Genomic DNA, 56,802 nt, shown 5'->3' with positions numbered 1-56,802 from the left:
TACTGGTAAGTGGATGCAGGTACTCTATAGTCATCAGATTATCTGTAAAAACAAAGGAGAGCGTGAATGCCCACCTCACTCACCTGGCATGACGTGATTGGTCAGGAAAAAGAGCAGCCCTATTTTCAGGAAACCCTGGCGTTTGTGGCTGCTGAACGCGCCGCAGGCAAGACCGTGTACCCGCCGCAGAAAGAGGTGTTCAACGCTTTCCGCTTCACCGAATTAAATGATGTGCGGGTCGTGATTCTGGGGCAGGACCCCTACCATGGGCCCAATCAGGCACATGGCCTGGCCTTTTCGGTGCGGCCGGGCGTTGCCGTGCCGCCTTCTTTGGTGAACATCTATAAAGAGCTGGAAAGCGACATCCCGGGCTTCAGCCGGCCGGCGCATGGCTGTTTGCAGAGTTGGGCCGGACAAGGGGTGATGCTGCTCAATACGGTGCTGACGGTGGAACGTGGGCAGGCGCATTCTCATGCCCGTCTGGGCTGGGAACGGTTTACAGACAGCGTGATTGCCGCCATCAATGAACACCGGGAAGGCGTGGTATTTTTGCTGTGGGGGTCACATGCCCAGAAGAAAGGGAGTTTTATTGATACCCAACGCCATCATGTGCTGAAAGCGCCGCACCCCTCACCGCTCTCAGCTCACCGCGGTTTTCTGGGTTGCCGCCATTTTTCTCAGACCAATGCGTTGCTGGAAAAACAGGGCCTGCCGCCTATCGACTGGACGCCGATTCTGCCGGACAACCTCGACTGACCTGCCATTAACGGCAATAAAAAAGGCACCCGCAGGTGCCTTTTTGGTCTCAATTACGCTTTCGCTTTCGAGACAGCCACCATGGCAGGACGTAACAGGCGGCCATTCAGCGTATAGCCTTTCTGCATCACCATCATGACATGGTTCGGTTCATGCTCATCGGACTCCATCAGGGTCATCGCCTGGTGCACTTCCGGGTTAAACGGCACATTGGTGTCACCGACCACTTCGATACCGAACTTACGCACAGAATCCAGCAGGGATTTCAGCGTCAGTTCCACACCTTCGATCATGGAGGCCAGCTCACTGTTGGATTTATCCGCCAGATCCAGTGCACGTTCCAGGTTATCAATGACCGGCAGCAGTTCGCCGGAGAATTTTTCCAGCGCAAATTTATGCGCTTTTTCGACGTCCAGTTCAGAACGACGACGGATATTCTCCGCTTCTGCCTTGGCGCGCAACAGGCTTTCACGCTCGTGTTGCTGTACTTCTTTCAACTGCGCTTCAAGCTCAGCAATACGTGCGTCACGCGGATCGACGTCGTCTGCCGTCTCGGCTCCCGCTTCCGCGTGCAGTTCCTGATCTTTTTCCATCTCATCCGAGACTTGCTCGTTTGCTGTGTTCTGTTCTTTACTACTCATGAAATTCTCCGCGTTTTAGCATTACACTTGCTAGTTCGCTTATTATGGGGATCAAAACCCGGGTTTCAAGGGAACCGTTCACAATGTGTGGGCCAAAACCCCATACTGAGGACCAGTGAGACAATGAGTAATAAATTTGAGCGTATCGGCATCGTCGGCCACCCGCGCCACCCCTCTGCCCTGGCCACGCATGAAATGCTGTACCACTGGCTGCGCGGCAAAGGCTATGACGTGATTCTTGAGCGTCAGGTTGCGCGTGAGCTGAAACTGGAGCATGCCGCGACCGGCACCCTGGCGGAGATCGGGCAACAGGCCGATCTGGCGGTGGTGGTAGGCGGTGACGGCAATATGCTCGGTGCCGCGCGCGTGCTGGCACGTTACGACATCAAAGTAATTGGCGTGAACCGCGGCAACCTCGGTTTTCTGACCGACCTCGACCCGGACAACGCCCAGCAGCAACTCGCCGATGTGCTGGAAGGCCACTATCTTGATGAACAGCGTTTCCTGCTGGAGGCACAGGTGAGGCGCGGCAACGATCATTGCCGGATCGGTACTGCGATTAATGAAGTGGTGCTGCACCCCGGCAAAGTGGCGCACATGATCGAATTCGAGGTCTACATTGATGACCGTTTCGCCTTTTCCCAGCGTTCAGACGGCCTGATTATCTCTACGCCCACCGGCTCTACCGCTTATTCGCTTTCCGGCGGCGGCCCGATCCTGACCCCGACGCTGGACGCCATCGCCCTGGTGCCGATGTTCCCGCATACCCTCTCTGCGCGCCCGTTGGTGATCAACAGCAGCAGCACGATTCATCTGAAATTTTCGCAGATCGGCAGCGATCTGGAGATCAGCTGCGACAGCCAGATTGCCCTGCCGATTCAGGAGGGTGAAGAGGTGATGATCCGCCGCAGCGCATTCCACCTGAATTTGATTCACCCTAAAGATTACAGCTATTTCAACACATTGAGCACTAAGCTTGGCTGGTCGAAAAAATTGTTCTGAAAAGCGCATTCCCCACTTTACTGGATATAATTCCAGATTATACTGTACGCAATTACAGCTCTGTAGTTATGTACAGGAAGGTGGCTATGCTGGCTCAACTCACTATCAGTAATTTTGCAATTGTCCGTGAGCTGGACATTGATTTTCAGACAGGAATGACCGCCATTACCGGTGAAACCGGGGCGGGTAAGTCGATTGCAATTGACGCGCTGGGCCTCTGCCTGGGGAGCCGCGCGGATGGCAGCATGGTACGTAACGGTGCGGCCCGCGCCGATCTCTGCGCCCGCTTTACGCTGGCCGATACCCCTTCCGCCCGTGACTGGCTGGCTGAAAACCAGCTGGATGAGGGCAATGAGTGCCTGTTGCGCCGTACTATCGGCGCGGATGGCCGGTCACGCGGCTTTATCAACGGCACACCGGTGCCTCTCTCCCAGCTGCGTGAACTGGGCCAGCATCTGATCCAGATCCACGGCCAGCACGCGCATCAACTGCTGCTGCGCCCGGAGCACCAAAAATCCTTACTGGATGCCTACGCTGACGAGCCGCTGTTACTCGCTTCTATGCGCCATGCCTATCAGGAATGGCACCAGAGCTGCCGCGCCCTGGCGCAGCATCAACAGCTGATGAGCGAGCGTGAGTCCCGTCGCCAGCTGCTGCACTATCAGCTGAAAGAGCTGAACGAATTCTCACCGGTCATGGGCGAATATGAGCAAATTGACAGTGAGTACAAACGCCTGGCCAACAGTGGTCAACTGCTCTCCCTGAGCCAGCAGACGCTCTATTTGTTGGCAGATGGCGATGACCAGAACATTCTCAGCCAGCTCTACACCGCCAAAAATCAGCTGAGTGAGCTGGCTGAACTTGACGAAAAAATGGGCGAGCTGCTTTCTATGCTGGAAGAGGCCTCTATCCAGATCAGTGAAGCCAGTGATGAGTTGCGTCATTACAGTGAGCGCCTGGATCTTGACCCGAACCGCTTGTATGAACTGGAACAACGCCTGTCACGGCAGCTCTCGCTGGCGCGTAAGCACCGTGTCTCCCCGGAAGAATTACCGCTGCTCTATCAGCAATTGCTGGACGAGCAACAGGCGCTGGACGATCAGGAGAACGACCAGGCAGAGCTGAGTGAAGCGGTAACCCGCCATCACCGTAAAGCGGCCGAGATTGCCGGCCAGTTGAGCGAAAAACGCCGCGCCTATGCTGACGAACTCACCACACTGATTACCCAGAGTATGCAGGCGCTCTCCATGCCGCACGGGAAATTCCTGATTAATATTACCTTTAATCCGGAGCACCTGAGCGCTGAAGGTGCAGACCATATTGAATTCCAGGTAACCACCAACCCCGGCCAGCCGTTGCAGGCGTTGGCTAAAGTCGCGTCCGGTGGTGAGCTCTCGCGTATTGCGTTGGCCATTCAGGTGATTACCGCACGGAAGATGGATACCCCGGCCCTGATTTTCGATGAAGTGGATGTGGGCATCAGTGGCCCGACAGCCGCGATTGTCGGCAAGCTGCTGCGCCAGTTAGGCGAATCAGCTCAGGTGATGTGTGTAACCCACCTTCCGCAGGTGGCAGGGTGTGGGCACCAGCACTATTTCGTCAGTAAACAGACCGATGGTGAAGCGACAGAAACCACGATGGTCCGGCTGGATAAACGCGCCCGCCTGCAAGAGCTGGCCCGTCTGCTGGGCGGCAGTGAGGTTACGCGCAATACGCTGGCGAATGCCAAAGAGTTGCTGGCTGCATAGAAAAGTTAACTTTTTTGCTTTCCTGTGGTCATACAGGGGCCCCGTAAAGGTTCCCAACTGCCGAAAGGTTTATTATCATCGGCATCTTATGCCCTAAAGGAATGTGATTACTATGCGCTGTAAATTGCTGACTGCCGCCGCTGTGGTCCTTGTTATGCTTACCGCAGGCTGTTCCACACTGGAAAAGGTGGTTTACCGGCCTGACATCAATCAGGGGAACTATTTGTCTCCCGCTGACGTAGCTAAGGTTCATACCGGTATGACTAAGCAGCAAGTGGCTTATGTTTTGGGTACGCCAATGCTGCAGGACCCGTTTGGGAACAACACCTGGTTCTATGTTTTCCGTCAGCAACCAGGGCATGAAGATGTCTCACAACAGACGTTGACACTGACCTTTGACAGCAACGGTGTGCTGACCAATATGGATAACAAAGCCACGCTGACAGGCCAGAAAGACTGACCGCACTCAGCCGGGTTATCGTGGTTGTCACACGCTGGAGATGATAAAAAAGGTGCCTTTTGGCACCTTATTTTTTGGCCCGCTCTGCACGCTGGCGGCGAAGTTCTTTAGGGTCGGCGATCAAAGGCCGGTAGATCTCTACCCGATCCCCCTCACTGACTTGATCTCCCAGTTTGACCGGCCGGCTATAGATGCCGACTTTATTGATGGTCAAATCTATCTCCGTGCGCTGCTCCAGAATACCGGACGCCATAATGGCCTGCTCAACGCTGCTGCCCTCTTCCAGGGTCACGCTGCGAAGATACTGACGCTCCGGCAGGGCATACACCACCTCAACACGGATATCAGGCACTGTAGACCTCTTTCGCGCGTTGCGTAAACGCCTGAACCATGCTGCCTGCCAACTCTTTAAAGACCCGGCCAAACGCCAGTTCAATCAGTTTGTTAGTAAACTCAAAATCCAGGTTAAACTCAATTTTACAGGCTTCCGGGCTTAACGGGATAAAATGCCAGCCTCCCATGAGCTTGCGGAAAGGCCCGTCAACTAACTGCATTTTAATGCTTTGGTTGCTGGCGAGCAGATTGCGTGTGGTAAAAGTTTTGCTGATGCCCGCTTTTGCGACGTCTACGGCCGCCATCATCTCGGTCGGTCCCTGAGCCAAAACCCGGCTACCGGTGCAGCCTGGCAAAAATTCCGGATAGGAATTAACATCGTTTACCAACTGGTACATTTGCTCAGCGCTGAAGGGCACCAACGCAGAACGGCTGATCTGAGGCATATCATTTCCTGTGTGTCATAAAACGTACAGATAATAACATTTATCTGCCCTGTGACAAAAAACTGCTTACCCTGAAAGGCTCAGATGAGCATAAAAAGGCTAAGCGCTTCTGGCTCAAGGGATTTCATTCGCCACACCATGCGGTATAATAACGACCACTATGACTAAGAAAAAAGCACATAAACCCGGTTCCGCGACCATTGCGATGAACAAGCGCGCCCGCCACGAATACTTCATTGAAGAAGAGATCGAGGCCGGTCTTGCGTTGCAAGGATGGGAAGTTAAATCGCTGCGTGCTGGTAAAGCCAACCTCAGTGACAGCTACGTCGTTTTCCGCGATGGCGAAGCGTTTCTGTTTGGTGCCACCATCACGCCGCTCAACGTTGCCTCCTCACATGTGGTGTGTGAACCTATGCGCACCCGTAAGTTGCTGCTCAACCGTAAAGAACTGAGTTCCCTGTTCGGCGCGGTCAGCCGTGATGGCTATACCATTGTGGCGCTCTCTCTTTACTGGAAAAATGCCTGGACGAAAATCAAAATCGGCCTGGCTAAAGGTAAAAAAGAGCATGACAAGCGTGAAGACACGCGCGCACGTGAATGGCAGCTAGACAAAGCACGCATCATGAAAAATGCAAACCGTTAAGTGACTGGCGTTGCATGGTAAAGTTCTGGTATACTTACCGATAGTACTTGGGGCTGATTCTGGATTCGACGGGATTTGCGAAACCCAAGGTGCATGCCGAGGTGCGGTAGGCCTCGCTAAAAAACCGCAAAAAAATAGTCGCAAACGACGAAAACTACGCTTTAGCAGCTTAATAACCTGCTGAGAGCCCTCTCTCCCTAGCCTCCGCTCTTAGGACGGGGATCAAGAGAGGTCAAACCCAAAAGAGATCGCGTGGAGACCTAGCTTGGGGTTGAAGCGCTAAAACTAATCAAGCTAGTTTGTTAGTGGCGTGTCCATCCGCAGCTGACAGGCGAATGTAAAGATTGGACTAAGCATGTAGTACCGACGGTGTAGTAATTTCGGACGGGGGTTCAAATCCCCCCAGCTCCACCACATTATGTTCCGGCACTGTCCGGGAAAGTCCTGAAAGCCCGCATCCCACTTAGGTTTGCGGGCTTTTTTGTGTCTGCCCTCTTCCGAGGACATCCGACTAAATCCGGTGATTATTGGTATACGGTAAGATGTATGCCAATAACGTATACCAATTCACGCAGGATAGCCCCGCATGGCAAGGATTACGCGCCTCTCACCAACACAGAAGTTCTTCGTTCCAAAGCCATTGATAAAGATTTGACGCTGCATGATGGCGACGGGTTTTTTATGGTTGTCAAAACTACCGGAAAAAAGCTTTGGCGTTTTCGCTATCAGCGGCCAGCTACAAAGCAGCGCACCATGATGGGCCTAGGCGCCTTCCCTGCCCTTTCACTGGCAGATGTCAGACGCCTGCGCGCTGATTACCTCTCATTGCTGGCTAATGGCATCGATCCGCAAATTCAAGCTGAAGTTGCAGAAGAACAGCAGCAAATCGCTCTGGACAGTATTTTTTCAACGGTCGCCGCTAACTGGTTCCAGCTCAAAAGTAAAAGCGTTACCCCTGATTACGCAAAAGACATTTGGCGTTCACTGGAGAAAGATGTATTCCCTGCCATCGGTGAGATCCTCGTTCAGCAAATCAAAGCTCGTACATTGGTTGAAGCGCTTGAGCCAATCAAAGCTCGTGGGGCGCTTGAGACTGTACGTCGACTGGTGCAGCGCATTAACGAGGTAATGATTTATGCCGTAAACACTGGTCTGATTGATGCCAATCCAGCATCAGGTGTTGGGATGGCTTTTGATAAGCCCAAAAAACAAAACATGCCGACGCTGCGACCAGAAGAATTACCGAAGCTGATGCGTTCTTTAGTCATGTCAAATCTGTTTGTTCCGACTCGTTGTCTCATTGAATGGCAACTCTTGACGCTTTTGCGCCCTTCTGAAGCCTCCAGTGCTCGTTGGAGAGATCGATCTTGATGCAAAGCTCTGGACTATTCCAGCCGAATGGATGAAGGCCAAACGAGAGCACATTGTTCCTTTATCACATCAGGCTTTAGATATTTTGGAAGTGATAAAGCCCATCAGTGCTCATCGTGAGCATATTTTTCCTGGCAGAAATGACCCTAAACAGCCAATCAATAGCCAAACGGCTAACGCAGCTTTAAAACGTATTGGTTTTGGCGGAAAACTAATTGCTCATGGCCTCCGCTCTAGCGCAAGTACTGCAATGAATGAAGCTGGTTTCAATGCGGATGTTATTGAAGCAGCTTTAGCTCACAGTGATAAAAATGAGGTTCGGAGAGCGTACAATAGATCTACATATTTAGAGCAAAGAATTGCACTCATGGATTAGTGGGGGGATAAAGTAAAAAGAATGTAATTAAAGGCGCCCTTTTAACGCGCCATTGCTCTTAACGCAAACAACATTTTTTATATTTTTTACCACTTCCACAAAAACATGGATCATTTCTACCTGGTCGTTTCGCTTGAGTCATAACACCACCAATATTAACTAAAGTATTTTGAAGTCGACTAGGAGTGATAATGCTTTCAATCTCAGCAGAATACCCCCATTCAAAATCCAACATAACCCCATAATTTACATCATATGTTTTTGGACTAACATGTATGCCAATCCATTTTTTACATTTAGTTATATACTTTCTTTTTATGCAATGTTCATGTAATTGCTTCTCCGCAACATCTTTATTATAGTAATTACAATGAACGGTAAAACCTGTATCCCCAACTACAGTTGAAAGATCATGATGCTTCTTGTCAATCGAAGAAAAAAATATCGTTTTCTTGGCGATTTGGTTAATACCTTCAATAGTATCACCATCCAAAGAAAGTAAAAGCAAACCTAATTCAATCGCCAATTTATGATTTTCAGATTCCAATGACTTAATAATTTTTCTAATAAAGCCATCCTGATGAAATGTTAGAATGCCATCAGGAGTACGTTTCCCAGTGATACCTCTCCTACGTGCTAACATCGCAATGTCGAGATCAGCACATATATCGTCATGCAACATGAACATGTCACATTCATTATCCATCCATAAATTCTGTTTTAGATGTAAAGAAAAGATAGTTAATTCATGAGAAGAAAAGATTCTCATGTTATATGTCGAACGACGATCAATGTAAGATAAAAAATACAGTGGCGTATTCAAGAACTCAGTCAGAACATCTAAAAGAAAAACATCCATTATAAATGGTGGGTAAATCTCATTTGTAATTGTGGTATTCAAGTACTGACGTACCTGAAAACTTAAAGATGGATAATTCTCAGATATAATTGGAACAATGTAACATCTAGATACTGAGGAGCTGAGATTAAATCGGTTGAAATTTTGATCAGCCAAACTTGCACCAGATACGATGAGTTGAGCACAGGAAAAACCTTGATCATAGGCGTCTTGTATAGCACTTTGAAAATCTTTTTGTATAGCGTTCCCATTTCCCTTTCGGGCTTCAATAGTTAATTTCTTAGATTTTGCCTGATAAATTATTACCGAATCAGAAAAGGACACTAATACATCAATTTCGCCTAGCGTTTCATTATTACCATTAACTATATATACATTTTTGAATACATTCTCAGCACCAAAAATCGGAGCCATCTTTCTATATACATAATCTTCTACAAATTGTCCTCTATGCTGTGCAGATATCGGCCTGTATTTTTTGTCATCATTCATCCAAAAGAATGGGGTTTCATATATTGCCTGAGCCAAGGAATAGGCAGAGAAACAGTAATATTTTTTTCCAGCACGTATTATTGGCCTAGCATTAAAAACATTAAAATCACTCATACCTTGAAAATTTACATTTGAAAGTTCATTTGATGAAAATAAATCAACAATAGTTCTTACTTTAACGTCATTTATGCCTGTTTCTGTTGCTATTTGATCAATTGGTAGTTCGTAAGCATTTAATACTTGATCATTAAGGATTCCTTGACCACGCCTCAAAAAATCATTAATTTTCCTCCCCATTATGAACTCTATGCATCGACCGACAGATACCATATCGACACATGTAAAACCCATGTTTTCTAAGAACCAAGAGTCATCTAAAGAATACTTTTCCTCCGCCATATCTAAATATTGAAAATCATAAGCAGATTCAGCCGCATAAAATATGCTCTCTTTTATCATCGCATTGTCGTAATCTCCATCCTTCTCAGCCGAATACATGGCTCTATGCAAAAGAGCCAAAGATGCATTCACATCTTCGCATAATTGCGGCAATACATCTTCACCGGGGTGATCTATATTTATTTCATACTTTAACAACAATCCTGCAACAGTTGAAATCTCAGTTCTTATTAATCGTTCTTTTTCGTAAAGATGTTGCATATCTTCAGAACCGAGCTCCTCCTCATAGGTGGTAATATTATTTATACAACTCAATAATGCCAAAACATGAATAAAACCATGAGATGTACACAGTGACTCCAGCTCGGAAAAGACTTCTGCCTCAGTTTTTTGCATTTTGTATATATCCTCTTACCCTTAGTATTATAAATTTCTTACTTCACCACATCATATGCTACTTTAATTCTTAATAAATTGATTCAATGTGCGCGCAATGCTACCCCCGCTTCGCCTGCCCGTTTTATGCATCGTTTTTTATGCAGTTGCATGACCGGGAAAAGCCATGCTGGGCATGGGCTGACAGGGTGTCTGGTGCGCTGCATTCTGCATGAAAATTCATGCACCTTATGCATGCATCGCTCTTTACATGCCGGGCTGGCCAGAAAAAGGGCATTGAAAGGACGAAAACAGGAGATAAAAAAGCCGCTGGTTTCAGCGGCCGTTATGGTCAGTGGAGGGTGCGAAAGGCTGAGCCGTAGCGTCCGAGCGTCTGCCGTTCTTTCACCGGCTCAGGAGTGACTGCAGGAAGCGGTCCGGGCTGCGGCGGCGCGGTGATGACCTTCGTGATGCTGTCGCTGATTTTGAACGTGCAGGAGCAGTCGAGATTGGTGCACTGGTGATAGCGCTCCTTCACCTGTTCGGACATATAGCGGCTCGATTTGGCGTGCGCCGGGCTTTTGCAGTACGGGCAGTGCATCATTGCTTTTTACCCTCCCTTATCCACGGACGGTGTACGTGGATGGCATCCCACGCCCTGTTGCGCTTAATCGGATTTGCATACAGCACCATATTCACGCCGGTGAGTGCCGGACGCCACAGGCCGATATTCTCCAGCACCGGCGCTTCGGTCAGCACTTTCTCTGGCAAAGCGGCCGCCGCGCGGGTCAGTGCGTTACCAATCAGCTCCGCCACGACCTGCATATCGCTGCGCTCGTCGTCGCGTGGATTGACCTTCTCACGCTGGAGCCGCAGGCGGATGGCCCACAACAGCGAAGGGCTGACGTTGCGTAGCGCCGACTGCCAGGTCGCGTCGGCAAACTCGTTGAACGCCAGCTTGTGCGCATAGACGTATTCCTTTCCCGTTCCACAGGCGTTAAGCATGAAGACCTGCTTATCCAGCTCCAGCTCGGCAATCAGCCCAGTAAACTCTTCCGCCAGCTCCCGGCTGGCAATGCGCTGGCTGTGCTCCGCCTTCAGCTCGTCGGTCAGGTTGCCGCGCAGGTTGCGAAAGCGCGTACGCCAGTTGGTTTCAGCTTCTTTTCCTGCCTCGGATAGCCGCTTCACGCTCCTTCTCGCAGCGGGTAATGTCGGCGCAGGTATTATTGTACTGTTTCATCTTCTCAAGATGCGCGGTACGGGCTTCTTCAAAGCTTTTCAGGGTACTGCTCATTTCTGTGGTGCTCATAGCGTTGTCTCTTCATCTGTAAAGGTTGTCGCTATTCTCTGTAAAGGTTGTCGCTATTCTGCTATTCACCACCGGACAAATCATTTCATTGCTGTCTGCCTGTCGCTGAGCAAACACGGCCAAATCCTCACCGGAAATCCCCTCTAAGATTTTAATTTTATATAAAACTGTTCACTACTCTTCACCCTAAAAAAAGATAATAAATACAGCAAGTAAAGGGGTGAACACTTCAGAATTAACTGTTCACCGCGTGTTCACTACTGTTCACCCACTTTTAAATGAGCCTTTTTCTGGCGAGCATTTTTTCAGAGTTTTTAGCATGAAACATATCGTCACCGACACCGTGCGCGCCGCCGCCGGTCACTGGCCTCAACTGCTGCCCGCGCTGGGCATCAGCATTAAAGCCGCCGGACAGCATCCGCCGTGCCCGGTCTGCGGCGGTAAAGACCGCTTCCGCTTTGAAAATCAGGCCGGACGCGGGACGAGGGTCTGCAACCAGTGCGGCGCGGGCGACGGGCTGGCGCTGGTTGAAAAGGCGCTGGACGTCAACACAAAAGAGGCCGCCTGCCGGGTGTCCGACCTGATTGGCACGCTGCCGGTCAAGCTGGTTACCTCTCAGGAGAAAACTGATTCGGAAAAGGCGCAGGCGCGCCTTAAGGCGGCGAAGGAGGCCGCCCGACTTATTGCCGGTGCAAAAGCACAGGTCGGTAACACCTACCTGACCGGCAAAGGGCTGGCTGACGTCAACACCCTGACCCTGACCACGACCAAACGTATTAGCGACACCACGTATCAGCCGGGTGACCTGCTCGTGCCACTGACCGGCTTTACCGGCGACCCGGTTAACGTCCAGCTGATTAACGCTGACGGCACCAAACGTACCCTTTCGGGCGGCCAGGTGAAAGAGGCATTCCACCACTTGGGCGAACCGGGCGACACGCTCTGGCTGACCGAAGGCTACGCCACCGGCCTGACCGTGCACCGCCTTACCGGCCAGGCGGTTTTTGTAGCATTAAGCGCCAATAACCTACCCGCGCTGGCCGAACGCCTGCACGCGGAGTACCCGGAGGCGCTGATACTGATCGCCGCTGATAATGACGAGAACGGCACCGGCCAGCTGCGCGCCGAAGCGGCCGCGAAACGCTGCAACGGCAAACCGGCATTGCCGCCCGTCACCGGCGACTGGAATGATGTCTTTCAGGCAGAGGGCGAAATCACCACGAAGGCCATGCTGACCACGTTCACGCAGCCGAAGGTACTCAGCCCGTTTGAAGCGGTAAGCGAAGCTGACCTGAAAGCCATGAGTGCCAGTGAAAAGGCTGAATTGTTGGCACAGCACTACGGCAACACGCTGGCCGTACCGCCGGTAGGAGAAGAGCTCTGCCGCTATGAGCAAGGCGCATGGCAAGTATTACCACACCGTCAACTTAGTCGCGAGATTGCCGCCCTCTTCCAAAAGGTACGCGCCCCATTCTCGGCGTCAGGCATTAACAGTATTCTCGATACGCTTAAACTGATGGTGCCGCAGATGGGCGAGCCTGCCCGCCGCCTGATAGGTTTTCGTAATGGCGTCTTTGATACGGTGACCGGCAGCTTTAATCCGCACCGCAAAGAGCATTGGCTGCGTACCGTAAATAGCGTTGACTACTCCGCCCCAAAACCGGGTGAAAATCTTACCGACCATGCGCCGCACTTTTGGCAATGGTTAACGCGGGCCGCAGGGCGCAACCACGATAAACAAGAGCGTATCCTCGCGGCGTTATTTATGGTGCTGGCAAACCGCTATGACTGGCAGATGTTCCTGGAGGTAACCGGCCCCGGCGGCAGCGGTAAAAGTGTGATGGCGGCTATCGCTACCCTGCTGGCCGGTAAGGACAACACCACCTCGGCGACTATCGACACGCTGGAGTCGTCACGCGATCGCGCATCCGTGGTGGGCTTCTCGCTGATTATTCTGCCTGACCAGGAGAAGTGGAGCGGTGACGGTGCGGGTATCAAAGCCATTACCGGCGGGGATGCCGTGGCTATCGACCCCAAATACCGCGATGCGTATTCCGCCCATATTCCGGCAGTTATTCTGGCTGTAAACAATAACCCGATGCGCTTTAGCGACCGCAGCGGCGGTGTCTCTCGCCGCCGGGTTATCCTACCGTTTCCAGATGCCATCCCGGCTAATGAACGCGACCCGCAGTTGCTGAACAAAATTAGCCAGGAGCTGCCGGTGATTGTACGTCACCTGATGCAACGCTTTGCTGAACCGAACGAAGCTCGGACGCTGTTGCAGGCACAGCAAACCTCCGGCGAAGCACTCGACATTAAGCGCAGCGCTGACCCACTAGTCGATTTCTGTGGTTACCTGGTGCCATTGAGTACGCCAAACGGGCTGTATATCGGCAATGCCAACATCAGGCCGATAAACCCGCGCCGCTATCTCTATCACGCGTACTTGTCTTTTATGGAGTCACGTGGTCATCAGCATCCCATGAGCCTGACGGCATTCGGGCTGGCTGTGCCGCAGACGCTTAAGGAGTTTGAGAAAGAGCTACTCAAGCGCGAAACCAACAACGGCATTCAAACCAACCTGACGCTGCACGATGACAGCGAGTCTGACTGGCTGCCCAAATGCGAGGCATGATAACCACACAAACCAGGAACCGGCTTAGGCCGGTTTTTTATTGACTAAAGGTAATGAGTGATCACCATCATGTGATGAGTCGTGGATACATCAAAGAACAGTCATCATCGATTAACTTACTGAATATTAGACATAAATTTAAAAAGTGACTAGTGTGAAGAGTTCCTAAGGAAAACTTTGTAGTTAACGGCGTTGCAGAACATGTCTTGCAGGCTTTATATTCGGAAAAAGAATAATTACTTTGATTCAGGCTATTGTTGAATGTCGCAACGCCTATTCTGCCTGGCGGCTATATGCCAAGAGCGGATGTTGCTCATGTTACATTTATCCTACGGGTATTGGTCATTAATGCGGGTTGATGTTGTATTGTCATGAGTGATCAACCTCAGGTTGAGTGCGGGACTCACTTATATTCGCGTGTCCACTATTGGTGGGTAAGATTATGTATCTATAAATCCTCCGCACATAGACAACTCCTGATTTGAGAATAGAGAGGGATAAGGATGCTAGGAAGATTTAATGCTGAGCATGTTGCAGGTGATCTTTTAGCTGCAGGAGTGGTAAATTACACCTATTTTCAGTGAACATTTTTTTGTCAGAGAGCATTAATTTCATGGAAAACGATAAGGTGAAGTTAGGAAGAAATGATAAGTGCTGGTGCAACTCAGGACTTAAGTATAAAAAGTGCCATCTCGATCGAGAGCGTGAAATACCGGTATCCAAAGCCGAAGCCCTGAAATTTTCAAAGTCTAATTCACAGAGAAAGGCGTGTTATGCGCCAGCATCCATGCACGAAGATTGTGATAAACGCATCGTTCAGGCGCACACGCTGTCTAAAAGCAGTAGCCTTAAGGCGATCGCCGACCCTGGTAATCATGTCATGGGGGTGGTAATGAACCTTCCGAGCCTGATGAGAAACAACGGAAGATGGGTTCCCGAGAAGATCGGTATCAATCAGGCATCCACTTTTACCGGATTTTGTGCAGTTCATGACAGAATCTTATTTTCATGTCTAGAGAACGAAAAATTTACAGGCACAGACGAGCAGTGTTTTGCCCTAATGTTTCGTTCGTTGTCTAAAGAAATTTACGCCAAGGAGGGGGGGTGGCGGTCTTCCGATTTTGCTAAAAAAGCCGATAAAGGAAAGTTACAGGCCGAACAGGTCTATATTCAGGAATTTGTCAGACTGCATCAAAGCGGTTTGAATGCAGCAATGACTGAACTAAATAATCTTAAAACTAACCTCGACCGCATTCTGCTTAGCAGACAGTTTTCAGAAATTGAAAGTGTTATCTTCACTTTTTCAGAACCATTGCCCATTGCGGTTTCATCAATTCTTTCACCGGAAAGGGATTTCGATGGGACTAAAATTCAGGATTTGAACAATCTTACCGTGTCGACGGAGCAGGTCTGCTTCAATGCTTTTTCCAGCGAAGGTAACGGATATGTAGTGTTCAGCTGGCTGGGAACTTCAGCAATTATCAGACGTTTTGTGCGGTCACTGATTAAGATTCCAACTGACAGGATTTTCAACACTCTCCTGTATTTTTTCTTCGCAAAAGCTGAAAATACATACTCATCTCCTGAGTGGTGGGACAGCCTCAGTAATAAACAGCGAGAGAATATCGGCAATATGATTATGTCGGGTGTTGAATTTTTTGGTAGCCCTACATCACGGGTCGATCATTCCGTTGATTATAACGCTGCTGCGCTTGTAGAGATAAGATTCAGCAATAGCGAGATTTCCAGTTGAATGTTTTCAAGCCATTAGAAAAATCGGGCTAATCAGTCGTTCCGAGATTATAACGATAAGATAGCACAGACTGCTTGCTGCCAGTTCGGCATCTTTGCCGACAAACTTATGTAAGCAGCTGATTTCCACTTAAGCGGAGGTTATCAGGTTAGGGATGCTATCTGCAGATGAGTTCTAGTAACTGGGTACTCCCCCAATTGTGTTTGACCTGCTCCCCGTTGATTAAGACACCTCAATGCTAATCATGTAGTTGTGGGAGTTGCGAACTTCCGCTCTTCGCTCAAAGCTGCCTATAGGAACTAGTTTGTGTTACTTCAGATTTTTGTTGGCAACACGCAAGTGTTTCGTAAATGGGTGATTAGTTGAAAACGAATACAGACTGACCAATTAACGTAGGCCCACGTTTAGGCCTATGATTAAATTCATAATAAATAAAGCACTTTAAATACAAGTAATTAAGTTGATTAGCCAGATTCCCCCAGCTCCACCAAATAAGCTTCCGGTTATCACCAGATAAGGCCGGAAACAGTGAGAAAGCCGCAGCCTGCAAGGGTTCGCGGCTTTTTTATTGCCTGTTATCTGCCGGTAACCAGGGTTTAACCCAGGTGTTTTAGGACTGCATTTGGCACTACAGCGTGAAGTGAGATAAGGTCGTTTGGGCAGTAAAATCGCGCAGGCAGGCAGTGACGTTGCTGAATATGATCATTATCACTCAGCCCGGTGGGTAGTTTGGGTGAGTTGCGATTGATCAGATCGCTCCCCCCGGACTGAGTGCCCTTCAATTCAATGTTCTATTCTTTGGCGACGTTATTTAGCCGAGAGTTCTCTTCGGACGATTTCAGCACCTGCACTTAACGCATTCAGCTTGCCTCGTGCTACCCGGCGAGATAAAGGGGCCATGCCACAGTTGGTAGAAGGATAGAGCTTGTCGGCATCGACAAACTGCAGGGCTTTTCGTAACGTATCGGCGACTTCTTCTGGTGTCTCAATGGTATTAGTTGCTACGTCAATCGCCCCTACCATGACTTTTTTACCGCGAATAAGCTCCATGAGATCCATGGGAACACGGGAGTTGTGGCATTCCAGTGAGATTATATCGAGATTAGATTTTTGCAGTTTGGGGAAAATTTCTTCATATTGCCGCCATTCTGATCCCAGCGTTTTTTTCCAATCTGTATTCGCCTTGATGCCATAACCATAGCAAATATGCACCGCAGTTTCACACTTAAGGCCTTCAATTGCTCTTTCTAACGCAGCAATCCCCCAATCATTCACCTCATCAAAGAAGACGTTAAATGCGGGCTCATCAAATTGAATAATATCGACACCAGCCGCCTCTAATTCTCTAGCTTCTTCATTAAGAATTTTGGCGAATTCCCAGGCCAGTTTTTCGCGACTTTTATAGTGGCTGTCATAGAGCGTATCGATCATCGTCATCGGACCAGGCAGTGCCCATTTAATCGGTTGCTTGGTTTGCTGACGTAAAAATTTGGCATCTTCAACAAAAACGGGCTTTTGGCGCGTCACCGCCCCAACGACTGTGGGTACACTCGCATCATAGCGATTACGGATTTTAACGATCTCACGTTTCTCAAAATCAACGCCGTCGAGGTGCTCAATAAACGTCGTGACAAAATGTTGGCGGGTTTGCTCGCCATCACTGACAATATCAATACCTGCCTGGTGCTGATCTTCCAGGCACAAACGCAGCGCATCTTGTTTGCCCTCAATCAATTCCTCATCCTGCAATTTCCAGGGTGACCAGAGTTTTTCAGGTTGTGCAAGCCAGGAAGGTTTAGGTAAGCTGCCCGCCGTCGACGTAGGTAATAATACTTTCATAATAGATGACCTTATATTTTTTGGTTAATCAAAGAACGTAATGAGCAGACCACTGCTCCAGGATAGCCCGGTAAGGTTTAATGAAGTGCTCCTCAGTAAATCGTCCCTGCTCAATAGCCAACTGGCTACGTTCTTCTCGATCATAAACAATTTGAGTTAATGCATAATCCTGGTTATTCAATTTTGGCTGGTACTCTTTTCCTGCTGCAGAATTAGCATTGTAAATCTCAGGCCGGTAAATTTTCTGGAAAGTCTCCATCGTACTGATGGTACTGACAAGCTCCAGATCCGTATAATCGCTGATTAAATCACCCGCAAAATAAAAAGCCAAAGGTGCAACGCTCTCCGGCGGCATAAAATAACGCGCCTGCAACCCCATTTTTTTGAAGTAGTGATCAGTCATGGAAAGTGCGTTTTGCTGGTATTCAACGCCCAATACAGGGTGCTGATAATCAGTGCGATGATAGGTATTTTTACTGGATACACTCAGGCAGATCACCGGCGGCTTTTTAAAATGCGCTTTATAGGCGTCTGAATTCACAAAGCATTTAAAAATCTTTCCATGCAACTCACCAAAATTATCCGGCGTGCTAAATTCAGCTTTATTCTTGTTGTGCTCTAACAATAATACGCTAAAGTCATAATCCCGCACGTAAGAGGAGAAGTTGTTCCCGACAATGCCTTCAATGCGCTCGTTGTTTTTTCGATCAACAATATTCGTTTTCAATATTTCAATCACCGGGAAGGTGCTGCCCTTGCCCTCAACATCCATTTCAACAGAAATAATGTCAAGTTCAACAGCATAACGATCCCCATTGGGGTTATCCCAATGCGCCAGAGTATTAAAACGCGTATCAATCATCCTTAAAGCATTGCGCAGATTTTCCTGGCGTTTGTTTCCTCTCGCCAAATTAGCAAAGTTGGTCGTGATACGCGTATTTTCGGATGGATTGTAATTTTCATCAAAAGCAATGCTTTTAATGGTAAAGGTAAATTCTTTATTCATTGCGATTTGGCACCCTAATTTCTGATATAAAACCTGAATTTATTTTCGCTTTTTGAGCGATTTCGATTTTCTTTTCTGGTTTTCTTATTCAGTAGCCTTCATATTGTCTTGCGCTAATAGCATTACGTACTTTATGCCAGAGTCACTGATTGAGTAAAAGTGATTTAATTTCAATGAACATGAACCATATTCATGATCTGCCCAGGGTCAGGACCATTTGAGCGGCCATAAAAAAGCACACCCGAAGGTGTGCTGTTGAAGCAGAGAGGTAATGCCTGAGCTATCACGCGTTCTGTGATTGCTCTGGGGTTTCCAGGATCATTTTCTGCGGCATTGACAGGGAAACCTCAGCGGCGCGCAGACGTTTGAGAATGTCATACAACAGTGCGCTTTTGGTGCCGCCGACGATGCGCGGGCTGTTAACGTAACCGGTCACGCTGAGCACGATGCCGGTAGGGGCCAGCTGGCTGAACGTCACAGAGGGTGCCGGGGTGTCCAGAATCGCTTCGTGGGCCTCATACGCTTCCAGCAAAATATTGCGTACCTGCTCCGGGTCAATGTCCAGCGGGAAGGTCAACGCGATGGTGGCCACCCCTTGGGCATTCCCCATCGTGGCGTTACGCACGTTCTGTGAAATCAACTGGGAGTTCGGCACAATCACGGTAGAGCGGTCAGCCAACTGAATCTCGGTGGCACGCACATTAATCCGGCGGATATCCCCTTCTACCCCGCTGATGGTAATCAGGTCACCGACCTTCACCGGGCGCTCAGTCAGCAAAATCAGACCGGAGATAAAGTTCTTCACAATCTCTTGCAGACCAAAACCGATACCTACAGACAGGGCGCTCACAATCCATGCCAGCTTGTTCCACTGAATCCCCATGGCGGACAAGGTAATCAGAATCACCAGAACGTAGCCCACATTGCTGAACAGCGTCACCAGTGAGGCACGGATGCCCTTGTCCATCATGGTTTTGGGCAGGAAATCGTTATCCAGCCAGCGGCGTGCAGTGCGTAATACCACCAGCCCGACCACCAGGCAGATAATGGCGTTAATCAGCTGGGCCGGCACAATATTGAGTTTTTCCAGCCCTTTGCCGCCCCAGATATCCACTACTTTGCTGATCAGTTCCAGTGGCGTTGTGGTGCCGAAGGTCCCGTTCAGAATCGCGACCGCGGCCAGCAGAATAACGATGGTTTTGCCAATCGCCGAGAACAGCGTGGCCGCCAGCGTCAGGTGGCGATCCTCAATATTCAGGGAGTTTTTAATGATCTTGCCGCTGGCTGTGGTGGGTGAAAAGAGGCTGTCACACACATCGGTAATCAAATGCACCAGCAGATACAGGCAGCCGAGTACCAGCCCGATCCAGATCAGTTCATAGGTCAGGAAGCGTGCCAGCGGAATGTAACCCACCAGCAGCGCCATCAGAATAACGAACGCCGTCACGCTGGTCGCCAGGTGGAGTAATCCCGCCAGCGTCGAGCGCACCTCGGGTGTCTGGCCTTCGGCGATATAGCGGCGGCGCAGCCGGTTTACCCGCATCGGGCCAACAATGGCGGTCAGGGCCACCAGCAGCGACGCCAGGCCATTGCCCAGCAGACTGGTAGGCACGCTGGCCCCAATCAGGTTGTTAAGCTGCTCCACTGCACCGAAGATCAGGATAAAGCTCGCCAGCAGCAGCGGGAACGGGTTAAGCGTGCGGGCAATCTCATTGGCTATCGCCGGCAGCCGCCAGGATGGGTGCTGGTTAGCCAGCAGTGCCTGCCCTAACCCGGCAATCAGCGCGGAAAACAGCGTCAGGTTAATCAACGCTTCGGCATAATCCTGCACCATCGGCGCAACATTCTCCTCGCGGGTGACAATCTGGCAAATCAGCTGTGCCGCGATCCCTGCCGACAGCAGCACGGAGAGCGCCGTACCGGCGGCCAGCCCGCTGCGGCGCAGCCGCCCTTCCGGTAAGACTTTCAGCACCAGCAGGGTCAGCGGTTTATCCAGCAGGCGGCGGCCAAACAGGCCAATCGCCAGCGCGGCAACCAGCAGCATCAGGGAGCCGTAACGCCACTCCGGCGACCAGGCCACCGCCAGGCTATCGGAAAGCTGATCACCAAAGGCTGACAGGCGACGCGCATCGTTGGCTTGCCCATCCAGTAACGGTGACCAGAAACGGTGGCCAAGGATACTGCCGGTATTCAGCGCCAGCTGGGTTTTCAGCGCGTTGCGGCGCAAAGCGGTGATCTGTGCGGATAAATTGGTGGCCGCGCTGTTAATGGCGGCCGCCTGCCCAATCTGATCCTGCAACTGCTCCTGGCGGTTATTCAGTGAGGTGCGCTGTTTAGCGACATCCGCCGTCTCAGCCAGTGCATCATCCGCGGGTGCCGGGCCGAGTACGCCCAATTGCGCCTGCACCTGAGCCAGCAGCGGTTGCAGCGCGGTGTTGAGCGCATCGGCATCTCCCGCCAGTTGCAGCGTGCTGTCATTCAGTGCGCTGAGCTTGTTATCACTGGTGGTGTTGGAAACCTGTTGTTTGATGTTATCCAGCCGTTTCTGCAACTGGGCCAGCGTGGCCGGCGCATTCACGGTGGCCGGCTTGGCGGCGGTTTCACCGGTGGCGTTCTCCTCAGGTGCGGCATAGGCGGGGCTAACGAGTAAAGGGGTAAACAGCAATAAAGCAAAGAGCAGGCGCATTACGCGCAAGGGTGTGGTCGGCATAGCAGGCATTTTCCGTTAGTCATCAACTGGTGAAGGCGTCTGGCTTTTTAATCCGGTGAAACAGTTCGCAGACTTTTTTCCATAGTGAAGCATATATGCAAATCTTGTTAACGGATGCCAGAAAATTCGGGAAATGGTTGGTAAACAATGGGTAACAGAACGCCGTTAACCTACTGAGTATATTTAAGTAAGCCTTTGTAAAATTTAATAAATATCAGCAGCAACGTTTATCTGATTGAGAATTGATCAGGATCATTAAAAGATAACATTTCACCATTTTTTCCTTCTATCAATGTAAGGTGTTAACACATAATGTTATTTAAAATTAAATTACGTTTAATTTATGCTGCAATTAGCCCTGCCGCTGCCCTCACGGTTTGACGTATAAGGAGATCCCGATGGAGTGGAGAGTCATCGATAGTGTTGTGTGCCCGCGCAGTAATATGACCTTTGTTTGTGTCATCTCCCCGAAGAATCTGAAACTGATTGTCTGGACAATCACCGCAAAGACGCTCAAGTCCGGCGACCGCCTGACACCCACCCGCTACGGCTACCAGCTTAACCAAAACCCTGCTCATGTTATTGATGTGGTAAATGCTACCCCGTTTCACCCCCGCCTGTGGCAAATCCTGCTGCAAAACCGCCCCGGCCGTAAAATGCGCCTCAGTGATAAGGATGCGCTGTCACTGTAATGACCTTTGCCGCACCCGCGGCAAAATCTGAAATTGCGCAGTCCGCCTGCTAATGCCTGATAGGCTGTTGGCATTATCCATCTCAAAGGAAAAAGCGATGCTGCAAATCTGGGGCAGGAAAACATCATCAAATGTGCAGGCCGTGATGTGGTGCGTGGGTGAGCTGCGGCTTGATTATCAGCGCTATGATATTGGCCACGTCTATGGTGGTAACCATACGCCGGAATTTCTGGCGATGAACCCGAACGGCACCGTGCCGGTCATTCAGGACGACGAGAACGCGCCGTTATGGGAAACCGGCGCCATCCTGCGTTACCTGGCAACCCGCTACGGCACGGCGCCTTTCTGGCCGCAGGATCTGGCAGACAGAACCACGGTGGATATGTGGGCCGAGTGGGCCAAAATAAATATTTCCCAGAATTTTACCGGCCCTATTTTCTGGCAAAAGGTGCGCACCGCGGCCAAAGATCGGGATGAAGCGCTGATCGCAAAAGGGATGGAAAAACTGACACCTTTTCTGCAACGGGCGGATCAGCGGCTGGCGCGCCACCCCTGGCTGGTGGGTGATGACTTTACGCTGGCAGATATCCAGTTCGGCCACCTGCTCTACCGCTACTATGACATTGAGCTCGATCGGCCGGTGCTGCCGGCGCTGGCGGCCTACTATCAGCGCCTGACCACCCGCCCGGCCTACCAGAAGCATGTGATGGTGTCTTACGAGGCCCTGCGCGTGCAGTAACCCCGGTGTCTGTCGCGGGCCGCCTGTGGCCCGCGCCTCTTAGTTCCCCATGCACTCCTCCAGCACCCAGACGCTGACGCTGCCGCCGTTGCAGGTAAACACGCCGTTGCCCTCTTCGTCCGTGGTGATGGTTTCTTCACGTTTGCCGAGGTAGTCGCGCCACGGTTTATTGGCCAGGCCCTCCCCCAGTGAAACGCTTTTCTCGCCCTCCTCCCCGTTAGAGATCACCACCACGCAGCCCGGTGCCTCGTCCGTGCCGCTGCGGGTAAAGGCGATACAGTTGGGGTGGTCGAAGTAGTCGGTCTGTATCCCGTGGGCAAAGCGCTGGCGCGCCTTGAGCAGCATCGGCAATTCTGCCACTGCCGGCAGGTCGATGCGGTGTTCATTGCCGTCCTGCCCCTGATCCTCATACGTCACCCCGAACAGATCGGGATAAAATACCGTCGGCACCCCTTGCTCACGCAACAACACCAGTGCATAGGCCAGCGGCTTGAACCAGGGTTCAACCGGGGCCTCCAGTGCCTGAAGCGGTTGGGTATCGTGGTTACCCACCAGCGTGACAGCGTGGAACGGATCGTCGGCGACCAGCGTGTTGTCATACAGCGTGCGGAGATCGAAATCCGCGCCTTGCTGTGAAGCATGGTGAAGATTCATATAGAGCGGTACATCAAACAGCATGGTGCGCCCTTCCACCTGTTCCAGGTAGTGTTTGAGCACCTCCAGATCCGCCGACCAGTACTCCGCCACCACCAGGAACGGATCGTCCCGCAGTGACTGCACATACGCCAGCCAGTCGCGGTAGAACCAGGCCGGGATATGTTTGACGGCATCCAGCCGGAAACCGGCGCAGGGCACCTGCTCCAGCAGCCAGCGTATCCAGTATTCCAGCTCGCTGCGCACCGCGTGGTTGCGGAAATCGATGTTGGCTCCCATCAGGTAATCGAAGTTACCCAGCTCGGCATCGACCTCGACATTCCAGCCTTCCGCCGTGTAGTCATTGATAATCTTAAAGATGCCCTGCTCCTGCGGGTTGTCGATATGATCGACCCCGCTGAAACACTTATAGTCCCAGATAAACTGAGAATATTTCCCTGCCCGCCCGGGGAAAGTGAAACGCGTCCAGGCCTCGCACTCCACCACCTCATCATCAATGTCGGTGCGGTTGCTTTCATCAACCCGGTTGACTTTCACCTGCTCTTTTTCATCGGCCCCCATTTTGTGGTTTACCACCACATCCATCATGACCCCCACCCCCGCACGGTTGAGGGCGTTGGCTGCACGCACTAATCCCGCTTTGTCCCCGTATTTGGTGGCGATACTGCCTTTTTGGTCAAATTCTCCCAGGTCAAACAGATCATAAATGTCATAACCCACAGACTGCCCGCCTTCCGAGCCTTTATACGCCGGGGGCAGCCATGCATGGCTGATGCCCAATTCACCCACATATGACGCCTGTTGTTCAACTTCCGCCCAGAGTTTGCCGCCTTCTGGGTAATACCAGTGAAAGAACTGCAAAATAACGGGGTTTTTCATCGGGTGAGACTCCACTTCTCTGAAGATAAAAGAAGTATGGTCTAAAAGTGCGCAAATAAGCTTCAGCCGGAAACTATTTTTTCCGGCGCGAATTAAACGGTCAGCCCGTGCCGCCTGCCACGCCTGGCTGACCACGGCTTTTGCTGACTAAAGGTAAATAGAGAAAATAATATACCGGCAGCGTTTTGTATAATATCCATCCATATGATGATCGAACGAATTAATCACTTTCTCATCACAGGCAGAATAGTCCGAATCACTATTTAACCGCCTTTTCAGGCTTATTTTTTCTGGATTAATTCATGGCAGCGAATTAAGGTGCTGAACAACAGGGATGTCACCGTTTTATTATTTCCCTCTGCCGTTGGCAGCCTTCTGGAGTTAACTGGTATGATCAAACGACTATCACTTATTTGCAGCGCTGTGCTGCTGAGCAGCCTGTTGAGCGGCTGTATTTATCACGGCTACCACGGGCATCATGACAACGGCCGCCATAACGGTCACGGCCATTACGGCAACGGTCACCATGACAATGGCCGCCATAACGGCCACCGCCGCTAGCGGGTAGACCTCACCCCCGGAACCGGTCGCGGAACTGGCGCGGTGACAGGGCATGCGCTGCCTTGAAGACGCGTGAAAAATGGAATGGCGAAATAAAACCGCACTGTTCCGCGATCTTATTCACGGACTGCTGAGTATGCTTCAGCAATACCTCGGATTGATTAATCCTGACCTGCCGCAAATAGCGCGCCGGGGTGGTATTCAGGTAATGCTTGAACAGATTAATCAGATGGTTCACAGAGCAATGCGCGTGCTGCGCAATATCCTCCAGTGCCAGCGGTTGCTGATAGTGGGTGCTGATATAGCGGCAGGCCTGGCGCAGCCCGCGCGGCATGGCTCGCGGCCGCGCCTCCTCTTCCAGCGCGCCCAGCGCCGAATAGTAATGCAGCAGCGTTTGCGTGAGCTCAATCAGCACCCGGTGGTTATTGATATGGCGTGAACCGGTGATACTGACGCCCAGCTCCATCATCTGTTCCATCTGCGGGTCGACCGGCAGCTGCGGGGCCAGGCTATTCAGGTAGAGATGCAGCCCCGGCGAGATGTCATCAAAGTCGATCTGGCACCAGCTGTACCGGCTCTCCTGTTGTGCATCAAAGCGGAAATTTGCCGGCCGCTGCGGTAACAGCAGCGCCATATTACCCGGCAGCAGATGCCGTGTTTCGCCCTCAACCTCAATCTTCAGGCTGCCGCTGAGCATGGCCAGAAACTGAATGCCCTGTTTCATGCGCGGGCCATGGCGGCTGCCGGGTGCAGAACGGCTGACGCCAAAATAACCTTCACGTGGAGTAATGCGCATAGTTTCCGGCATGATGTCGCCAACCTCAGTCTGGTGAACCGGGAACGTTTCTCATTCACGCTCCACTCTGAATCGGTTGTAGCGTACCGGCCGCCTTTGCCCCACCTCAGGCTGCAAAATTTGCTGGAGAGATCGCTTTTTCAAGGGATTATCTGCGGTGCGTGCGCGATGGGGTGCTGTTTTTTTCGTCAATCAGTCAGGGATTTCGGCTACCGCACGCCTATTCGCCAAAGAAGCAGATACACTCAGGCAGTGCAGCGGATGCCACCCGGTATCCGGCAAGCTGGAGAGCAGACGTTCCCATGACATGGATTATCATTGCCGCGCTGGTGGCGGTATTTGTTGCCGGCTATCTGGTGATGACCGCCGATACCCGCAAGGCCAACGATTCACTGGCCGCGCTGCTGAAAGTGAAACCGCTGGTGATTGAGTCAATGTTGCTGGAAATGGGAAAGCGGCAAAGCCAGATGTTCACGCGGGCCATCAGCCGGGGTTATGCCGAAGAGTTGCGAAAGGCGGCCTATATCGTGTTTATTTACCAGACGTTTGTGCGGGATGACTCGCCGGAAAACATTGCCCACTGGCGTGAGGTGCTGATCCGTGCGCACCTTTCACCGATGCTGACCAATGAGCATGCCGAACAGGCGCTGTTTTACTTTTCCGAGTTGGATCTGGAGCCGTTTGAGCTGGCGCAGTTCCGCCGTCACTACAACGAAACCTATAACCAGATCCACCTGGTATGATTACTTGAACACATTCTCCAGGTAGCTGGCCAGTAACTGGCGCGAACTGAACCCGTGAGGAATGCCGTAGTAAAGGTCGCCGCCGCCTGACGGATCGCGCGGGAACTCGGTGTAATGCTGGCTGGTGCGCATCTCTGAGGTCGGCTGCGCAAAACGCAGGCTGTAATCTTTCAGCGCCGGGTGAATCACCAGCGCCGTGCGGCCCAGACGGGCCTCGCGGTTAACATACACATAATGCACACCCCGACGGTAACCATAGGTTTTATCATCGACGTAGTCCCGCTCAAATCCTGAACCTTCCAATACCCGTGCCACTTCATCCGGCCGTAAATACATTGTTTCTCCTCGCATCTTGAACTGCCCAGCGACCTTACCGTATTAGCCCGATCAGACAATGTCTTTATCCTGCATTCTGGATGATTTCGGAATATTCTCCACCTGCTTGATGAAATAACCCGCGCCGGCGCAGGTTTTTTCGCGGTTTTTCTCAGCTTATGCCGCTTTCCGGCGGCAGACGGCGGCTAAGCTGCAATTTCAGCGTAATCAGCCACGCGACCGCCACCGTGAGCGCCGCCGCCAGATAGATGGCGGTGATCCCGGCATGATTGATGATAAGCCCGGCCACCGGCCCGGTCAGCCCTAACCCGAGATCCAGAAAAGCGGAATAGAGGCCGAGCGCCGTGCCCTGGTTTTGTACCGGCACCTGTTTCACCGCCTCCACGCCGAGCGCCGGGAACACCAGCGAGAACCCGGCCCCGGTCAGGAATGCCCCGCACTCCACCATCAGCGGGGTAGAAGCCCCCCAGATCAGCAGCAGGCCGCCTATTTCAATCAGGAAAGAGACCAGCGACACCTTGAGGCCGCCGTAACGGTTAATGTTATTGCTGAAAATCAGCCGGATGCCGACAAAGCCGAGGCTGAACAGCGTCAGGGAGAAGGCGGCTCCTTCCCAGCCCCGGTCGCCGTAATAGAGGGTTATGAAGGTGGCGATAACGCCAAAGCCAATGGTGCCGAAGCCCAGCCCGAGGCCGTAGAGCCAGATCCGCCCGACCACGGCGCTGAACGCGATGCGGTTACCGGCCACCACGGAGATCGGCGCTTTACGGCTGGCGAGCAGCATCGCGGCCGCCACCGCCAGCACAATCACTGAGGCGACGCCTGCCAGCCCCCACTGCTGATTAAGCCAGACACCCAGCGGTGCGCCCACCGCCATCGCCCCATAGGTGGCCACGCCGTTCCAGGAGATCACGCGGGCGGTGTGCATCGACCCCACCGCGCCAATGCCCCACAACGTAGAACCGGTACTGGCAAAGCTTTCGCCCACGCCAAGCAGCACCCGGCCGATACACAGGAGAATCAGGCTCAGTAGCGGCTGGGCGGTGTTCCACCAGGCCAGCGCATAAAAAAGCCCGCTCATACCGCAGCAGGCCAGCCCGAACAGCACCACCCTTTTCGGCCCCAGCATATCGGCATACCGCCCGGCGTGGGGGCGGCTGACCAGCGTGGCAAAATACTGGGCGCTGATAATCAGCCCGGCCAGCACCGAGTTATACCCCAGCGTGTGATGGACGAACCCCGGCAGCACTGCCAGCGGTAACCCAATGGTGAGATAACAAACAAAGGTGAATACAACGATCGACAGGATGCGTTTATTGAGTTGCAGATTGTGGCGTGCGTGGCTAACGGGCATGGTCGGGCCTGAGCTGAAAAAAGGAGGGAAGTTAACAGCATAGCGCCTGAGGGGAGAGCAGGATACGTTAAAAACGTGAGAAAATTTATCGGCTTAACCGGCGGGCCGCCATAGGGGGCCCTGACGGCACCGGTTTACAACAGCCCATCAGCCAGAAACAGCGCCCAGGCCACCACCAGCCCACACAACGTGACCGCGGCAAAAATCACTTCAAACCGATAGCGTTTCAGCATGACAGCCACCGCCCTGACGCTAAAAAAACGCCCGTACAAGACGGGCGTCAGCATGGAATTTTCCGGAGGGCGGGCTGTGCCGCCGTCCGTGGTAAACCCTTATGCAGCGGTGTGAGCAGCTGCTTTTTTATGAGTCACTTTTTTGTGAGTCTTTTTAGCTGCCTGTGCTTTCTGGGCAACCGGGGCTTTATGGGTCACTTTTTTGTGAGTCTTTTTAGCTGCCTGTGCTTTCTGGGCAGCCGGCGCTTTGTGAGTCACTTTCTTGTGGGTCTTTTTAGCCGCCTGCGCTTTCTGCTCAACATTTTTCTTGGTGGCTTTTTTATGTTTTTTAGCGGCCTGGGCTTTCTGGGCAACCACTTTCTTGTGCTTTTTATGGTGCACGGTTTTCGCAGCCGGTGCGCTGGCAGCCGGAGCAGTGGTGGTGGTTGCAGCTGCAGCCGCCGGTGCAGGGGTTGCCGTTTCCGCAGCAAACGCTACAGAGGACATACCCAGGGTAGCGGCAACAATCATAGCGACGATCTTTTTCATAACATTCCTCAGCGTGTTGGGAGTCAGCCCGGAGTGGGCCGGTGAGGAGAGTCTACGCAGTTTACGGTTAGCGCTCCGTGAGTGATTGGTGTCGCTGCGTAACGAAATGTACAAACCGGGGAACCCTGTCTGATCCCGGGCGATGTCTGCAAAAGCCCAACGGCCGGTATATGGCTGGCCCCGCATAAATGGCTGAAAATTAGCCCGGCCGAATCAATGGCCGCGCCCGGTGGCCTGATAAGCGCCGCGCTCACCGGGCTGTTCTTTTTGCTGGCAAAGTAAAAGCAGAGGCGTTACCCCTGTTTATGCGGGGATAACGCCCTGTGATATTTCAATGATGCAGAACGCCTGATGTCACCGGCGAGGTACAGGGCCACGGCGCGCGTGGCTGACATTATTTCTTCTTATTAAGCATCGCCTTTAAATCAGCAAAGGGGCTATAGGTTGCTGCCCCTACATCTTTTTGCGCGTCTTCTCCCGCCACCACGGTGGTGCCGTACTGGTCAGCTTCTGTGTACTTCGAGTGTTCGTGATCATGGCAATAGAGACACAATAACTCCCAGTTACTGCCGTCTTCCGGGTTATTGGTATGGTCATGATCGATATGGTGAACCGTTAATTCGCGCAGGTTGGAGTAAACGAACTCCCGTGAGCAGCGCCCACATACCCACGGATAGAGTTTTAATGCTTTCTCACGGTAGCCACTTTCCAGCCGCGTGTAGTTTTTTGGGATCAGAGCCATTATTGATAGTACCTGTGATAAAGAGATGATGTTACGGTTTAGCCCCGCACTCGCGGGGAACGCGTTCTGCGGTATTCCAATTATACCGGACTATTGAATTTCGTAGGCAAGACGAACGGTCACTGTTTCCCCATTGACGGTATAGTGCGCTGACTCATCCAGCGAGTAGACCCGGCCACTGTATACGATTCTGACGCGGTTGTTTTCGGCGCTGATCGCGGAAATATCCCCTGTTCCCTCGAGAAATGGGATCTGGCTGTGCAGTGCATCAACCACCTCGTCTTCAGACCCGGTGATTTTTGACGACAGATAATACCGGTACACTACCGGCACAGTGGCGTTTCCGCTGTCGTTCCGGGTCGCGTAGAGCCATAACTCCGGGGTAACCTGGCGGCTGACATAGAAGACGTCATCGGCCTTGTAGTCTGCTGTACGGTTCAGCAGCAGAAACCCCACGACTACGATAAGCAGCACCAGGGTCGTCAGCCCGTGTAACCACGGTTTATCCCCGCTCTCGCGGGGAACACGTTTAACGCTCACTAATCATTCACCTCGCAACCGGTTTATCCCCGCTCTCGCGGGGAACACACGTCCTAGTCCAGGAGCACCCACCCATACCAGCAGCGTGCCCACAGTGGCCGCCAACCGGACGGCTGCATGGGATACCCGCGTTCCCGGCTCCAGCATAATGCAGGCTACCGCCCCAACCGGGATGTGGGTACGCACCCCGGTTTTATCGATTAATACAAACGCGCCGTCCAACACATCCAACTGGCCATATTGCAAAAAGATCATGGAAGTTCGATCTTTTAACGGAATAGGGTTAAGCGGAACATAGCTCACGCTTGCCCCTCCGCGGGTTTTATCAGCATCAGGCCACAGCCGAATGCCCGGCTTTTGCCGAAGCCTTTTGCCCATTGTTCAGTAAAGCGGGCGGGATCATCCACCGTCAGCACACCGCTGAAATCCACAGTGCTGAACTGCACCAGGCTGCGTGATTTCGGGCGCACGACCTGCTGTTGCTGATAGCTCATCACGGACACCGCCCCCGGCAGCAGCGTGAACCCGGCCTGCGCCCCCTGACTCACCAGCCATTCCTGCGCGGCGCGCTCCTGATGCGCCCAGATCTCTTCAGGCTTCACCGCGTTGCGCAGCCGGTGTTTGGTATGCATCAGCAAGTCATGTTTCTTTCCCTGCCGACAGATCACCGGGTTCGCCCGCAGGGAGAAGCCGAGTTGCATCCCGGCCTCAAGGTGCGGCGTGAAGGGTTTGCATTCCACCTGCAGCAACGGGTGTTCCGCGACTGGCTGGCTGTGTGACAGCAAATAGAACCGCAATGCGCCCCGGCGCTCCTCCCGGCGATAGATAAAATCACGCTGTTGCTGATACGGGAACAGTTCCCATAACCATTGATGAAAAACATATTCACCGGCACGGGCGAGTTGAAACAGTTGCTGCGGCGCAAACGCGCCTACCGGCACCGTTATTCTTGAGAAATACATGGTGTCTCCTCCGGCAGATGCCCTTTCTTCACCATGCGTTCGGCAAACTGCCAACGACGGCGGCTCAGCGGCTGGTCGCGGCGCTGGGTCACGGTGGTGACCGTCAGGCCTGGGTGGTCACCCTCCCACCAGAAACAGGGATGTAAATCTGTGATAAAGGCCGCCATCACCTTCAGATCTTGCAGAGCCTGGCGATAGTGGTTCCGTGCCTGTTTCAGCACCGCTCCTATCTCGCCGCTGAAACAGTGCGGCCAGAGCGGCAGCGCCAGTGGGTGGCTTTTACGGCCCAGGCAGAGCGGAAATACCGGCTGCTTCAGCGCCTGCTGCAACGCCGTTAACGGATAAGGCGCACCTTCTGTCATAGAAACCACCACCAGCCAGTAGCCGTCACAGTAAAAATCACGGCGTGAGAGGGTGGTCTGTAACAGTAACGGGTCGCGGCGAAGCTCATCACGCCGGGTGAAATAGCGTGTTTTACGGCTCTCTTTCGGTACCTGTACCGTATGGTAGTCACGCATCCAGTGGCTTTTTTCATTGGCGCAGACCAAAAACTGATAGTGCCGGTTGAATTCCGCCAACCGTTGCTCCTCGTCGCGGCGAATGCCGAGCGCGGCGGCCAGCAACCCCAGCAGCGCAGAACGTGACGGCAGCGGGTGCGTGTGCCGCACCTCACCCGGTGCCGGCTCCCCCCAGGAGGCCATCGGCCCCTGGAGCTGAAAGACCAGATAATCACTCATGGCCTCTCCTTATGCGCTGACAAAACCGAGGAAGTTTTCCAGCGTGCCTTCGCCGGTAAGCGCGTTGAGTTCCGCCACCTGATTACCCCGGCACTGATAAACCGCATCCATGTTTTTACGCAACGCCGTAATGCGCGAAATCGCCTGCGTAATGTGGTCATCGCCATACACCGGTTTGTAGAAGGCGGCCGCCAGCGTACGGGGCTGTTCCGTGCCTTTTTCCGCCAGCGCCCAGGAGGCGTAGGCGCGTGAGGCGAAGCTGTTCTGTTTCCCGGTCGGCGAGACTTTCAGCGCACATTCGGTTAAGGCCCGTAACGCGCGCTGGGTGAGTTCTTCGTCGTTATTGAGGTTTTTCAGCAGCTGGTCACGATCAATGCAGAGGTAGTTGTAGAACAGCGCCGCACCGAAGCCCTGTTCCCCCATATGCCCGGCGCCGGTTTCCCCGTTGTCTTGCCGCAGGTCGTCCACCGCCGTGAAGAAGTCATCCTCTACCACGGTGGTGCTGACGCCAACGGCGTGCGCCACCTGGCAGACTGCTTCCACATTGAATTCCGGCGACGAGGCCAGCATGCGGCCAAACAGGGAAATGTCCACCGCCATCCGCTGTGCGGTGAGCAGGCTCAGCTCATCGGCAGTTGGTTCCCGTTTTTCCTCGCCCAGGCGTTCGGCCAGTTGCTCCACCCGTTGCCATTCGAACGGGCTGATATGCACCAACTGTTCGGTATCGGTGTTCAGCAACGGATCCTCTTTTAACTCTTTCTCTTTGGCGCTTTTGGCCTTGCCAAAATAGTTGGCGATTTTGGTGCCCCACTCCGCCGCTTTTTTCTCATTGACGCCGCGCGCTATCATGATTTTTGCAGCTTCGCGCCCGATGCGGGCAGTGCGCTTGCCGATGTGGCCGGCCATCGCCTCTTCAAACAGATCGGAGGTGCGCCAGGCGCGCTTCAGGCTTTGGGAAGAGACGCGCAGGCGTTCGCTGCCGCCCATCATCACGGTTTTCGGCGCGCCGGTATCATCCCGGTTCAGGTTAGCAGCAGGGTATGCGGTCAACAGGTGGAGTTGAATAAACGTCGTCATCATCGAAGTCCTTTTAACATTAATTAACGGGGTGTGCAGTCTGGTCAAATTCCAGCTGGTCATCTTCAGGGGTGACCGCCTGGTAATATTCCATTGCCCAGCGGATGCGGATATATTCCGTAGGCTTTAATTTCAGATAATAATCACTCTCTTCCCGGCACCAGCGAAATATGCCTTCTGCCAAAGCGGGAATATTTATTTCACCTTCACACAACTTGACGGCTCGGCGTAATTGCCTCAATAAATCATCATGACTTTTGGCATGGCATAAACGTGAAAAACGCAGCTCAGACATTAAAGGACGTCCATTTTTCTCGACGCCTAATTGCGTAGCAAAAAATTGAAGTTCATTATTAACTTTAACATGAGATACTGTCGCTGCTATCAAAGCCATTGCAATGAAACGCCAAGACTCCTGTTCATTATTCAACAAAGATGACATCTCTTTTTTGAATAGCAGGGAGCGAAAACCTTCGGTCTGGCAAACTTGATTAATATCTTCACATTGCCGCAATGAGGCACGCAGCCGCCGCCCTTTAATATCATTTATTGTTTCATGCCAACTGCGTAATGCAATTTTTTGTTCATCGCTTAAATAATTCATGATGTAATCTCTTGCTTTTTTATTATTAGCCGAAATTTTCTTATCAAAGACGAAGAATTTTCTCCTAGCCTTCATTATTCGGCCAAGATTACTTTGATCTGGGTGCGTGAATACATGCTTATCAAAATAACTGAGCGAGGAACGGTGTAAATAACGTTTCCATGCTCTTTCCTGAAGATCTATTTTATCACGCTGTTCCGGATTGAGGGGGATATCTGTTTCAGCGGTTATGTTGTCAAGGAATTCCGTAAAGCGAGGTTCGGTCTGGTGCCAGAAATCGACATCAATAAAGCTGAAATCACCCCGAGCCTCTTTAGGGTTGTCAAACCAGGCCTCTTTTAAGGCGCTTTTCAGAAAGCTCAGGTGGCGTGTCGCATTCGCCACTGCGCGCTGTAATGGCCCTTCGACCAATTCCTGATGTTCACGATCTAATAGCAATAATGGCGTGTGGTGCTCATACCAACAGCGCGCTTTCATATTGTCGAAATCGTAGCCAAAGCTCCATAACCCTACCCGGATACCTGCTTCCCGTAATTTATGGGCCTGATAGGCTGTCACGACTAGCGCTGGGTATTCATGGTTATTCTCACTCTGTGTTTTCCACATCAGCCCCAGCCAGTCGCGGTAGACGATGCCACCCGGCTGGCCTTTCCGGGAAAACAGCTCACCGCCCTCTTTTTTCGGCTGGCGATAGGGGGTCAGCGGGTGCCGCCAGCCGACATATTGCATGCCATAGTTTTTGGCGGTGATCTGTTGCAGCAGTGCCGGATGGTGCTCACCGCAGAGATCGCAACGGCCCTCCACCGTGTTGGCAAAGTCAATGCGGAAACGGCGCGGCATTCCCCAGTACGCCTGTAACTCATGGCTGTCTGTAGGGGTGGTGATGCCGCTGGCTTTTTCACTGGTGCGGGTGGGCGCAAGCCACGGAAAAATGCGGGCATCATAAACGAGTGTTTCATTCTGCGGTTGCGGCATCACATTCAGCCAGAGTTTGCGCCATAACGGATAATCACGGGTGGCATCCGTGTGCTTCAGCTCCAGCAAGGTAGTGATGGGGCCGCCGCCGCGTAACCCAGTACGATAGCCCTGGCCCCCGGATGGCGCATTGGTTTGCAGGGCAAACAGTGCCAGCGCGGCACAGTGCGGGCAGAGCCTTTCCAGCGTGCCGCGTTTTACAAAGTGGTCTTTGTTGAACTTTGTGGTTTGTGCGCCGGGCGCTTCGACCAGCAGTTGGCCAATGGCGATGGGGTCACCCTGTAAGGGTTCGGCATCCTGCATAAAAGAGGGGGACGCCGGGCCGAACTGAAACGCGTGCTCAAGCCGGGAAAACGCCTCTGTTACCTGCTGCTCCGTCAGCCCACGACGCCAGACCTCCCCCCATTCTTCGCTATCCTCTGGAGGCAGCGCAGTTTGCAGCAAACCAATCAGGAATTGCCAGGCCGCGCCCTGAAGATCGGCGCGCGGGGCGGCAATATTGATAATGTTTTCATCTGATAATTGACAAGGCGCAATTTTTTCCAGGTGCCCATCTTTAAACCGGGCGGGAAGCCAGGCATGAGTTAAAAGAGACCACATTTAGTCCCTCCTTGATAAAGAATTGTAAAAGAATAGCTACTTAGATGATCGCCATCCGTGGCAATTTAGAGTTTAATCACTTATTTTTTGTTACATGAATATCAGCTTTCCATGATCCAAATTTAAGGATAAACTCTGAATCGAAACTTTTAACCTTTAATTTAGCTGAGCGCCAAGCTCTTTTTTTACAATTCATCAAAAAACTCACTGGGGTAATATTGTTGTGCAATAAAAACCCGCTTCCTAGTAACATGCCCGCCCCAATTTTATAAATATCGAAATTTATTTGATTTGAATTTAACATCAAAGCAACCTCAGAAGACGTGGAATGGAAATTAATCATTACAGCAAATGACTCGCTTAACATTTATAACTCCTTTATATGATTCGCTGTCATCACTTAGCACCACGGAACGTTAGCAAGCTAAATATTAATATAAATATAATTAAACATGAATATTTCGGTTACAATTAATAGCTTGGGTAAAGACTACCCCGCAAAAAAAGGATATGCAAGCTAAATGGAAAAATAGCTTAGCAACACTTTAAGAAACCCTAACCCCATGAAGATCATTAGCAATAACATTATTACAAATTGATAAAAACAAAACATTAATATGTTACCTGAAAAAAACAATCACTGACAACACCTTATTTTTTATGAAAATGGTTTGAGGAATATATACATATCAACACATGAAGCTTTCATTAAAATAAGTGCAAAGCCTTATAAATATTTGATATAGTATTTCTGTTCCCACGCTGTGGGCTAAACCGTGTTGGTAAGCAAATATACCGAGTTCCCCACATTAGCGGGGATAGATCCGGCACCGATTTTTCGGTGCCGGCTTTCCATTAAAAATCAGAATTTATTTATTTCTTCTGCACACATTAAACCTTCACTAGATGAATAATTGCAGCCTAATAAATTATCCGGAAGAATAATTACCTGTGCATTTACACGATGATTATCTTTTCCCCATTTTTCCAGCTCCGCCTCACTTAATAACGTGAAAGCATGGCTGTTTTGTTTCCACCAGCTTTCCCGCACGTTTATCTGGCTCATATCCCACGGGTGTTCCCCTTCGCCATAAGGCACAATCTTCCCTTCGCGACGATAGGCGAGATACAGCGGCACCGTTTTCTCAGCTAAACGGGTGGCGGTATCCTTTTCCCACAGATCAGAGGCGGCGAGGCTATATCCCTGTGAAAAGTTGATAACTGATTGCACGGCTGCATTGCGTTCACTCAGGGCTTTGCCCTCTTCACTGTCCGCCTGTGGCATCAGCCCTGCCGGCACCGTCACCTCATCGCCGTATACCGCATCAATTAATAAGCGCGCCGCTTCCGGCATTTTTATTTCACCCTGCTGCTGCAAAACGCGTTGAGTTAACCAAAGGAGGGCGTGATCGCGGTATACAAAACTGGTATTGCGCATTGCCGAAGAGAGCCAGTCCGGTGCGGGTTCCTGCGACCATTGCGGAGCAAAAAGCATGAGTACAGGTGGCTGACGCCCTTCCCGGTCGCTTAATACGCCATTGGCATCCCGGACGTGGCGCTGTAAACGCCCGGCGCGCTGGATCAGCAGATCCACCGGGGCCAGGTCGCTGATCATATAATCAAGATCAATATCTAAAGAGGATTCCATAATCTGCGTTGATATAATCACCTTCCCACGACGCGCCGGTAACTCGCCCGGTGATTGTTTGCCGAACCAGCTCAGGGCGTTATTTTCAATCGCCAGCCGGTCACAAAAGGCGAAACGGCTATGGAGCAACAGCAGATCCTCTTCAGCCACGGTGTGACGTAACCTGCCGTAGATGCGCATCGCATCCTCTACTGAGTTACGTATCCAGCAAATACAACTTCCCGCCGTTATGGCCTGATAAATCAACCTGAGGCATTCTTCTTCATCATGCTGCCAGGCTATTTTTACCGTGCGTTGCACCGCTTTACGCGTCTCTACCCGGCCGCTGCCTGAAAACCCCTGCTGCGTGATCTGGGTAAACCACGGGTAGTCGGCTGGGGTTAAGGGCGGCGGGATCTGAGGTGGAAAGTGCGCGCCACGCTGAAAGGCCTGAATCAGTTTTTCACGCTGCCGTGCTGACAAGGTGGCGGAGAGCAGAATGACGCTTTGCCCGCTGTGCGCCTGCGCTTCGACCAATTTCTCCAGCAACGTGGACATATAGCTGTCGTACGCATGCACTTCATCACAAATCAGCAGCTTATTGTGCAAACCGAGCAGGCGTAAATTCTGGTGCCGGAAAGGCAGGATCGCCATCAGCGCTTGATCCAGCGTGCCGACGCCGACATCCGCCAGCAGGGACTTTTTCCTTTGGTCGGCGAACCAGGCGGCACACCCCTGTTGATGTTCCGCTTCCACCACCTCCCCTTCACCGCCTGCCAGCGGATGCCACACCGAGCGGGAAAACTCTGCCGACAAATGGCTGCTGCCATGTGAAAGCATCAGGCTCGGGGTGCTGCCGGGTTGGTAAAGCTGCCGCCACGCACGGCGCATCCTCTGGTACATGGCGTTCGCCGTTGCAGTGGTCGGCAGGCCGATGTAAAGCCCCTGCGCTTTGCCGGCAGCCATCAGGCGGTGTGCCAGAATCAGCGCGGCCTCGGTTTTCCCGGCACCGGTCACATCTTCCAGAATAAAAAGCTGCGGCCCTGTCGGGCTGATGTCCTGGTGCAGCGCTTTTTGCTGGAGCGGCGTAGGGGCGGTGATAAACGGAAAGAGATGCTGAATGCCGGCGAACGGGGCGATCTCTGCAGGCATTGGTAGCGCGCCGACGGCCCGCACAGCCTGGTCACACGCCCGCTGCCAGTAGGCAGCCAGCGGCATGGCCTCAGAACAATAGGGAAAATAGCACGTATTCGAGCCTATCCAGTCAGCCAGTACTACTACCGCGGAAACCAGCCAGCTTAGTGAACTGAAGCGCTTACGCCATGCTTTTTCACCCCACTCCGCCGGCAAGGCCAGGGTGGGAAACAGTGCGCTGATATCCTGCAAAAATAGCTGCGCGGCGTCACAGTCTTCCGGCAGGAAAGCGGAGGCACAGCTCATATTCCTGACCGGCCGCCCGTGATGGCCAAATGTCAGCAGCATCCAGCGATTCAGCACGCTGTAGCACGCCTCCTGATCGCGTTCACTGCGAAGCAAAGTTTTAAGGTGATAAGAGAGGCGCTCATCCCACAGCCATAACCCCAGGGCATCATGGCGGCCGCAGTAACGTACGGCGGGATGCGGTGCCGCCAGCCCCTCAGCCCGGTACTGTTGCTGAAAATAACGGGAAAATTTCCCTATATCGTGCCAGCACAATAACCAGGCGAAAAAGGTGGCGGCCTGTTGCCGGTCGGGCATACCCAATGCCGCAAATCTGTCAGCAATCGCAAAGCGGTTTTGCATTACCAGTTGATGGCCGCAGGCCGCGACGTCCAGACAGTGCCAGGGTAAAAGATGGTGTTTATGCTCACCTATACCGGCAGTATGCGGGGCACGGGCTTTCCCCCAGTAATGGAAATAGGGTTTCTTCATAACCGAAGCTCAATGAGGTAAGGGTTGCGCCAATCTCGCCCTTGCAACGGGTTTGCGTGCTGATTTATCTCAAAAAAGGCAAAAAATCATCGTACCGGGGGTCAGAAGAGGCGGATTTGCCGTATCTGCGTGATTTTGGTCTATGCTTAAAGGACATCATGCAAAAGGGAGAGGCAAATGTTTAAAAAATCTGAGAAAGTTGAACGCGAAATCGACCAGGACGTTACCTTGCTGGCTGATACCCTTGATGAGGTGCTGCAATCGTCACGTAACCGCAGTCAGGACGCGGCGGAAGCGATCCGCAGTAAGGCGGAAGATGTGCTGCGTAACAGCCGTGCACGGCTTAATGATGCCCCAAGTGCCCGTGAAATTGCCGGTAAAGCGAAGGGCTATGTGAAAACGAACCCATGGCAGGGTGTCGGCATCGGTGCCGCTGTCGGGGTGGTGGTCGGCTTCCTGCTGGCCCGCCGTTAATCTGCATTATCGGCCGCCGTCTCAGGCGGCCTGATCTGACGCACTCCCCCTGCTCGCCCCACACAGACTCTGCTAACATCCCTGCCTGATAACCTTTCTGACGCGTCTTTTATGCCGGGCATTGCCCGCTGCGCGATTTGCTTTTCTTTTGTGCATTCCTCTTGCCTGCGTTTCCTGCCTGCAAAAATATTTTCTCTGCATCTTGACCCCGGCCTGTGCCGCGGGTTGGCGCGTTACCGGCGTCTCATTTTTACCAGACACTAGATATTGTGTGGTTGAAATAATTTAGATCAATATCTAGTATTTCTTCAGAACAACGCGCACGGTTTCATGCCTGAGGCTGATACCGGTCAGCGCCTTTTTGGCTGCCCTGCATCACGCAAGGCAGACAGGATAACGTCCACCTCTCAGTCACACAAAGGGAAATGCGAATCATGAGCATTATTATTTACAGCAAGCCGGACTGTGTTCAGTGTAATGCGACTTACCGCGCCCTGGATCGTCAGGGTATCGCCTATCAGGTTATCGATCTCACCACGGATGACGCAGCCCTGAATCATGTGAAATCCCTCGGCTATCAGCAGGTGCCGGTGATTGTCGCAGGCGATCGGCACTGGTCTGGTTTCCGCCCTGACCTGCTCAGCACACTGGCAGCGGCGCACTAAGGTGAGCCTGCTGCCTCCGCTGGTGTACTTCTCCAGCAGCTCGGAAAACACGCACCGCTTTATCGGCAAGCTCGGGCTGCCGGCGATCCGCATTCCGCTGGATCGCACCCCCTTACGGGTGGCGCAGCCTTACATTCTGGTGGTGCCCAGCTATGGCGGCGGCAGTGTCAGCGGTGCGGTGCCGCCGCAGGTGATCCGCTTTCTCAACCAGCCGGACAACCGCGCGCTGATCCGCGGGGTGATTGCGGCCGGGAATACTAACTTTGGTGCCGCTTACGGCATCGCCGGGCAGATCGTGGCGCAAAAGTGTCAGGTGCCCATGCTCTACCGCTTTGAATTGCTCGGTACGCCGGGCGATGTCGATAACGTCATGAAGGGAGTGACTGAATTTTGGCAGCGACAGACCTCGCAGTAACCGAGCCGGCGCTTGCGCGCCCGGACTACCATGCGCTGAACGCGATGCTGAACCTGTTTGATGAGCAGGGGCAGATCCAGTTTGAGCAAGACCGGCTGGCGGCGCGCCACTATTTTCTGCAGCACGTTAACCAGAACACGGTGTTTTTCCACAACCTAGAGGAGAAGCTGCGCTACCTGGTGGAAGAAGCCTATTACGAAGCGGAGGTGCTGGCGCAGTACACCCCGGCGTTTATCAAACAGCTGTTCCGCCAGGCCTACGCGCATAAGTTCCGCTTCCAGACCTTCCTTGGCGCGTTTAAGTACTACACCAGCTATACGCTGAAAACCTTTGACGGCAAACGTTACCTGGAACGCTATGAAGACCGCGTCTGCATGGTGGCGCTGACGCTGGCAGCCGGTGACACCGGGCTGGCGCAGCGGCTGGTGGAGGAGATGATCAGCGGCCGCTTCCAGCCCGCGACGCCCACCTTCCTCAACAGCGGCAAAAAGCAGCGCGGCGAACTGGTCTCCTGTTTCCTGCTGCGGATCGAAGACAACATGGAGTCGATCGGCCGTTCGGTAAATTCCGCGCTGCAACTCTCCAAACGCGGCGGCGGCGTGGCCTTTCTGCTGACCAACATCCGCGAGGCAGGCGCGCCGATTAAGCGCATTGAGAACCAGTCTTCCGGCGTGATCCCGATCATGAAGATGCTGGAGGATGCCTTCTCCTATGCCAACCAGTTGGGTGCGCGCCAGGGCGCGGGCGCAGTTTACCTGCACGCCCACCACCCGGACATCCTGCGGTTCCTCGACACCAAGCGTGAAAATGCCGATGAGAAGATCCGCATCAAAACCCTGTCGCTGGGGGTGGTGATCCCGGACATCACCTTTGAGCTGGCGAAGAATAACGAGCCGATGTACCTGTTCTCGCCTTACGATGTGCAACAGGTGTATGGCGTGCCGCTCTCCGAGCTGTCGGTCACGGAAAAATACCGCGACATGGTGGCGGACAAGCGCATCCGTAAGCAGAAGATCGACGCGCGCGCCTTCTTCAAGATCCTGGCAGAGATCCAGTTTGAATCCGGCTACCCGTACATGATGTTCGAGGACACGGTCAACCGCGCCAACCCGATTCACGGCCGCATCAACATGAGCAACCTCTGCTCAGAGATTTTGCAGGTTAATGCGCCCACCGCGTATAACGAGGATCTCTCTTATGCGCAGATCGGCAAAGACATCTCCTGCAACCTCGGCTCGCTGAATATTGCGCTGGCGATGGATGCGCCGGATTTCGGTGCCACGGTGGAGACCGCCGTACGCGCGCTGACGGCGGTGTCAGACATGAGCCACATCCGTTCGGTGCCGTCGGTGGACCAAGGCAACCAGCGATCTCACGCCATCGGCCTCGGCCAGATGAACCTGCACGGCTATCTGGCGCGCGAGCGCATCCATTATGGGTCGGACGAGGCGCTGGATTTCACCAACATCTACTTCTATACCGTGGCTTACCACGCGGTGCGCGCCTCTAACCAGCTGGCGATAGAACGGCAAAGCTGCTTTGACGGGTTTGAACTCTCTGCGTATGCCAGCGGCCGCTATTTCGATAAATACCTCGAGCCGCGCTGGCAGCCGAAAACCGCCCGCGTGAAGGCGCTGTTTGACCAGGCAGGCATCCGCATTCCTGATGTGAGTGACTGGGCGGCGCTGAAGGCCTCGGTGATGGCGCACGGGCTGTATAACCAGAATTTGCAGGCGGTGCCGCCTACCGGCTCCATCTCCTATATCAATAATTCGACCTCCAGCATCCACCCGATTGCGTCGCGCATTGAGATCCGCAAAGAGGGCAAAATCGGCCGCGTCTATTACCCGGCGCCGTTTATGACCAATGACAACCTGGAATACTACCGGGATGCCTATGAAATCGGCCCGGAGAAGATCATCGATACCTACGCCGAGGCGACGCAGCATGTCGACCAGGGGTTGTCGCTGACGCTGTTTTTCCGCGACACCGCCACCACCCGCGACATCAATAAAGCGCAGATTTACGCCTGGAAAAAGGGCATCAAAACCATCTATTACATCCGCCTGCGGCAGATGGCGCTGGAAGGCACCGAGGTGCAGGGCTGTGTTTCCTGCACGTTGTGACGAGAAAAAAAGGGATACCCATGAGTGCATTACCTGAAATGGCCGCCCGCCGCGTGCACAAGGCGATTAACTGGAACCAGATTGAAGACGACAAGGATCTGGAAGTCTGGAACCGGCTGACGGCCAACTTCTGGCTGCCGGAAAAAGTGCCGCTATCGAACGATATTCCCTCCTGGGCCACGCTGACGCCGCAGGAGCAGCAGCTGACCATCCGGGTGTTTACCGGCCTGACGCTGCTGGACACGGTGCAGAATGTGGTCGGCGCGCCCACGCTGATGGCGGACGCCATTACCCCGCATGAAGAGTCGGTGTATGCCAATATCGGCTTTATGGAAGCAGTGCATGCGCGCTCTTACAGTTCGATCTTCTCCACGCTCTGCGCCACGGTGGACGTGGACGACGCCTTCCGCTGGAGCGAGCAGAACCCTTTGTTGCAGAACAAGGCGGAGATTGTGCTTGCGCACTACCGGGGTAATGACCCGCTGATGAAAAAGGTCGCCAGCGTGTTCCTGGAGTCGTTTTTGTTCTACTCCGGCTTTTACCTGCCGATGTACTGGTCGAGCCGCGCTAAGCTGACCAACACTGCCGACCTGATCCGGCTGATCATCCGCGATGAGGCGGTACACGGTTATTACATCGGCTATAAATTCCAGAAGAACCTGCAACAGGTGGATGAGGCCCGCCGCCGCCAGGTGAAGGCGCAGGCTTACGATCTGTTGCAGGATCTCTATGAGAATGAACTGCGTTACACCGAAGACCTGTATGACGGCGTGGGCTGGACGGAAGATGTGAAAAAATTCCTGCATTACAACGCCAACAAAGCACTGATGAACCTCGGCTATGAGGCGCTGTTCCCGGCCTCCATGGCTGAGGTGAACCCGGCGATCTTGTCTGCACTTTCCCCGAATGCCGATGAGAACCACGATTTCTTCTCCGGCTCCGGCTCCTCGTATGTGATTGGGAAAGCCGTCAATACCGAAGATGAGGACTGGGATTTCTGACAGTGAGCGGCCATGGCGGCCGCTTATTTTCAGGATGAACGTTTTCAGGCTGCCGGATAGGGGTGTACTGCCTGCCAGTGATCGGCAATCTCCTGCCGGCGGCAGATCCAGACCCGCTCATGCTGCTGGATATAATCCAGGAAACGTTGCAGCGCGCGGAATTTGCCCGGCCGCCCCAACAGGCGGCAGTGCATACCAATCGACAACATTTTCGGTGCCGTTTCCCCCTCGGCATACAGCACATCAAAACTGTCTTTCAGGTAGGTAAAGAACTGCTCAGCGGTGTTGTAGCCCTGCGGGGAGGCGAAGCGCATGTCGTTCGTCTCCAGCGTATAAGGAATAATCAGGTGCGGTTTGCGTGTGCCGTCGCCCAGCGTGACTTCCGTCCAGAACGGCAGATCGTCGCCGTAATAGTCGCTGTCATACTGGAAGCCGCCGTGCTCCGCCACCAGCCGCCGGGTGTTCGGGCTGTCGCGCCCGGTGTACCAGCCCAACGGTGCCTGCCCGAACAGATCGCGCAGAACGGCCACCGCCCTTTCCATATGCTGCCGCTCGGTGGCTTCATCCATCTGCTGGTAGTGGATCCAGCGCCAGCCGTGGCTGACCACATCATAATTCGCCTGTTTGATCGCCTCGACAATCGCCGGGTTGCGTGCCAGCGCCATCGCCACGCCAAAAATGGTCAGCGGTAACCCGCGGCGGGCGAACTCATGGTGAATACGCCAGAAACCGGCACGTGAGCCGTACTCGTACAGCGAATCCATCGACATATGGCGATCCGGGTAGCTGGCGGCACCGATGATGTCGGATAAAAACTGTTCCGAGCCGGCGTCACCGTGCAGGACGTTATTCTCCCCGCCCTCCTCATAATTCAGCACAAACTGTACCGCAATGCGCGCGTTGCCCGGCCAGTTGGCATGGGGCGGACGCCCGGCATAGCCGATCAGATCCCGCGGATAGTTTTCGGTAAAGCCGTAATCCGGCCGGGCGATGGCGCTGCTCTCTATTCTGTTGTCATGCATAGCATTTCCTTGTGAAGACACGACCGGCAAGCCGCCGGGGGTTACTGATTCAGGCCGAGGAAGCGGCCGGAGAGCGGCTTCGCCAGCGGATAGGCGAGATCGCCCTGTTTGCTGGTGCGCAGCCCGAGTGCCGCCAGCGCCTCCACCATTTTCACGGCCGCGCTGACGCCGTCGATCACCGGAATGCCCAGCTCATCCGTCAGCGTCCGCGCCAGATCGGCCATACCGCCGCACCCCAGCACCACCGCCCCGCTGCCGTCCTGGTCACGCGCCGCGATACACAGCTCACGCACCCGCTGCTGGGCGAGGCCGCTGCCGTCCTCCAGCGCCAGTACCGGCAGGTCAATGGCGTGCAACCCCGCGCAATGGCGCTCGAATCCGTATTGGTGCAGCAGATGGCGGGCGATCACCAGCGTGCGCGGCAAGGTGGTCACAACGGAAAAACGGGTCGCTACCAGCGTCGCGAGGTGCATGGCCGCTTCCGCGATGCCGATCACCGGGGCGGTAGCCAGTTCACGCGCCGCCAGCAGGCCCGGATCGCCGAAACAGGCGATGATATGGCCGTCAACGCCCGTCTCCCGGCCAAGCCGGACCTGCTCCAGCACGCCGAGGGTGGCGATCGCCTCATCAAAATGGCCTTCAATAGAGGGCGCGCCCTCCTGTGGGCAGACCGCCAGGATCTCGTTGCCGGGGGCGGCCACCACGCGCGCCGCAGCGGCAATGGTGGCGGTCATCGCCTCGCTGGTGTTCGGGTTGATCACCTGGAGGATTAACGGGCGGGGAGACATGGGATCACTCCTTACTGTTAAAGGCCGCAGCATACGGCGCGAAGATACGGGAGAAGTCCGGCACTTTTTCTTCCGCCGCCTCAAAGCGCAGGCTGGAGAGGATGGCGTCAAAGTGGCGGTGCATATGGGCCGTCAGCGCGGCGGTGTCGCGCTTTTTCAGCAGCGCCAGCAGTTCATCATGGTCATGGCAGCGGCAGCCCTGCTGCCACGGCGCCCCCCAGGCCGCGACCACCAGCGAGGATCGCAGGGTCAGCTGCGATACCAGTTCCGTCAGCACCGCATTGCCGGAAATCGCCTGTAGCTGAACGTGAAACGCGGCAGAGAGCCGGATGGCCGCCGCACCGTCGTGGGCAGCGTGCGCCTGCTGCTCGTCGCTGACGATGTTCTTCATGGCGGCCAGATGCGGCGGCTGACAATGCGCCACCACCGTCGGCAGGTTGGCACACTCCAGCATCCTTCGGGTGGCAAACAGATCGCGCGAGGCATCAGCGCTGGGTGTCGCGACCTGTGCACCGCGTTTGGGCGTCAGGGTGATTAATTGCACTGCAGCAAGGCGTTGTAATACCCGGCGGATGCCGGTGCGGCTGACGCCAAATACCTCGGCCAGTGCCTCCTCCGGCAATTTGCTGCCCGGCAACAGCTGATGTTCAACAATTGACGTCACCAGCGCGTTAAAAATGTGATCGTCCTTATCCAGCGTAAAATAGGTCGAATTCAGCCCGTCCCAACTCGTCATAGCGCCACTCCGTATACTTTATTGCATCAAATCGTATACAAGAATTTTCCATTTTGTATACAAGAAAACCTCATTTCTCCGTCCCGGCTAAGAAATCTGGCCTGATTCCTGCACTGCCTTTACGACAGTTTGAACCAGGGTGCGCTGCACCTGACGCCAATAAATGATGGCTTGTCCTGTAGAGAGGAGCACGTTTTATGCCAAATCCGGAAATCACCGCTGCGAATGCAGATAGCCTGCCCAACGCCGCCAGCATCAAACCCCATTACAGCCCGAAATTGTGTAATGAAGATCTGGCCCCAACCAAAAACCAGAGCTGGAGTTGGTACAATATTTTTTCGTTCTGGATGTCTGATGTACACAGTATGGGCGGGTATGTGGTGGCCGCCAGCTTCTTCACGCTGGGGTTATCAAGCTGGCAGGTGCTGATCTGCCTGCTGGTGGGGATCTGTATTGTGCAGCTCTGCGCTAACCTGGTGGCGAAGCCCAGCCAGATGGCCGGCGTGCCTTATGCGGTGATCTGCCGTCAGGCATTCGGAGTGTTTGGGGCCAATATTCCGGCCGTGATCCGGGGTTTGATCGCCTTCGCCTGGTATGGCATCCAGACCTATCTGGCGGCCAACGCCCTGATGCTGGTGCTGCTGAAGTTTGTGCCGTCGCTGGAATCGCTGACCCACAGCCACTGGCTGGGGCTTTCCGCCCTTGGCTGGATCTGCTTTGGGATTATGTGGGTGTTGCAGGCGATGGTGTTCTGGCACGGGATGAATGCCATTAAACGCTTTATCGACATCGCCGGACCGGCCGTCTATGTGGTGATGCTGATGCTGGCCGGGTGGATCCTGTATAAGACCGGGCTGGATAACATCTCCTTTACCCTCTCCAGTAAAGTGCTGACACCCGGCCAGCAGACCTGGGAAATGATCACGGCCACGGCGCTGGTGGTCTCCTACTTCTCCGGGCCGCTGCTTAATTTTGGCGACTTTTCACGTTACGGCAAGAATATGCAGGAGATTCGCCGCGGCAACCGCTGGGGCCTGCCGTTTAACTTCCTGCTGTTCTCTATTGTGACGGTGGTGATTGTTTCCGGCACGCAGAGCCTGTTCGGCCAGATGATCACCGACCCTATCGAGACAGTCAGCCGGGTCGGCAACAGCGTGGCGGTGGCCATCGGCCTGCTGACCATGATTACGGCGACCATCGGCATCAATATCGTCGCTAACTTTGTGTCACCCGCGTTTGACTTCTCCAACTGCGCGCCACAGAAAATCAGTTTCCGCACTGGCGGGATGATCGCTGCCGTCGGCTCGGTGCTGCTGACGCCGTGGAATCTGTTCCAGTCCCCGGAGTTGATTCACTACACCCTGGATGTGCTGGGTGCCTTTATCGGGCCGCTGTTCGGTATTCTGGTGGTGGATTTTTACCTGATTAAACGTGGCCGGGTACATACCGATGACCTGTTCAATGCGACCTCTTCCGGGCGCTACTGGTACCGCAACGGCTTCAACCCGAAAGCGATTGTGGCACTGCTGCCGGCGGTGGCGATTGGGCTGCTGATCAGCTTTACCCCCGGCTTGCATGCGGTGGCGAACTTTAGCTGGTTTATCGGGGTGCTGCTGGGCGGTGGGGCGTACCGGTTTATCGCGCGCCATGACCGGGTGAAAAGCACGGACGCCATGTACAGCCCGGCCGGGATGAGCAAAGAATCACGCTAAAATTTCTGAAAAGCAGAAATGACGAAGCCCTGAGTTATTGCTAACTCAGGGCTTCTGAATGTTGGCGGTGCGGACGGGACTCGAACCCGCGACCCCCGGCGTGACAGGCCGGTATTCTAACCGACTGAACTACCGCACCGCGCTGTTGTTCCGGTTAAGAACGAGGCGGATATTAAGGCCACACCGCCTGCCCGTCAATGCTTTTTCTTTTAAAACTATTCGTTTGCACAGTTTTTCTTCGTATGGCGCGTTTCTTGTGCGGACTGCGGAGAAATCAACCACGCCACAGGCAACTGCCGCCCTTCTTCATCACCAGATCCAGACGCGATTCATGGGTCGCCACTTCGTCATCACTGGCATAGACCACTTTCAGGCCACTGCTCGGCCGGGTAATCCGTTGAATGCCCTGTTCCTGATTCTGCTGCTGACGATCGCTTTCCAGGGAAAACGAGAGCGACGTCTGCCCGCCGGTCATCGCCAGGTAGACTTCCGCCAGGATTTCGGAGTCGAGCAGTGCGCCGTGCAACGTACGTTTGGTGTTGTCTATCTGGTAACGATCGCACAGGGCATCAAGGTTATTGCGCTTGCCGGGAAAGAGCTTGCGCGCCATCAGCAGGCTGTCAGTGATGGTACAGAAGGTGTCAGTTTTCGGGATGCCGCGCTTCAACATACCGAATTCATAATCCATAAAGCCGATGTCGAACGAGGCGTTATGGATCACCAGCTCGCCGCCGCGGATGAAATCGAGGAACTCATCCGCCACGTCAGCAAAGGTGGGTTTGTCGGCCAGGAACTCGTCACTGATCCCGTGCACGCCGTAGGCTTCCGGGTCCACCAGCCGGTCAGGCTTCACATAAACGTGAAAGTTGCGGCCGGTCAGGCGGCGGTTGATCACTTCAACCGCACCGATCTCAATAATACGGTGTCCTTCGTAATGTACCCCCAGCTTGTTCATGCCAGTGGTTTCCGTATCCATAACAATCTGTCGTGTAATTGCAGTGCTCATAGCGCTCGTTTATGTCAGACTTGGCGTTTAAAATTGATGGAAGAGTCTACCAGAGATGAGTAAACAGGTAGAAATTTTCACCGACGGATCTTGCCTCGGCAACCCCGGCCCCGGTGGTTATGGCGCAATTTTGCGCTACAAGCAGCACGAAAAATGTTTCAGCGCAGGCTATCGCCTGACCACCAATAACCGGATGGAACTGATGGCGGCCATTGTCGCCCTTGAGGCGCTGACCTCGCCGTGTGAGGTGGTGCTGAGCACTGACAGCCAGTATGTGCGTCAGGGCATTACCAGCTGGATCCACAACTGGAAAAAGCGTGGCTGGAAAACCGCTGACAAGAAAGCGGTAAAAAATGTCGATCTCTGGCAGCGTCTGGATACGGCCATCGCTCATCACCGTATTACCTGGGAATGGGTCAAAGGGCACGCCGGCCACCCGGAGAATGAGCGCTGTGATGAGCTGGCGCGGGCGGCGGCCAATGCTCCCGCCTTTGAAGATATCGGCTACCAGCCTGCCTAGGGCACGTCGCGATAGCTTTTCGTTGCGCCTACCGCCCGGCTCAGGCTGGGCTTGCGCAGCCTGACTTTTTTAGCCGTCGGCGTCAGCGGCAGCGTGCGTTTACGAGCCACCATCACCCCTAGACACCCCAATGCCGGCAGGTGAGTGCTCAGCATTTTTCCTCCCTGCCCGCACCAAGGCAGTACCTGCATGCGTGATTGATACATCACCTCATAATTAAGCAGCCCCAGCCAGTCCAACAAGCGCATCTGCGTGAACATCTGCCCGCTGAACGGCGGACGGTGGCGCAGCACCGGCAGCAGTTTGCCCATTCCTAACAGACTCAACAGGTTAAAGTTGGTCATCACCAGCCAGCCGTCATCGATTAATACCCTGTCCACTTCACGCAAAATGCGGTGCGGATCCTGGGCATAGGCTAAAGTATGGGCAATCAGGCAGGCATCCACTGACTTTTCCGCGAAGGGTAACAGGTAGGGGTCGGCGATAACCTGAAGGCCTTCGCCCTGCGGCCCGACATTGACCTGATGGGAAATGGGGCACTTTTCGCTGTTGATCTCAGCGCTGAGATTGCCGATTTTCAACAGATGGTAGCCATACATTTTCGGCCACCACGGTTGCAACTGCTGCTCCAGCGCAACACGCCACGCCTCCCCGCGGGGAAGATCCCCCCAGGCGCGCGGCATGCTCAGAATATTGGACGGGTGCGCAGATTGCATGGTTTAGTATCTTCTTTCAACCGTTTGCCAACGAGGTAATCAATGAATCTTATCAGCATTCCTGCCCTGCAGGATAACTACATTTGGTTGCTGGATGACCAGCAAGGTACTGTCATTATCGTCGATCCCGGTGAGGCTGCGCCCGTACTGGCAGCATTGAATCACCATAATCTGACCCCTACGGCCATTTTGCTGACTCACCACCACCACGATCATGTGGGTGGCGTGAATGAAATTTTGCAGCATTATCCGCAGGTTGCGCTCTATGGCCCGCAGGAAACTGCCGCAAAATTTCGTCAGATTACTCTGAAACAGGGTGATGAGATTACCTTAGGGCAGCAAAATTACCGCATTTTCGATGTCCCTGGGCATACATCCGGCCATATCGCTTACTACAGTGCACCTTATCTTTTCTGTGGTGACACGATGTTTTCAGGGGGTTGCGGAAGATTATTTGAAGGGACAGCGCGCCAAATGTATCAGTCGTTTCAACAGTTAACCGCTTTACCAGAAGATACCCTGGTATGCTGTGCGCATGAGTATACCCTCGCAAATCTTAAGTTTGCCCGCTCAATTTTACCGCAGGATCGCGATATAGAAACATATGAGCAACAAGTGCAAGAAATGCGTAAAAAGGGGGTGCCAAGTGTGCCTACAACCCTAGAAAAAGAGCACAAAATTAACGTATTTTTACGTTGCCATGATGCTGATTTACAAAAGAAATTAGGATTTGTCTTACCTGTTAGTGAGCCTTGGCAGGTTTTTGCGCGTTTACGTGAGCGGAAAGACACTTATTAAACCTTTTTCTTGTGTTGTTTGGCGAAGCAAAGTATTATCGGTCGTCTTTTAAGCAACTATTGACACACACATGAAGGCTAAAGCGATATTACTCGCCTCCGTGTTGCTGGTCGGTTGTCAGGCGTCAAGGCATGACGCAACACCACCGTTACAGCACGCACAGAGTTTGTCTTCGGCAGGTCAAAGTGAAGCAGGAGAGTACACAGGGGCTGGTCGAGAGACCACGGCGCGATGGTTGGACAACAACGACAACCTCGCGCAGCAAGAAGACTTGTGGAACTTCATTAGCGACGAGCTGAAGATGGAGGTTCCGGAAAATTCCCGGATCCGTGAACAAAAAAAGCGTTACTTAAAACAGAAGAGCTATCTCCACGATGTAACATTACGGGCAGAGCCGTACATGTACTGGATTGTCGAGCAGATTAAACAACGTAAGATGCCGATGGAACTGGTACTGCTACCCATAGTGGAGAGCGCTTTTGACCCCAAAGCAACGTCAGCTGCTAATGCCGCAGGGCTTTGGCAGATTGTACCGAGCACGGGTCGCACATATGGTCTGAAACAGAACCAATGGTACGATGGTCGCCGCGATGTGGTGGCTTCGACAACCGCTGCGCTTGATATGATGCAACGCCTGAACCGCATGTTCGATGGCGACTGGTTACTGACCGTCGCCGCGTACAACAGCGGTGAAGGTCGCGTCTTACAAGCGATTAAAGCGAATAAAGCTAAAGGCCGTCCGATAGACTTCTGGGCATTGGCGCTTCCGCGTGAGACGTCAATTTATGTTCCAAAGATGTTGGCGCTTAGCGATATTCTTAAGCATAGCAAACAATATGGGATTCGCTTGCCGAAAACCAACGAAAGCCGGGCTCTGGCGCGCGTTGAAATCGGTCAGCAGATGCAGTTGACACAGGCAGCCGAGATGGCGGGCATGTCGTTAACAAAGCTGAAATCCTTTAATACGGGTTACAAACAGGGTGTTACAGCCCCGAATGGGCCGCACTATATTTTGGTACCGAAAGCCCATGCTGATCAGTTGAAGGACTCTCTTGCGGACAGCGACATCGCTGCAGTAGAGACGAAACTGGCAAAAAACAGTGCGGCTTCCGGTTCCAGTTATACAGTGCGCCCGGGTGATACGCTGTCAGCTATCGCTACCCGGTTGAATGTGAAAACCAGCGATTTGCAACGTTGGAACAACTTAGGCCGTTCGAGTACGGTCAAAGTAGGCCAAAACCTGCAAACTGCGGACAGCACGTCAACCGGTACTACGGCAGCCAACAGCATCACGTATCAGGTTCGTAAAGGGGATTCACTGGCCAGTATTGCCCGTCGTCATGGCGTCAATATCAGTGATGTGATGCGGTGGAATTCAGCGTCGAATAACCTGCAACCCGGCGACAAGCTAACGTTGTTTGTTAACAACAAGCTGACGCCTGATACCTGAACCGGTAACAATAATTTTTGCTCTGCCAGTACATGTTCTGTTTTATAAAAAAAGCATCCTTCGGGATGCTTTTTTATTGCCTGTTCCCCTGCCCTGCCGGCTTTTAGCGGGGAAGAAATTCGACCAGCAGCGGGTTATGATCGGATGCCTGCGTGACCAACACTGTTGCAGCAGAGACCGTCAGTCCCCGATAAAAAACAAAATCAAGCGCTTTGCCAAAGGTCCGGCGCCGATGATCATCGGTAAAATTAACTTCTTTCAGGCCAGACCGTCGGGCAAAGTTAAACAGTGCATTCATGCGTTGCCGGCTCCAGGCATTAAAATCGCCTGCCATAATCACCGGCCCGGTGTGAGAAGCAATCTGCTCCCCAATTGGGTCAAGTTGCTTGCTGTAAACATCTACCCCAAGGCTGAAGTTAACTGCGTGAATATTCACAACCATCACCAACTCACCGTTGGTCAGCGGATAGACAGTAACCAGCGCTGATTTAGACAACCGCAACAGGGGCTCACGTTCACGTAGCGGACAACAATAGACTGGGTGAGCGGCTGCCAGCGTCATCACCCCAGAAGGGTGCTGCGGCAGCACAATCGCCGGTACCTGATCAGCCGCCAGATAGTGTGAGGTGGCAAATTTAATCAGCTCTGGGGTGGTCTGCGCTTCTTGCAACAAGACCAACTGCGTATCTTTCCCAAAGCTTTTCAGCACTGAAAGCCATTCAGCACGCTGCTGCTTGAAAATATTCCATACCATGACACGCAGAACATCTGAGTTCGGCAACGCCTCACCAGGCGGCAAGGCCTGCCCCAATTGCGCTACCGCACCAGGAAAGATTCGCTCAACTGGTTGTCCGGCAACATATCTCATCGCATATGTTTTCTTCGGCACGCTGAAGCCTTCTCCCTTATGTAATGAGGCTGCCAGCCTGACAGCCATGCCAGCAACATAAGAATGAGTATACGCGCAGAGTAAGCATAGGAAAAATCAGTTTCAGAGATGAGAGCAACTCGCCCGGCCAGCATGTCGCATAGTGGGTATAGGCAGGCCAACCTACCGTAACCTGCCCGCGTATACAGGCCGGGACGATCACGTGGCAGGCAGCACTGCAGTTTTTTTTCTGTCCAGATAGCCGCTGACTCCTACCAGCAATAAGGCAGAGAGCACAATGATGCTGCCAATCCAGGGCGTTTGCGCCAGACCTAGCCTGGAGACCGTTTGCCCACCAATCAATGAGCCTAAAGCAATACCGGCATTAAAGGCTGCAATGTTTAACCCGGAGGCGATATCAACCGCATCTGGCGTATAGTGTTCCGCTTTTTGTACCACATACACTTGCAGTGCCGGGACATTACCAAAGGCAAATACGCCCATTACTAAAAGCGTCATCAATGCCAGGATGCTATGGCTGGCCGCAAACTGGAAAATCAGCAGCAGAATTGCCAGAGCAGCAAAAATTAACGTTAATGCCCGAACAGCACCGTAGCGATCGGCCAGCCTACCTCCCCAGATATTGCCAATTGCGACTGAAATACCGTAAGCCAGCAGAATCCAGCTGACTGCAGAGGCAGAGAACCCGGCCTGTTGCTGCATCATAGGGGCCAGAAACGTGAAGGTCGTAAATACTCCACCATACCCCAGGGCAGTAATGGCATAAATCAACAACAAGTGAGGATGGGTTAATACCTGCAGTTGCTGAATTAGCGGGGCAGATTGTTTGTTTTTAAGTGAGCCAGGGAGTAAAACCAGGCTGGCTAACATGGCAAGGAGGCCAATACAGGAGACAGCCAGAAATGCCTCCCGCCAGCCAAAATGTTGGCCAATAAAGGTGCCTAAAGGTACTCCTGTAACAAGTGCAATTGTTAACCCGCCAAACATTATCGCGATAGCAGAAGCTGCTTTTTCTTTGCTTACCAGGCTGGTAGCGATGGTTGAACCGATGGAGAAGAAAACGCCGTGCGACAGCCCGGTGACTAACCGTGCAATAACCAATGTCGTGTAATCGGGTGCCTGCCACGCTAATAAATTCCCCAATGTAAACAGCAGCATTAAACCGACCAGCAGCATTTTCCGCGGTATCCGGCTGGTCAAGGCAGTCAGAACCGGGGCACCTATCGCCACACCTACTGCATAAATAGACACTAACAACCCGGCAGAAGGTACAGTGACATGTAGCTGCGCGGCAATGGTCGGAATAAGTCCAACAATGACAAACTCTGTTGTTCCTATAGCAAAAGCGCTGATAGTCAGCGCCAGTAACGCAAGTGGCATAATAAACTCCAGATAAGACTCACATGATGGCGGCCATTATCTGACTATGCTTAAATGACTTAAATTACCGAAATAGCAATTTATTCCTGCATGGATAACAATAATGCGTGCAACATCAGATGAACTTATTACCTTTGTCACCGTGGTAGAATGCGGCAGCTTCAGTAAGGCAGCGTCTCAGCTCGAACAGGATAATTCTGTAGTCAGCCGTATGGTTAAACGCCTTGAACAAAAGCTGGGCGTAACCTTACTTAATCGTACGACCCGCCAGATCAGCATGACACATGAAGGAGAAATCTATTTCCGGCGAGTGCAGCGGGTACTGCATGACATGGCTGCTGCAGAAAATGAACTGTTGGATAACCGTGAGGCGCCTCAAGGGTTACTGCGAGTAGACGCAGCTACGCCCGTTATCTTGCATATGGTGACACCATTAGTCAGCGCCTTTACTCAACGCTATCCACAGATTGAATTATCCCTGGTGGCGTCTGAAAGTTATATCAACCTGATTGAACGTAAAGTCGATATTGCTATCCGTTTCGGTGAGCTCGGTGACTCCAGCCTGCGCGCCCGTAAATTGATGGTCTCTTACCGTCGTATTGTGGCATCGCCTGATTATCTGGGCCGTCATGGTACACCGGCGATCCCTGACGATTTACAACAGCATTACTGTCTGGGCTTCAATGAAGTCGTTGCTCTCAATCGCTGGCCGTTGTTGTATCGTGATGGGCAGCAAGTTGAAGTTACCCCCTCTATGACGGCAAATAACGGTGAGACATTACGTCAATTGGCACTGCACGGTAATGGCATTGTCTGCCTTTCGGATTATCTGATCCAGGATGATCTGAATGAGGGCCGGCTTGTAGAGATCCTGCAGGATCATCTGTTGCATGTTGCGATCCCCATCCATGCTGTCTATTACAGCGATCAATCTGTCAGCAGCCGCATCCGTTGTTTTATAGACTTTTTGGCCGAAAATCTTCCCTCATGTATAGGCCAAACAATCCCTGGTTGAAGAAAGAAACCTGTTCAAAAAGTTTGTGAACAACCTAACAGACTCACATGTAATCTCTCCCAAGCCTGGAATAACCCAGTATCATCTCCTTAACATTGAAACGTCGTTTCAAAAAAATCATCCAACTGATGCATTTATGTATGTGCTGCCTGATAAATAAGGAAATGTACTATGGCTAAAGGTTCTCTTATTACGCTTGATTTTCATACCTATCATGATGCAGGTACTGGTACACAGGTGACTCGCCTGACACCGCCTGATGTGCTCTGCCATCGCAATTATTTCTACCAAAAATGTTTTACTCAGAGCGGCGATAAGCTGTTATTTGCAGGAGAGTTTGATGGCAACCGAAACTATTGTTTGTTAGATCTATCCACACAGAAGGCTACTCAATTAACAGAAGGATCGGGAGATAATACGTTCGGTGGTTTCTTGTCGCAGGATGATCGTTATCTCTACTACGTAAAAAATGAGCGTTATCTGCAACGGGTCGATTTGAGCAGTCTTCATGAAGAAAGTGTTTATGAAGTGCCGGAACAGTGGGTCGGTTACGGTACTTGGGTGGCAAACAGTGAATGTACCAGCCTGGTAGGCATCGAGATTGATCGCAATGATTGGATGCCGCTCACTGACTGGAAAGTCTTTCACACCTTCTTTACCCATAAGCCGCATTGCCGGTTAGTACGTATCGATCTTAATAGCGGCCAGTCACACGTTATTCATGAAAATAACCTTTGGCTGGGGCATCCGATATACAGACCCTATCATGATCATACTGTCGCCTTTTGCCATGAAGGCCCACATGATTTGGTCGATGCGCGGATGTGGTTAATTAATGAAGACGGTACTAACGTACGTAAGGTAAAAGAGCATGCAGAAGGAGAGAGCTGCACGCATGAATTTTGGGTACCGGATGGCTCTGCACTTATTTATGTCTCATACCTGAAAAATCAGGCAGCGCGTCAAATTTGGCGCTATGATCCTGAAAGTAATCGCAATGATGTGCTAATGACAATGCCGGCCTGCTCCCATCTCATGAGTAATGAGACCGGAACGTTGTTAGTCGGGGATGGTGCAGGTACGCCGGTAGATGTGCAGGATGCCAGTGGCTATACCATTGAGAATGATCCCTGGCTCTATGTGTTTAATGTTGATAAAAAACAATATGCGCGTGTGGCCGCTCATAATAGTTCATGGCAAGTTCTGGATGGGGATCGCCAGGTGACTCATCCACACCCCTCTTTTACCCCCGACGACAAAAAAATACTTTTCAGTTCTGACTTCGAGGGAAAGCCTGCGATTTACCTTGCCGCATTACCTGATGCACTTTTTACTTAGTAAAAGAGTACTTAGTCAATTAAGGGCTGCCGGTACCTTCAGCTTATATTTCCGCTGAGGTACCTGGTTTGACGCTAAAACTATTCAAACTGTAGCTATTCAAAAGAGAAAGTATATTGTAAAGGAAAATTACGTGAGCGCGTTTTTGGAAAAACTGATTTTACAAAATGCAAAAAGCCCTGAGCTAATGCTCAGGGCTTATGCAATAAGTGGCGGTGCGGACGGGACTCGAACCCGCGACCCCCGGCGTGACAGGCCGGTATTCTAACCGACTGAACTACCGCACCACCGATTCTTTTACGTTAACA

General features: G+C 52.7%; 52 protein-coding genes, 2 tRNA genes, 1 other RNA gene and 4 pseudogenes. 24 read left to right on the top strand and 35 right to left on the bottom strand.

What is annotated here, in order from left to right:
* The first annotated feature begins 66 nt into the window (after window positions 1–66).
* Window positions 67–756 carry a uracil-DNA glycosylase gene (gene ung, locus CYR55_RS11110; protein WP_101816210.1) on the top strand — a complete coding sequence of 230 codons (690 nt, stop codon included), beginning with the start codon at window positions 67–69 and terminating at the stop codon, window positions 754–756.
* A 53-nt stretch (window positions 757–809) separates the two neighbouring features.
* Here ung and grpE read toward each other — a convergent pair whose 3' ends face one another.
* Window positions 810–1,397 (bottom strand): nucleotide exchange factor GrpE, encoded by a 588-nt coding sequence (gene grpE / locus CYR55_RS11105; protein WP_101816209.1) that lies wholly within the window; start codon window positions 1,395–1,397, stop codon window positions 810–812.
* A gap of 123 nt (window positions 1,398–1,520) precedes the next feature.
* On the opposite strand from grpE, the gene nadK reads away from it, so the two are divergent.
* The 3 genes from nadK to bamE all read left to right on the top strand — a co-directional run bounded on the left by nadK (window position 1,521) and on the right by bamE (window position 4,607).
* Window positions 1,521–2,399, top strand: coding sequence for an NAD(+) kinase (gene nadK, locus CYR55_RS11100; protein ID WP_101816208.1), 879 nt, complete (start codon window positions 1,521–1,523; stop codon window positions 2,397–2,399).
* A gap of 86 nt (window positions 2,400–2,485) precedes the next feature.
* Window positions 2,486–4,147 carry a DNA repair protein RecN gene (gene recN / locus CYR55_RS11095; protein ID WP_165699575.1) on the top strand — a complete coding sequence of 554 codons (1,662 nt, stop codon included), beginning with the start codon at window positions 2,486–2,488 and terminating at the stop codon, window positions 4,145–4,147.
* Window positions 4,148–4,259: 112 nt separating this feature from the next.
* Complete coding sequence (gene bamE / locus CYR55_RS11090; RefSeq protein ID WP_072930158.1) at window positions 4,260–4,607, top strand: outer membrane protein assembly factor BamE; 348 nt, start codon at window positions 4,260–4,262, stop codon at window positions 4,605–4,607.
* A 67-nt stretch (window positions 4,608–4,674) separates the two neighbouring features.
* Here the strand turns inward: bamE and CYR55_RS11085 are convergent, their stop codons facing one another.
* Both CYR55_RS11085 and CYR55_RS11080 read right to left on the bottom strand, forming a co-directional pair.
* Window positions 4,675–4,959 (bottom strand): RnfH family protein, encoded by a 285-nt coding sequence (locus CYR55_RS11085; protein ID WP_101816205.1) that lies wholly within the window; start codon window positions 4,957–4,959, stop codon window positions 4,675–4,677.
* Entirely contained in the window at window positions 4,952–5,386 is a 435-nt protein-coding gene (locus CYR55_RS11080) for a type II toxin-antitoxin system RatA family toxin (protein WP_101816204.1), read from the bottom strand. The genes CYR55_RS11085 and CYR55_RS11080 overlap by 8 nt, the downstream gene beginning before the upstream one ends.
* Window positions 5,387–5,546: 160 nt before the next feature.
* On the opposite strand from CYR55_RS11080, the gene smpB reads away from it, so the two are divergent.
* The 3 genes and pseudogenes from smpB (at window position 5,547) to CYR55_RS11065 (ending at window position 7,776) form a co-directional block, all read left to right on the top strand.
* Window positions 5,547–6,029 (top strand): SsrA-binding protein SmpB, encoded by a 483-nt coding sequence (gene smpB / locus CYR55_RS11075; protein WP_101816203.1) that lies wholly within the window; start codon window positions 5,547–5,549, stop codon window positions 6,027–6,029.
* Window positions 6,030–6,078: 49 nt separating this feature from the next.
* Window positions 6,079–6,443: a transfer-messenger RNA gene (ssrA, locus tag CYR55_RS11070) on the top strand.
* 132 nt (window positions 6,444–6,575) lie between these two features.
* A pseudogene (locus CYR55_RS11065) lies at window positions 6,576–7,776 on the top strand (integrase domain-containing protein).
* Between the two features lie 58 nt (window positions 7,777–7,834).
* Here the strand turns inward: CYR55_RS11065 and CYR55_RS11060 are convergent.
* The 4 genes from CYR55_RS11060 to CYR55_RS23985 form a co-directional block, all read right to left on the bottom strand.
* Window positions 7,835–9,922, bottom strand: coding sequence for a YecA family protein (locus tag CYR55_RS11060; RefSeq protein ID WP_101816202.1), 2,088 nt, complete (start codon window positions 9,920–9,922; stop codon window positions 7,835–7,837).
* Between the two features lie 331 nt (window positions 9,923–10,253).
* A complete protein-coding gene (locus CYR55_RS11055) occupies window positions 10,254–10,505 on the bottom strand; it encodes an ogr/Delta-like zinc finger family protein (protein WP_101816201.1) in 252 nt (83 codons plus the stop codon).
* The gene (locus CYR55_RS11050) at window positions 10,502–11,089 is read right to left on the bottom strand and encodes a hypothetical protein (protein ID WP_241522134.1); all 588 of its coding nucleotides are present in this window, start codon (window positions 11,087–11,089) and stop codon (window positions 10,502–10,504) included. The genes CYR55_RS11055 and CYR55_RS11050 overlap by 4 nt, the downstream gene beginning before the upstream one ends.
* On the bottom strand, window positions 11,055–11,210 hold the full coding sequence (locus CYR55_RS23985) for a hypothetical protein (protein ID WP_241522133.1): 156 nt from the start codon (window positions 11,208–11,210) through the stop codon (window positions 11,055–11,057). The genes CYR55_RS11050 and CYR55_RS23985 overlap by 35 nt, the downstream gene beginning before the upstream one ends.
* A 319-nt stretch (window positions 11,211–11,529) precedes the next feature.
* On the opposite strand from CYR55_RS23985, the gene CYR55_RS11045 reads away from it, so the two are divergent.
* Complete coding sequence (locus CYR55_RS11045; RefSeq protein ID WP_101816200.1) at window positions 11,530–13,845, top strand: primase-helicase zinc-binding domain-containing protein; 2,316 nt, start codon at window positions 11,530–11,532, stop codon at window positions 13,843–13,845.
* Between the two features lie 557 nt (window positions 13,846–14,402).
* Window positions 14,403–15,598, top strand: a pseudogene (locus tag CYR55_RS11040) (SEC-C domain-containing protein).
* Between the two features lie 807 nt (window positions 15,599–16,405).
* On the opposite strand, the gene CYR55_RS11035 reads toward CYR55_RS11040, so the two are convergent.
* The 3 genes from CYR55_RS11035 to CYR55_RS11025 form a co-directional block, all read right to left on the bottom strand.
* Window positions 16,406–17,437, bottom strand: a complete 1,032-nt coding sequence (locus CYR55_RS11035) for a methionine synthase (RefSeq protein WP_101816199.1) — start codon at window positions 17,435–17,437, stop codon at window positions 16,406–16,408.
* A 28-nt stretch (window positions 17,438–17,465) separates the two neighbouring features.
* Window positions 17,466–18,443, bottom strand: coding sequence for a DUF1852 domain-containing protein (locus CYR55_RS11030; RefSeq protein WP_101816198.1), 978 nt, complete (start codon window positions 18,441–18,443; stop codon window positions 17,466–17,468).
* A 283-nt stretch (window positions 18,444–18,726) separates the two neighbouring features.
* Complete coding sequence (locus CYR55_RS11025; RefSeq protein WP_420912731.1) at window positions 18,727–21,162, bottom strand: DUF3772 domain-containing protein; 2,436 nt, start codon at window positions 21,160–21,162, stop codon at window positions 18,727–18,729.
* Between the two features lie 389 nt (window positions 21,163–21,551).
* Here CYR55_RS11025 and CYR55_RS11020 point away from each other — a divergent pair, with 389 nt between their 5' ends.
* A complete protein-coding gene (locus CYR55_RS11020; RefSeq protein WP_101816196.1) occupies window positions 21,552–21,845 on the top strand; it encodes a hypothetical protein in 294 nt (97 codons plus the stop codon).
* A 97-nt stretch (window positions 21,846–21,942) separates the two neighbouring features.
* Window positions 21,943–22,584 carry a glutathione S-transferase family protein gene (locus CYR55_RS11015; RefSeq protein ID WP_101816195.1) on the top strand — a complete coding sequence of 214 codons (642 nt, stop codon included), beginning with the start codon at window positions 21,943–21,945 and terminating at the stop codon, window positions 22,582–22,584.
* 39 nt (window positions 22,585–22,623) lie between these two features.
* Here the strand turns inward: CYR55_RS11015 and amyA are convergent, their stop codons facing one another.
* Window positions 22,624–24,117, bottom strand: a complete 1,494-nt coding sequence (amyA, locus tag CYR55_RS11010; RefSeq protein WP_101816194.1) for an alpha-amylase — start codon at window positions 24,115–24,117, stop codon at window positions 22,624–22,626.
* Between the two features lie 390 nt (window positions 24,118–24,507).
* Between amyA and CYR55_RS23565 the strand changes: the two genes are divergently transcribed.
* On the top strand, window positions 24,508–24,678 hold the full coding sequence (locus tag CYR55_RS23565) for a hypothetical protein (RefSeq protein ID WP_165699574.1): 171 nt from the start codon (window positions 24,508–24,510) through the stop codon (window positions 24,676–24,678).
* A gap of 10 nt (window positions 24,679–24,688) precedes the next feature.
* Here the strand turns inward: CYR55_RS23565 and CYR55_RS11005 are convergent, their stop codons facing one another.
* Complete coding sequence (locus CYR55_RS11005) at window positions 24,689–25,474, bottom strand: helix-turn-helix domain-containing protein (RefSeq protein WP_165699573.1); 786 nt, start codon at window positions 25,472–25,474, stop codon at window positions 24,689–24,691.
* A gap of 302 nt (window positions 25,475–25,776) precedes the next feature.
* On the opposite strand from CYR55_RS11005, the gene CYR55_RS11000 reads away from it, so the two are divergent.
* On the top strand, window positions 25,777–26,217 hold the full coding sequence (locus CYR55_RS11000; RefSeq protein WP_101816192.1) for a DUF1198 family protein: 441 nt from the start codon (window positions 25,777–25,779) through the stop codon (window positions 26,215–26,217).
* On the opposite strand, the gene CYR55_RS10995 is transcribed toward CYR55_RS11000, so the two are convergent.
* The 14 genes and pseudogenes from CYR55_RS10995 to CYR55_RS10940 all read right to left on the bottom strand — a co-directional run bounded on the left by CYR55_RS10995 (window position 26,218) and on the right by CYR55_RS10940 (window position 38,443).
* A complete protein-coding gene (locus CYR55_RS10995; RefSeq protein WP_101816191.1) occupies window positions 26,218–26,553 on the bottom strand; it encodes a DUF2002 family protein in 336 nt (111 codons plus the stop codon).
* Between the two features lie 151 nt (window positions 26,554–26,704).
* The gene (locus CYR55_RS10990; protein WP_101816190.1) at window positions 26,705–27,907 is read right to left on the bottom strand and encodes an MFS transporter; all 1,203 of its coding nucleotides are present in this window, start codon (window positions 27,905–27,907) and stop codon (window positions 26,705–26,707) included.
* 134 nt (window positions 27,908–28,041) lie between these two features.
* Entirely contained in the window at window positions 28,042–28,140 is a 99-nt protein-coding gene (gene ydgU, locus CYR55_RS24265) for a small membrane protein YdgU (protein WP_479415242.1), read from the bottom strand.
* Between the two features lie 99 nt (window positions 28,141–28,239).
* A complete protein-coding gene (gene asr, locus CYR55_RS10985; protein ID WP_101816189.1) occupies window positions 28,240–28,668 on the bottom strand; it encodes an acid resistance repetitive basic protein Asr in 429 nt (142 codons plus the stop codon).
* A gap of 394 nt (window positions 28,669–29,062) precedes the next feature.
* Window positions 29,063–29,410, bottom strand: a complete 348-nt coding sequence (yajD, locus tag CYR55_RS10980) for an HNH nuclease YajD (RefSeq protein ID WP_101816188.1) — start codon at window positions 29,408–29,410, stop codon at window positions 29,063–29,065.
* Between the two features lie 90 nt (window positions 29,411–29,500).
* On the bottom strand, window positions 29,501–29,950 hold the full coding sequence (locus CYR55_RS10975; RefSeq protein ID WP_101816187.1) for a hypothetical protein: 450 nt from the start codon (window positions 29,948–29,950) through the stop codon (window positions 29,501–29,503).
* A 54-nt stretch (window positions 29,951–30,004) separates the two neighbouring features.
* Window positions 30,005–30,253: pseudogene (locus CYR55_RS10970) on the bottom strand (type I-E CRISPR-associated endonuclease Cas1e); the annotation flags it as partial.
* Window positions 30,250–30,912, bottom strand: a complete 663-nt coding sequence (gene cas6e / locus CYR55_RS10965) for a type I-E CRISPR-associated protein Cas6/Cse3/CasE (protein ID WP_101816186.1) — start codon at window positions 30,910–30,912, stop codon at window positions 30,250–30,252. The gene cas6e and the pseudogene CYR55_RS10970, both read right to left, overlap by 4 nt.
* On the bottom strand, window positions 30,894–31,649 hold the full coding sequence (cas5e, locus tag CYR55_RS10960; protein WP_101816185.1) for a type I-E CRISPR-associated protein Cas5/CasD: 756 nt from the start codon (window positions 31,647–31,649) through the stop codon (window positions 30,894–30,896). The genes cas6e and cas5e overlap by 19 nt, the downstream gene beginning before the upstream one ends.
* 9 nt (window positions 31,650–31,658) lie before the next feature.
* Complete coding sequence (gene cas7e / locus CYR55_RS10955) at window positions 31,659–32,726, bottom strand: type I-E CRISPR-associated protein Cas7/Cse4/CasC (protein WP_101816184.1); 1,068 nt, start codon at window positions 32,724–32,726, stop codon at window positions 31,659–31,661.
* Window positions 32,727–32,745: 19 nt separating this feature from the next.
* Entirely contained in the window at window positions 32,746–33,330 is a 585-nt protein-coding gene (gene casB, locus CYR55_RS24200; RefSeq protein WP_165699578.1) for a type I-E CRISPR-associated protein Cse2/CasB, read from the bottom strand.
* A 6-nt stretch (window positions 33,331–33,336) separates the two neighbouring features.
* Window positions 33,337–34,905, bottom strand: a pseudogene (casA, locus tag CYR55_RS10950) (type I-E CRISPR-associated protein Cse1/CasA); the annotation flags it as partial.
* Window positions 34,906–34,981: 76 nt separating this feature from the next.
* The gene (locus tag CYR55_RS10945) at window positions 34,982–35,272 is read right to left on the bottom strand and encodes a hypothetical protein (protein WP_101816183.1); all 291 of its coding nucleotides are present in this window, start codon (window positions 35,270–35,272) and stop codon (window positions 34,982–34,984) included.
* A 495-nt stretch (window positions 35,273–35,767) separates the two neighbouring features.
* Entirely contained in the window at window positions 35,768–38,443 is a 2,676-nt protein-coding gene (locus tag CYR55_RS10940; protein WP_101816182.1) for a CRISPR-associated helicase/endonuclease Cas3, read from the bottom strand.
* 177 nt (window positions 38,444–38,620) lie between these two features.
* Between CYR55_RS10940 and CYR55_RS10935 the strand changes: the two genes are divergently transcribed.
* The 5 genes from CYR55_RS10935 to nrdF all read left to right on the top strand — a co-directional run bounded on the left by CYR55_RS10935 (window position 38,621) and on the right by nrdF (window position 43,124).
* Window positions 38,621–38,917 carry an ElaB/YgaM/YqjD family protein gene (locus CYR55_RS10935; RefSeq protein ID WP_101816181.1) on the top strand — a complete coding sequence of 99 codons (297 nt, stop codon included), beginning with the start codon at window positions 38,621–38,623 and terminating at the stop codon, window positions 38,915–38,917.
* Between the two features lie 434 nt (window positions 38,918–39,351).
* Window positions 39,352–39,582: a glutaredoxin-like protein NrdH gene (gene nrdH / locus CYR55_RS10930; RefSeq protein WP_101816180.1), complete on the top strand. Its 231-nt coding sequence runs from the start codon at window positions 39,352–39,354 to the stop codon at window positions 39,580–39,582.
* A gap of 10 nt (window positions 39,583–39,592) precedes the next feature.
* Window positions 39,593–39,997 carry a class Ib ribonucleoside-diphosphate reductase assembly flavoprotein NrdI gene (nrdI, locus tag CYR55_RS10925; RefSeq protein WP_101816315.1) on the top strand — a complete coding sequence of 135 codons (405 nt, stop codon included), beginning with the start codon at window positions 39,593–39,595 and terminating at the stop codon, window positions 39,995–39,997.
* Entirely contained in the window at window positions 39,973–42,123 is a 2,151-nt protein-coding gene (gene nrdE, locus CYR55_RS10920) for a class 1b ribonucleoside-diphosphate reductase subunit alpha (RefSeq protein ID WP_101816179.1), read from the top strand. Before nrdI ends, nrdE begins: the two co-directional genes overlap by 25 nt.
* A 20-nt stretch (window positions 42,124–42,143) precedes the next feature.
* A complete protein-coding gene (gene nrdF / locus CYR55_RS10915; protein ID WP_101816178.1) occupies window positions 42,144–43,124 on the top strand; it encodes a class 1b ribonucleoside-diphosphate reductase subunit beta in 981 nt (326 codons plus the stop codon).
* Between the two features lie 44 nt (window positions 43,125–43,168).
* On the opposite strand, the gene puuE is transcribed toward nrdF, so the two are convergent.
* From puuE to CYR55_RS10900, 3 genes are read right to left on the bottom strand one after another with little or no spacing between them, the layout of a single operon-like run.
* The gene (puuE, locus tag CYR55_RS10910; protein ID WP_175580800.1) at window positions 43,169–44,146 is read right to left on the bottom strand and encodes an allantoinase PuuE; all 978 of its coding nucleotides are present in this window, start codon (window positions 44,144–44,146) and stop codon (window positions 43,169–43,171) included.
* A 41-nt stretch (window positions 44,147–44,187) separates the two neighbouring features.
* Window positions 44,188–44,934 (bottom strand): aspartate/glutamate racemase family protein, encoded by a 747-nt coding sequence (locus tag CYR55_RS10905; protein WP_101816177.1) that lies wholly within the window; start codon window positions 44,932–44,934, stop codon window positions 44,188–44,190.
* 4 nt (window positions 44,935–44,938) lie between these two features.
* Complete coding sequence (locus CYR55_RS10900; RefSeq protein WP_101816176.1) at window positions 44,939–45,670, bottom strand: GntR family transcriptional regulator; 732 nt, start codon at window positions 45,668–45,670, stop codon at window positions 44,939–44,941.
* 197 nt (window positions 45,671–45,867) lie between these two features.
* Here CYR55_RS10900 and CYR55_RS10895 point away from each other — a divergent pair, with 197 nt between their 5' ends.
* The gene (locus CYR55_RS10895) at window positions 45,868–47,382 is read left to right on the top strand and encodes an NCS1 family nucleobase:cation symporter-1 (RefSeq protein WP_101816175.1); all 1,515 of its coding nucleotides are present in this window, start codon (window positions 45,868–45,870) and stop codon (window positions 47,380–47,382) included.
* A 62-nt stretch (window positions 47,383–47,444) separates the two neighbouring features.
* Here the strand turns inward: CYR55_RS10895 and CYR55_RS10890 are convergent.
* Window positions 47,445–47,521, bottom strand: a tRNA-Asp gene (locus CYR55_RS10890).
* A gap of 135 nt (window positions 47,522–47,656) precedes the next feature.
* The gene (gene dnaQ, locus CYR55_RS10885) at window positions 47,657–48,388 is read right to left on the bottom strand and encodes a DNA polymerase III subunit epsilon (protein WP_101816174.1); all 732 of its coding nucleotides are present in this window, start codon (window positions 48,386–48,388) and stop codon (window positions 47,657–47,659) included.
* 55 nt (window positions 48,389–48,443) lie between these two features.
* Here dnaQ and rnhA point away from each other — a divergent pair, with 55 nt between their 5' ends.
* Window positions 48,444–48,908, top strand: a complete 465-nt coding sequence (gene rnhA, locus CYR55_RS10880; RefSeq protein ID WP_101816173.1) for a ribonuclease HI — start codon at window positions 48,444–48,446, stop codon at window positions 48,906–48,908.
* On the opposite strand, the gene CYR55_RS10875 is transcribed toward rnhA, so the two are convergent.
* Entirely contained in the window at window positions 48,905–49,624 is a 720-nt protein-coding gene (locus CYR55_RS10875; protein ID WP_101816172.1) for a methyltransferase domain-containing protein, read from the bottom strand. The genes rnhA and CYR55_RS10875 overlap by 4 nt on opposite strands.
* A 42-nt stretch (window positions 49,625–49,666) precedes the next feature.
* Between CYR55_RS10875 and gloB the strand changes: the two genes are divergently transcribed.
* Window positions 49,667–50,422, top strand: coding sequence for a hydroxyacylglutathione hydrolase (gloB, locus tag CYR55_RS10870; protein WP_101816171.1), 756 nt, complete (start codon window positions 49,667–49,669; stop codon window positions 50,420–50,422).
* Window positions 50,423–50,492: 70 nt separating this feature from the next.
* The gene (gene mltD, locus CYR55_RS10865; RefSeq protein ID WP_101816170.1) at window positions 50,493–51,872 is read left to right on the top strand and encodes a murein transglycosylase D; all 1,380 of its coding nucleotides are present in this window, start codon (window positions 50,493–50,495) and stop codon (window positions 51,870–51,872) included.
* Between the two features lie 103 nt (window positions 51,873–51,975).
* On the opposite strand, the gene CYR55_RS10860 is transcribed toward mltD, so the two are convergent.
* Both CYR55_RS10860 and CYR55_RS10855 read right to left on the bottom strand, forming a co-directional pair.
* Window positions 51,976–52,761 (bottom strand): endonuclease/exonuclease/phosphatase family protein, encoded by a 786-nt coding sequence (locus tag CYR55_RS10860; protein ID WP_101816169.1) that lies wholly within the window; start codon window positions 52,759–52,761, stop codon window positions 51,976–51,978.
* Window positions 52,762–52,959: 198 nt separating this feature from the next.
* The gene (locus CYR55_RS10855; protein ID WP_101816168.1) at window positions 52,960–54,141 is read right to left on the bottom strand and encodes an MFS transporter; all 1,182 of its coding nucleotides are present in this window, start codon (window positions 54,139–54,141) and stop codon (window positions 52,960–52,962) included.
* 103 nt (window positions 54,142–54,244) lie between these two features.
* On the opposite strand from CYR55_RS10855, the gene yafC reads away from it, so the two are divergent.
* Window positions 54,245–55,156, top strand: a complete 912-nt coding sequence (gene yafC, locus CYR55_RS10850; protein WP_101816167.1) for a DNA-binding transcriptional regulator YafC — start codon at window positions 54,245–54,247, stop codon at window positions 55,154–55,156.
* Between the two features lie 171 nt (window positions 55,157–55,327).
* Window positions 55,328–56,494, top strand: coding sequence for an oligogalacturonate lyase family protein (locus CYR55_RS10845; protein ID WP_101816166.1), 1,167 nt, complete (start codon window positions 55,328–55,330; stop codon window positions 56,492–56,494).
* 210 nt (window positions 56,495–56,704) lie between these two features.
* On the opposite strand, the gene CYR55_RS10840 is transcribed toward CYR55_RS10845, so the two are convergent.
* Window positions 56,705–56,781: transfer RNA gene (locus CYR55_RS10840), tRNA-Asp, on the bottom strand.
* Window positions 56,782–56,802: the final 21 nt, after the last annotated feature.

The organism is Chimaeribacter californicus (assembly GCF_002858675.1).
In the GTDB taxonomy this organism is placed as follows: domain Bacteria; phylum Pseudomonadota; class Gammaproteobacteria; order Enterobacterales; family Enterobacteriaceae; genus Chimaeribacter; species Chimaeribacter californicus.
The sequence above is the reverse complement of the archived record's forward strand: the minus strand, read 5'-3'. Positions and strand labels throughout refer to the sequence as shown.

What these genes read in the sequence shown, in the direction of transcription:
- CYR55_RS10995 (WP_101816191.1), bottom strand. Translation starts at nt 26,553, where the DNA reads ATGTATTTACGGCCGGATGAAGTGGCACGGGTATTGGAAGGTTCAGGA.
- CYR55_RS11030 (WP_101816198.1), bottom strand. Translation starts at nt 18,443, where the DNA reads ATGAATAAAGAATTTACCTTTACCATTAAAAGCATTGCTTTTGATGAA.
- CYR55_RS11035 (WP_101816199.1), bottom strand. Translation starts at nt 17,437, where the DNA reads ATGAAAGTATTATTACCTACGTCGACGGCGGGCAGCTTACCTAAACCT.
- CYR55_RS10935 (WP_101816181.1), top strand. Translation starts at nt 38,621, where the DNA reads ATGTTTAAAAAATCTGAGAAAGTTGAACGCGAAATCGACCAGGACGTT.
- CYR55_RS23565 (WP_165699574.1), top strand. Translation starts at nt 24,508, where the DNA reads ATGATCAAACGACTATCACTTATTTGCAGCGCTGTGCTGCTGAGCAGC.
- recN (WP_165699575.1), top strand. Translation starts at nt 2,486, where the DNA reads ATGCTGGCTCAACTCACTATCAGTAATTTTGCAATTGTCCGTGAGCTG.
- CYR55_RS10845 (WP_101816166.1), top strand. Translation starts at nt 55,328, where the DNA reads ATGGCTAAAGGTTCTCTTATTACGCTTGATTTTCATACCTATCATGAT.
- CYR55_RS11060 (WP_101816202.1), bottom strand. Translation starts at nt 9,922, where the DNA reads ATGCAAAAAACTGAGGCAGAAGTCTTTTCCGAGCTGGAGTCACTGTGT.
- CYR55_RS10875 (WP_101816172.1), bottom strand. Translation starts at nt 49,624, where the DNA reads ATGCAATCTGCGCACCCGTCCAATATTCTGAGCATGCCGCGCGCCTGG.
- bamE (WP_072930158.1), top strand. Translation starts at nt 4,260, where the DNA reads ATGCGCTGTAAATTGCTGACTGCCGCCGCTGTGGTCCTTGTTATGCTT.
- CYR55_RS11025 (WP_420912731.1), bottom strand. Translation starts at nt 21,162, where the DNA reads ATGCCTGCTATGCCGACCACACCCTTGCGCGTAATGCGCCTGCTCTTT.
- gloB (WP_101816171.1), top strand. Translation starts at nt 49,667, where the DNA reads ATGAATCTTATCAGCATTCCTGCCCTGCAGGATAACTACATTTGGTTG.
- puuE (WP_175580800.1), bottom strand. Translation starts at nt 44,146, where the DNA reads ATGCATGACAACAGAATAGAGAGCAGCGCCATCGCCCGGCCGGATTAC.
- CYR55_RS11055 (WP_101816201.1), bottom strand. Translation starts at nt 10,505, where the DNA reads ATGATGCACTGCCCGTACTGCAAAAGCCCGGCGCACGCCAAATCGAGC.
- dnaQ (WP_101816174.1), bottom strand. Translation starts at nt 48,388, where the DNA reads ATGAGCACTGCAATTACACGACAGATTGTTATGGATACGGAAACCACT.
- yafC (WP_101816167.1), top strand. Translation starts at nt 54,245, where the DNA reads ATGCGTGCAACATCAGATGAACTTATTACCTTTGTCACCGTGGTAGAA.
- asr (WP_101816189.1), bottom strand. Translation starts at nt 28,668, where the DNA reads ATGAAAAAGATCGTCGCTATGATTGTTGCCGCTACCCTGGGTATGTCC.
- CYR55_RS23985 (WP_241522133.1), bottom strand. Translation starts at nt 11,210, where the DNA reads ATGAGCACCACAGAAATGAGCAGTACCCTGAAAAGCTTTGAAGAAGCC.
- CYR55_RS10945 (WP_101816183.1), bottom strand. Translation starts at nt 35,272, where the DNA reads ATGTTAAGCGAGTCATTTGCTGTAATGATTAATTTCCATTCCACGTCT.
- CYR55_RS11045 (WP_101816200.1), top strand. Translation starts at nt 11,530, where the DNA reads ATGAAACATATCGTCACCGACACCGTGCGCGCCGCCGCCGGTCACTGG.
- nrdF (WP_101816178.1), top strand. Translation starts at nt 42,144, where the DNA reads ATGAGTGCATTACCTGAAATGGCCGCCCGCCGCGTGCACAAGGCGATT.
- grpE (WP_101816209.1), bottom strand. Translation starts at nt 1,397, where the DNA reads ATGAGTAGTAAAGAACAGAACACAGCAAACGAGCAAGTCTCGGATGAG.
- CYR55_RS10895 (WP_101816175.1), top strand. Translation starts at nt 45,868, where the DNA reads ATGCCAAATCCGGAAATCACCGCTGCGAATGCAGATAGCCTGCCCAAC.
- ung (WP_101816210.1), top strand. Translation starts at nt 67, where the DNA reads ATGCCCACCTCACTCACCTGGCATGACGTGATTGGTCAGGAAAAAGAG.
- smpB (WP_101816203.1), top strand. Translation starts at nt 5,547, where the DNA reads ATGACTAAGAAAAAAGCACATAAACCCGGTTCCGCGACCATTGCGATG.
- CYR55_RS10900 (WP_101816176.1), bottom strand. Translation starts at nt 45,670, where the DNA reads ATGACGAGTTGGGACGGGCTGAATTCGACCTATTTTACGCTGGATAAG.
- cas6e (WP_101816186.1), bottom strand. Translation starts at nt 30,912, where the DNA reads ATGTATTTCTCAAGAATAACGGTGCCGGTAGGCGCGTTTGCGCCGCAG.
- CYR55_RS10905 (WP_101816177.1), bottom strand. Translation starts at nt 44,934, where the DNA reads ATGTCTCCCCGCCCGTTAATCCTCCAGGTGATCAACCCGAACACCAGC.
- casB (WP_165699578.1), bottom strand. Translation starts at nt 33,330, where the DNA reads ATGAATTATTTAAGCGATGAACAAAAAATTGCATTACGCAGTTGGCAT.
- CYR55_RS10990 (WP_101816190.1), bottom strand. Translation starts at nt 27,907, where the DNA reads ATGCCCGTTAGCCACGCACGCCACAATCTGCAACTCAATAAACGCATC.
- CYR55_RS10855 (WP_101816168.1), bottom strand. Translation starts at nt 54,141, where the DNA reads ATGCCACTTGCGTTACTGGCGCTGACTATCAGCGCTTTTGCTATAGGA.
- CYR55_RS10940 (WP_101816182.1), bottom strand. Translation starts at nt 38,443, where the DNA reads ATGAAGAAACCCTATTTCCATTACTGGGGGAAAGCCCGTGCCCCGCAT.
- rnhA (WP_101816173.1), top strand. Translation starts at nt 48,444, where the DNA reads ATGAGTAAACAGGTAGAAATTTTCACCGACGGATCTTGCCTCGGCAAC.
- CYR55_RS11015 (WP_101816195.1), top strand. Translation starts at nt 21,943, where the DNA reads ATGCTGCAAATCTGGGGCAGGAAAACATCATCAAATGTGCAGGCCGTG.
- amyA (WP_101816194.1), bottom strand. Translation starts at nt 24,117, where the DNA reads ATGAAAAACCCCGTTATTTTGCAGTTCTTTCACTGGTATTACCCAGAA.
- nrdH (WP_101816180.1), top strand. Translation starts at nt 39,352, where the DNA reads ATGAGCATTATTATTTACAGCAAGCCGGACTGTGTTCAGTGTAATGCG.
- CYR55_RS11005 (WP_165699573.1), bottom strand. Translation starts at nt 25,474, where the DNA reads ATGCGCATTACTCCACGTGAAGGTTATTTTGGCGTCAGCCGTTCTGCA.
- CYR55_RS11020 (WP_101816196.1), top strand. Translation starts at nt 21,552, where the DNA reads ATGGAGTGGAGAGTCATCGATAGTGTTGTGTGCCCGCGCAGTAATATG.
- nadK (WP_101816208.1), top strand. Translation starts at nt 1,521, where the DNA reads ATGAGTAATAAATTTGAGCGTATCGGCATCGTCGGCCACCCGCGCCAC.
- mltD (WP_101816170.1), top strand. Translation starts at nt 50,493, where the DNA reads ATGAAGGCTAAAGCGATATTACTCGCCTCCGTGTTGCTGGTCGGTTGT.
- cas5e (WP_101816185.1), bottom strand. Translation starts at nt 31,649, where the DNA reads ATGAGTGATTATCTGGTCTTTCAGCTCCAGGGGCCGATGGCCTCCTGG.
- cas7e (WP_101816184.1), bottom strand. Translation starts at nt 32,726, where the DNA reads ATGACGACGTTTATTCAACTCCACCTGTTGACCGCATACCCTGCTGCT.
- CYR55_RS11000 (WP_101816192.1), top strand. Translation starts at nt 25,777, where the DNA reads ATGACATGGATTATCATTGCCGCGCTGGTGGCGGTATTTGTTGCCGGC.
- CYR55_RS11080 (WP_101816204.1), bottom strand. Translation starts at nt 5,386, where the DNA reads ATGCCTCAGATCAGCCGTTCTGCGTTGGTGCCCTTCAGCGCTGAGCAA.
- ydgU (WP_479415242.1), bottom strand. Translation starts at nt 28,140, where the DNA reads ATGCTGAAACGCTATCGGTTTGAAGTGATTTTTGCCGCGGTCACGTTG.
- yajD (WP_101816188.1), bottom strand. Translation starts at nt 29,410, where the DNA reads ATGGCTCTGATCCCAAAAAACTACACGCGGCTGGAAAGTGGCTACCGT.